This window comes from Streptomyces sp. CNZ287 (assembly GCF_007827615.1).
The window spans coordinates 1-57,671 of record NZ_VISV01000014.1 but is presented as its reverse complement, the minus strand read 5'-3'; the positions used below and the strand labels follow the sequence as shown (position 1 = coordinate 57,671).

The following is a 57,671-nucleotide window of genomic DNA, read 5'->3' as shown; positions in this document are numbered from 1 at the left end:
GGGGCACGTCAATACACGCGACGGGGCGGGGGCGTCCGGCACGCTGGAGCCATGGATACGGAGACGGGCGCGGACGCGGGTACGGACGCCGGGGTGGATGTCGTGGCGCTGGAGCGCCGGCTGCGGGACGCCGTCGGCGGCGAGGTCGGGTTCGGGACCCGGGACCGGGCCCTCGTCACCATGGACGCCTCCAACTACCGGAGCGTCCCCCTCGGCGTCGTCGCCCCCCGCGACGCCGACGACGTCGCCGCCGCGCTCGCCGTCTGCCGGGAGTTCGGCGCGCCCGTCGTCGCCCGCGGCGGCGGTACGTCCATCGCGGGCAACGCCGTCGGCGCCGGCGTCGTCCTCGACTTCACCCGGCACCTGAACCGGCTCGTCGACCTCGACCCCGGGGCGCGCACCGCCGTCGTCCAGCCCGGGCTCGTGCTCGACCGGCTGCGCGGCGCGGCGGCGCCGCACGGGCTGACGTTCGGGCCCGATCCGTCGACCCACCGCCGGTGCACGCTCGGCGGGATGGTCGGCAACAACTCCTGCGGCCCGCACAGCGTCGCGTGGGGGACCATGGCGGACAACGTACGGGCGCTCGACGTGGTGACGTACCGGGGGCGGGCGCTGCGGCTGGAGCGGGACCCGGGGGTGCTGCCGGGGCTGCGGGAGTTCGTCGAAGGGCATCTGGCGACGCTGCGGACGGGCGGGCGCGCGGTGGGGCGCGCGGATGGTCAGGCGCCCGAGCATGCGGGTGGTCTCCGCGACGAAGGCGGCGCCCCCGGCGCGGACGCCGGCGCCCCCGCCCCGTACCCCCGCGACCTCCCCGGCTGGCCCGACCTCCCGCGCCGCATCTCCGGCTACGCCCTCGACGCCCTCCTCCCCGAGCGCGGCGGCGACCTCGCCCGCGCCTTCACCGGCAGCGAAGGCACCCTCGCCGTCCTCACCCAGGCCACCGTCCGCCTCGTCGAGGCACCCCCCGCCCGCGCCCTCGCCGTCCTCGGCTACGCCGACGAGTCCGCCGCCGCAGAAGCCGCCCCCGGGCTGCTGCCGCTGCGTCCGCTGACCGTCGAGGGCATGGCCGCCGACCTCGTGCCCGACGCGCACGCGCTGCCCCGCGGCGGCGCCTGGCTCTTCGTCGAGACCGGCGGCGACACCCCCGCCGCCGCGCGGGCCGCCGCCGAAGAGGTCTGCCGCGCCGCCGACGCCGTCGACCACACCGTCGTCGCGGAGCCCGCCGAACAGCGCGTCCTGTGGCGTATCCGCGAGGACGCCTCCGGCACCGCCACCCGCATGCCCGACGGCAGTGAGGCGTGGCCCGGCTGGGAGGACTGCGCGGTGCCGCCCGCGCGGCTCGGGGCGTATCTGCGCGAGTTCCGGGCGCTGCTCGCCGCGCACGGGCTGCGCGGGCTGCCGTACGGGCACTTCGGCGACGGCTGCATCCACGTCCGGATCGACTTCGATCTGCTGACCGCGCCCGGGATCGGCCGCTTCCGGGAGTTCTCGGCGGGGATGGCGGACCTCGTCGTCGCCCACGGCGGCTCGCTCTCCGGGGAACACGGCGACGGGCGGGCACGCTCGGAGCTGCTGCCCGCGATGTACGGGGACGAACTCGTCGGCCTCTTCGGCGGCTTCAAGGACCTCTGGGACCCCGACGGCGCCCTCAACCCCGGCGTGATCGCGCGCCCCGCCCCCCTCGACGCCGACCTGCGCTTCGCGCCGCTGCCGCGGGTGCCGGTGCCGGTGGCGTTCGGCTATCCGCACGACGGTCCCGGGGGCGGCGACTTCGCGGCGGCGGTGCGGCGGTGCGTCGGGGTCGCCAAGTGCCGGAACCCGGCGGGGAGTCCGGGGGTGATGTGCCCGTCGTACCGGGCCACGGGCGAGGAACGGCACTCCACGCGCGGGCGCGCGCGTCTGCTGCACGAGATGCTGGCGGGGGAGGTCATCACCGACGGCTGGCGCTCGGAGGAGGTGCGCGAGGCGCTCGACCTCTGCCTGTCGTGCAAGGGGTGCCGCAGCGACTGCCCGGTGGACGTCGACATGGCCACGTACAAGGCCGAGTTCCTGCACCACCACTACGCCGGGCGGCGGCGGCCGATGGCGCACTACGCGATGGGGCGGCTGCCGCAGTGGCTGCGGCTGACGGCGGCGCTGCGGGCGGCGGGCGTGGCGAACGCGCTGGCCGCGGTGGGGCCGCTGGCGGCGGTGGCGAAGCGGGCGGCGGGGCTCGCGGGGGAGCGGGCGATCCCGCCGATCGCGCGGGTGCCGCTGACGCGGTCGCTGCGGCGGGACGCCGACGCGGATCCGGACGTGCTGCTGTGGCCGGACACGTTCACGAACTACCTGTCGCCTGAGGCGGGTACGGCGGCGGTCCGGGTGCTGCGGGCGGCGGGGCTGCGGGTGGGCCTGCCGCGGGAGGCGGGGAAGGTGTGCTGCGGGCTGACGTACGTCTCCACGGGCCAACTGGACCAGGCCCGCGAGGCGATGCGGCGCACGCTGGACGCGCTGGAGCCGGCGGACGGCGGGAGCGACGACGCGGACGAGGGCGCGGCCGGCCCGCCCCTCGTCGTCCTCGAACCGCCCTGCGCCGCCGCGCTCAAGACCGACCTCGTCGAGCTGCTGCCCGACGACGAGCGCGCCCCGCGCCTCGCCGCCCGCGTCCGCACCCTCGCGGAAGCCCTCGAAACCGCCGCCCCCGACTGGACGCCGCCCCGCCTCGACCGCCCGGTCACCGGCCAGACGCACTGCCACCAGCACGCCGTCCTCGGCGACGGCGCCGAGCGCCGCCTGATGGCGAAGGCGGGTCTGGAGGGCCGGCTCGCCTCGGGATGCTGCGGCCTGGCGGGCAACTTCGGCTTCGAGCGCGGCCACTACGAGGTCTCCGCCGCCTGCGCGGAAGACCAGCTCCTCCCGGCCGTACGCAACGCCCCGGAGGACGCGGCGGTCGTGGCGGACGGCTACTCCTGCCGCACCCAACTCGCCCAGCTCGCCGGCGTCCGCGCCCGCCACCTGGCGGAACTCCTCGCGGAGGGCCTGCCGGAGGAGGGCGAGCGCGACGGGCGAAGCTGACGCGCCCCGGGGCCGAATCCGGCAAGCACGCTTGCTTGTTTTCCGGTCCGCTGCCACCCTACTGCGCAGTAGTCACGAGGGGAGCGCGGCATGGCGGGCCCGGAGATCATCACCCTGCTCGACGACCTCCGCGACGAGAGCGCCGCGCTGGACGCCCTCGTCGCCGGGCTGCCGCCCGAGCGGTGGGCGCTCGGGACGCCCGCCGCCGGGTGGACCGTCGCGCACCAGATCGCCCACCTCGCGTGGACCGATCGCGCCGCGCTCGCCGCCGCCCGCGATCCCGGCGAGTTCCGGGGGATGCTGACGCACGCCCGGGAGGCGCCGTTCGGCTTCGTCGACGAGGCTGCCGAGCGCGGGGCCGCCCGGCCGCCAGAGGTGCTGCTGGACGGATGGCGGCAGGGGCGCGAGGAGTTGCGGCGGGTGCTGCTGGCGCAGCCGGCGGGGGTGCGGATGCCGTGGTTCGGGCCGCCGATGAGCGTCGGGGGCGTCGCCTCGGGGCGGTTGATGGAGACCTGGGCGCACGGGCAGGACGTCGCCGACGCGCTGGGCGTACGGCGTGCGCCCACCGCCCGGCTGCGGCACGTGGCCCGTATCGGGGTACGGACACGGGACTTCGCGTACGCCGTGCACCGGCTCGCGCCGCCCGCGGAGGAGTTCCGCGTCGAGCTGACCGCGCCCGGCGGCGGCGAGGTGTGGGCGTACGGTCCCGAGGACGCCGCCGAGCGCGTCACCGGGCCCGCGCTCGACTTCTGCCTGCTGGTCACCCAGCGCGTGCACCGCGCCGACACCGCGCTCGTCGCCGAGGGCGCGGAGGCGGAGCGCTGGCTGGGCATCGCCCAGGCGTTCGCGGGCCCGCCGGGCGCGGGGCGGGACCCGGCACCGGACGGCACGGCCCGTACCGGCGGCCAGGCCGCCCGGGGGGAGCGCCCGTGACCCTCCGCATCGGCAACGCCTCCGGCTTCTACGGGGACCGCTTCGCCGCCGTCCGCGAGATGCTCACCGGTGGCGAACTCGACGTCCTCACCGGCGACTACCTCGCCGAGCTGACCATGCTCATCCTCGCCCGCGACCGCCTCAAGGACCCCGGCGCCGGCTACGCCAGGACCTTCCTCCGCCAGCTCGAAGACGGCCTCGGCCTCGCCCGCGACCGCGGCGTCACGCTCGTCGTCAACGCCGGCGGCCTCAACCCCGCGGGCCTCGCCGCCGCCGTCCGCGAGCTGGCCGGACGCGTCGGCGTGCCGGCCCGCGTCGCGCACGTCGAGGGCGACGACCTCACCGCACGCGGCACGTGGCCCGGCGCCCTCGCCGCCCACGCCTACCTCGGCGGCGCCGGCATCGCCGCCTGCCTGCGCGCGGGCGCCGACGTCGTCGTCACCGGCCGCGTCACCGACGCCGCCCTCGTCACGGGCGCCGCCCAGGCCCACTACGGCTGGACCCCGGCCGCCGCCGACGACCCCGACGACCCCGGCGCCGCCGACGACCCCGCCCTGCACGCCCTCGCCGGCGCCGTCGTCGCCGGCCACGTGCTGGAGTGCGGCACCCAGGCCACCGGCGGCAACTACGCCTTCTTCACCGAGCACGACGTCCGCCATCCCGGCTTCCCCCTCGCCGAGATCGAGCCCGACGGCAGCGCCGTCATCACCAAGCACCCCGGCACGGGCGGCGCCGTGACCGTCGGGACCGTCACCGCCCAGCTCCTCTACGAGACCGCGGGACCCCGTTACGCGGGGCCCGACGTCACCGCCCGCCTCGACTCCGTACGCCTCGCCCAGGACGGACCCGACCGCGTCCGCATCACCGGCGTACGCGGCGAGCCACCGCCCCCCGACGTCAAGGTCGGCCTCTCCCGCCTGGGCGGCCACCGCAACGAGGTCGTCTTCGTCCTCACCGGCCTCGACATCGACGCCAAGGCCGCCCTCGTACGCGACCAGATGGCCCCCGCCCTCAAGGGCGTCGCCGACGTCCGCTGGACCCTCGCCCGCACCGACCGCCCCGACGCCGGCGTGCAGGAGGAGGCGTCCGCCCTGCTCCGCCTCGCCGTCCGGGGCCCCGACGAGGCCGCCGTCGGCCGCGCCGTCAGCGGCGCCGCCGTCGAACTGGCCCTCGCCAGCATCCCCGGCTTCCACGTCACCGCCCCGCCCGGCAGGGCGCAGCCGTACGGCGTCTTCGAGGCCGCGTACGTCCCCGCCGCCGACGTCCCCCACACCGCCGTGCTCCCCGACGGCACCCGCGTCCCCGTCGCCCCGCCGCCGCGCACCCGGGCGCTGGAGCCCGTACCGGAACCGCCCCTGCCGCCGCCCCCGCCGCCGGGGCCGACCCGCCGCGCCCCCCTCGGCACCGTGGCCGGCGCGCGCAGCGGCGACAAGGGCGGCAGCGCCAACCTCGGCGTCTGGGCCAGGTCCGGCGCCGCCTGGCCGTGGCTGGCCCACACCCTGACCGTCGACCGCTTCCGCGAACTCCTCCCGGAGACCGCCCCCTTCCCCGTCGTACGCCACGTCCTGCCGCACCTCCGCGCCCTCAACTTCACCGTCGAAGGACTCCTCGGCGAAGGCGTCGCCTCCCAGGCCCGCTTCGACCCGCAGGCCAAGGCGCTCGGCGAGTGGCTGCGCGCCCGGCACGCCGACATCCCCGAGGAGCTGCTGTGACCCTGCTCGCCTCGTCGCTGGACACCGCGGGCCCCGACTACGCCGCCCACCGGGCCGCGATGCTCGACAAGCTCGCCGCGCTCGACGAGGAGCACGCCAAGGCGGTGGCGGGCGGCGGCGAGAAGTACGTGGCGCGGCACCGCGCCCGCGGCAAGCTGCTCGTCCGCGAGCGGGTCGAGCTGCTGCTCGACCCCGACACCCCGTTCCTGGAGCTGAGCCCGCTGGCCGGCTGGGGTTCCGCCTCCCCCGAGTACACGGTCGGCGCCTCGCTCGTCACCGGCATCGGCGTCGTCTCCGGCGTGGAGTGCCTGATCACGGCCAACGACCCGACCGTACGCGGCGGAGCGTCCAACCCCTGGACGCTGAAGAAGGCGTTCCGCGCCCACGAGATCAGCCTCGCCAACCGGCTGCCGTCGATCCACCTCGTGGAGTCCGGGGGCGCGGACCTGCCGTCGCAGAAGGAGATCTTCATCCCGGGCGGCGCGCTCTTCAAGTTCCTCACCCGCTCGTCCGCGGCCGGCATCCCCACGGTCGCCGTCGTCTTCGGCAACTCCACGGCGGGCGGGGCGTACGTGCCGGGCATGAGCGATCACGTGATCATGGTCAAGGAGCGCGCGAAGGTCTTCCTCGGCGGCCCGCCGCTGGTGAAGATGGCCACCGGCGAGGAGAGCGACGACGAGTCGCTGGGCGGCGCCGACATGCACGCTCGCACCTCGGGACTCGCCGACTACTTCGCCGTCGACGAGCCGGACGCCCTGCACACCGCCCGCCGCGTCGTCGCCCGCCTCGCCTGGCGCAAGGCACACCCCGACCCGCCGCCGGCCGCCCCGCCCGCGTACCCGGAGGAAGAGCTGCTGGGCATCGTGCCGGGCGACCTGAAGATCCCGTTCGACCCGCGGGAGGTGATCGCGCGGGTGGTGGACGGCTCGGACTTCGACGAGTTCAAGCCGCTGTACGGGACGAGCCTGGCCACCGGATGGGCCCGGCTGCACGGCTATCCCGTCGGGATCCTCGCCAACGCGCGCGGGGTGCTGTTCAGCGAGGAGTCGCAGAAGGCCGCGCAGTTCATCCAGCTCGCCAACCAGCGCGACATCCCGCTGGTCTTCCTCCACAACACCACCGGCTACATGGTCGGCAAGGACTACGAGCAGGGCGGCATCATCAAGCACGGCGCCCAGATGATCAACGCGGTCTCCAACTCCCGCGTCCCGCACCTGTCGGTGCTCATGGGCGCCAGCTACGGCGCCGGCCACTACGGCATGTGCGGCCGCGCGTACGACCCCCGGTTCCTCTTCGCCTGGCCGAGCGCCAAGTCGGCGGTCATGGGGCCGCAGCAGCTCGCGGGCGTGCTGTCGATCGTCGCGCGGGCGTCGGCGGAGGCGAAGGGGATGCCGTACGACGAGGAGGGCGACGCGGCGCTGCGGGCGATGGTGGAGCAGCAGATCGAGGCGGAGTCCCTCCCGGTGTTCCTGTCCGGGCGGCTGTACGACGACGGGGTCATCGACCCGCGGGACACGCGGACCGTGCTGGGGATCTGCCTGTCGGCGATCCACACGGCGCCGTACGCGGGCGTGCACGACGGGTACGGGGTGTTCCGGCTGTGACCGCACGACCGGCATCCGCAGGGCGACCGGCAGCCACACCGCGACCGGCATCCACAGGGGAGCACCGATGATCCGTACCCTCCTCGTCGCCAACCGCGGCGAGATCGCCTGCCGCGTCTTCCGCACCTGCGCGGAGCTGGGCATCACGCCCGTCGCCGTGCACTCCGACGCGGACGCGGGCGCGCTGCACGTACGCGCCGCGCTGGACGCCGGCGGGTCGGCGGTCCGGCTGCCGGGGCGGGCGGCTTCGGACACGTACCTGCGGGCGGATCTGCTTGTCGCGGCGGCGCTCGCGGCTGGCGCGGACGCGGTGCACCCGGGCTACGGGTTCCTCTCCGAGAGCGCGGAGTTCGCGCGGGCGGTGACCGCGGCCGGGCTGACGTGGGTCGGGCCGCCGCCGGAGGCGATCGAGGCGATGGCGTCCAAGACACGCGCGAAGGAACTGATGGGCCTCGCGCCCTTCGACCCGTCGAAGGCGGTGGAGTCCGACCTGCCGCTGCTGGTCAAGGCGGCGGCGGGCGGCGGCGGCCGCGGCATGCGGGTCGTCCGCGAACTGGCCGCGCTCGACGCCGGACTGGCGTCGGCTTCGGCGGAGGCCGCGGCGGCGTTCGGGGACGGCGAGGTGTTCGTCGAGCCGTACGTCGAGGGCGGGCGGCACGTGGAGGTGCAGGTGCTCGCGGACGCGCACGGGGCCGTGTGGGCGCTGGGCACGCGCGACTGCTCGCTGCAGCGGCGGCACCAGAAGGTGGTGGAGGAGGCCCCGGCACCGGGCCTCGCGCCCGGTGCGGCGGCGGAGCTGGCGGAGACGGCGGTACGGGCGGCGCGGGCGATCGGGTACGTGGGCGCCGGCACGGTGGAGTTCCTGCTGGCGCCGGACGGGCGGGCGCAGTTCCTGGAGATGAACACGCGGCTGCAGGTGGAGCACCCGGTGACGGAGGCGGTGTACGGGGTCGACCTGGTGGCCGCGCAGGTGAGGATCGCGGAGGGTGCGCACTTGCCGCCGTCGGCACCGCAGCCGAGGGGCCACGCGGTGGAGGCCCGTCTGTACGCGGAGGATCCGGCGTCGGACTTCGCCCCGCAGACGGGCCGGGTCCACCGCCTGGAGGTCGGGGGCGCCGCGGGGGGCCCGGGGCGCAGCCCCGAGGGGAACCGGGGCGGGGCCCCGGTTCCGGGAAGGGGCGGGATCGGGGAACCCCCCACCCTCCGACTCGACACCGGCTACACCGCCGGCGACACCGTCACCCCGTACTACGACGCCCTGCTCGCCAAGGTGATCGTCCACGCCCCCACCCGCGCCGAGGCGGTCCGCCACCTGACGGCCGCGCTGCGGCGGGCACGGATCCACGGCCCGGTGACGAACCGGGACCTGCTGGTCCGGTCGCTGGAACACGAGGAGTTCACCGGCGGGCGGATGACGACCTCGTTCTACGACGCCCACCTGCCGGCGCTGACCCGCCCCGCCGACGAGGCGGGCGAGCCCGACGCCCACCTCCGGCTCGCCGCGCTCGCCGCCGCGCTCGCCGATGCCGCCGCGCGGCAGCAGGCAGGGGACGCCGCGTTCCCCGCGCGCTTCGGGGGGTGGCGCAACGTGCCGTCGCAGCCGCAGGCGAAGGGGTACCGGGCCGAGCCCGGCGCCGAGGTCGAGGTTCGCTACCGCCTGACCCGCGACGGCATACGGGCCGACGGCCTGCCCGACGTGCGCGTGCTCGCCGCCGCCCCCGGGCGCGTGGTGCTCGAAGTCGCGGGTGTCGCCCGTGCCTTCGACGTCGCCGTCTACGACGCCCCGGCGGGAGGCCGGCCCGCGCCGGCCACCTACGTCGACACCCCCCACGGCTCGTACGCCCTCAGCCCCCTCTCCCGCTTTCCCGACCCCCGCGCCGACACCCCGCCCGGCTCCCTCCTCGCCCCCATGCCCGGCACGGTCGTCCGCCTCGCCGACGGGATCGCTCCCGGGCAGACCGTCCGGCAGGGACAGCCGCTCCTCTGGCTGGAGGCGATGAAGATGGAGCACAAGGTCGCCGCCCCCGCGTCCGGCGTGCTCACCGCCCTGCACGCCGTCCCCGGCGGCCAGGTCGAGGTCGGCGCCCTCCTGGCCGTAGTAGAAGCGGCGGAAGACGCCGCAGCACATGCCGCCCCATCCCGCGATCAGGAAGGCCGACAGCCATGACGAGCGCCATCCTCGAACCCCAGGAGCACCGCGACCTCCGCGCCGCCGTCGCCGCGCTCGGTACCCGCTACGGCCGCGACTACTTCACCGCCGCCGTCCGCGACGGCCGGCACACCGACGAGCTGTGGGCCGAGGCCGGCAAGGCCGGTTACCTCGGCGTCAACCTCCCCGAGGCGTACGGCGGCGGAGGCGGCGGCATCGCGGAGCTGGCGATCGTGCTGGAGGAACTCGGCGCCGCCGGCTGCCCGCTGCTCATGCTCGTCGTGTCGCCCGCGATATGCGGCACGGTCATCGCCCGCTTCGGCACCGAGGAGCAGAAGCGGCAGTGGCTCCCCGGACTCGCCGACGGCACCCGCAAGATGGCCTTCGGCATCACCGAGCCCGACGCCGGCTCCAACTCGCACCGCATCACCACCACCGCCCGCCGCGACGGCGACGACTGGGTGCTGTCCGGCCGCAAGGTGTTCATCTCGGGCGTCGACATCGCCGACGCCACGCTCATCGTCGGCCGCACCGAGGACGCGCGTACCGGCAAGCTCAAGCCCTGCCTGTTCATCGTCCCGCGCGACGCCGAGGGCTTCCGGCGCTCGCCCATACCCATGGAACTGCACGCTCCGGAGAAGCAGTTCGAGCTGGTCCTCGACGACGTGCGGCTGCCCGTGGACGCCCTCGTCGGCGACGAGGACGCCGGTCTCCTCCAGCTCTTCGCGGGGCTCAACCCCGAGCGCATCATGACCGCCGCGTTCGCGCTGGGCCTGGGGCGGCAGGCGGTGGCGCGGGCCGTCGAGTACGCCCGTACGCGCCAGGTGTGGAAGGGCGGCGCCATCGGCGTGCACCAGGCGATCGCGCATCCGCTGGCGCAGGCGCACATCGAGTTGGAGCTGGCCGGGCTGATGACGCAGAAGGCGGCGGCGCTGTACGACGCCGGTGATGACGCCGGTGCGGGCGAGGCGGCGAACATGGCGAAGTACGCGGCCGCCGAGGCGGCGGCGAAGGCCGTCGACCAGGCCGTGCACACCCTCGGCGGCAACGGGCTCAGCACCGAGTACGGTCTTGCGCAGATGCTCACCGCGTCCCGCGTGGCCAGGATCGCCCCGGTCAGCCGGGAGATGATCCTCAACTACGTGTCGCACCAGACGCTGGGCCTGCCCAAGTCGTACTGACGCCGCCGACGTACCGAAGGAGCACCTCCCCGCCATGACCGACGCACCCGCAGAACCGGCCGCCGACGACGCGCCCCTCGTCCGGACGGCGCGCGACGACCGCGGCGTCACGACCCTCACGCTCGACTCGCCCCACAACCGCAACGCGCTCTCCACCCGCCTCATGGCCGAACTCGACCTGGGTTTGGCCGCCGCCGCGGAGGACGACGACGTACGGGCCGTCCTGCTCACCCACACCGGCAACACCTTCTGCGCCGGCGCCGACCTCGGCGAGGCCACGGCCGCCGCCGCGGCCACGGACGGGCCGCTGGCGCTGTCGCGGCTGCTGCGGGCGGTCGTGGAGTGCCCGAAGCCCGTCGTCGCGCGGGTGACCGGACACGTACGGGCCGGGGGCCTCGGGCTGCTCGGCGCGTGCGACATCGCGGCGGCCGGGACGGGGGCGACGTTCGCGTTCACCGAGGCGCGTCTCGGGCTCGCGCCCGCGGTGATCTCGATGCCGCTGCTGCCGCGGCTCGACGCCCGCGCGGCGGCGCGCTACTACCTCACGGGCGAGCGCTTCGGCCCGGAGGAGGCGGCGAGGATCGGGCTGGTGACGCTGGCGGGGGACGACGTGGACGCGCTGCTGACGCCGGTGCTCGACGGGCTGCGGGCGGCGTCGCCGCAGGGTCTCGCGGCGTCGAAGCGGCTGGTCACGGGGGAGGTGCTGCGGGCGTTCGACCGGGACACGGAGCCGTTCGCGGAGCTGTCGGCGTCGCTGTTCGCATCCCCGGAGGCCAGGGAGGGCATGACGGCGTTCCTGGAGCGCCGGGAGCCGAAGTGGTTCCGCTGACGGACGCCCCGCGCCAGCCACGGGGCCGGGGCCCGCAGCAGGACCGCAGCCGGGCGACCCGGCAGCGGCTGCTGGAGGCGGCGGTCGCGTGCCTGGCGGAACTGGGCTGGGGCGGGAGCACGGTCAGCGTGGTCGCGGAGCGGGCGGGCGTCTCGCGGGGCGCGGCGCAGCACCACTTCCCGACCAGGGAAGACCTGTTCACGGCGGCGGTGGAACACGTGGCGGCGGAGCGCTCGGCGGCACTGCGCGGGCTGCTGCCGGCGGCGGGGGCGGCGGATTCGAGGCGGGCGGAGGGAGCGGACGCGATACGAGCCGCCCCAACGGGTGCCGTGGGGGCCGCCGGAGAAAAGGCCGTCGGGGGGAAGGCCCCCGCGGGGACGGAAGCCACCGCAGGAGGCGCCGCGGCGGCCACGCCCCTCGCCGACGCGGCCACCGCCGCCGTCGTGCGCGGGGTCGTCGACCTCTACACCGGGCCCCTCTTCCGCGCCGCGCTCCAGCTCTGGGTCGCCGCCGCGAACGAGGAGCAGCTACGTCCCCGCGTCGCCGCCCTGGAGGCCCGCGTCGGCCGCGAGGCGCACCGCATGACGGTGGCGCTGCTCGGCGCCGACGAGTCGGTGCCGGGCGTACGGGAGACGGTGCAGGGCTTCCTCGACATGGCCCGCGGCCTGGGCCTGGCGACCCTGCTCACGGACGACAGCGCCCGCCGCGACCGCGTCGTGACGCAGTGGTCGCACCTGCTGACGACAGCCCTTTCGAACGCCCACCCCCGCTGAGCCCCACTCCCACACCCACATCCCCCGCACACCCGCCCAAGGGTAGGCCGCTCCACCGACAACGAAGGGGTGGTCGCCCCGCGGGGCCCAGCCCCAGCCGCCCCGGACCGCCCCGGCAGACCCGGTTCTGGCCGATCCGTGGCTGACCCGTCGCGGCCCAGCCGGCGCAGGCCGACCCTCCTCAGGCCGACCCGCGCCTCACGCCGGCCCGCGCCTCACGCGGCACCCCGCCTCACGCCGAGCCGCCCGCCTCCGCGTAGCCCTCGATCTCCTGCGGCGACCGCGTCCCCGGCCCCACGTACCGCGCCGACGGCCGCACCAGCCGCCCCGTCCGCTTCTGCTCCAGGATGTGCGCCGACCACCCCGCCGTCCGCGCGCACGTGAACATCGACGTGAACATGTGCGCCGGCACCTCCGCGAAGTCCAGCACGATCGCCGCCCAGAACTCGACGTTCGTCTCCAGCACCCGGTCGGGACGCCGCGCCCGCAGCTCCGCCAGCGCCGCCTTCTCCAGCGCCTCCGCGACCTCGTACCGCGGCGCGCCGAGCTGCTTCGCCGTGCGCCGCAGCACCCGCGCCCGCGGGTCCTCGGCGCGGTAGACGCGGTGGCCGAAGCCCATCAGCCGCTCGCCGTTGTCCAGCGCCCGCTTCACGTAGCCCTCGGCGTCGCCCGTGCGCTCGATCTCCTCGATCATCCCGAGCACCCGCGACGGCGCGCCCCCGTGCAGCGGCCCGGACATCGCGCCGACCGCGCCGGAGAGCGCCGCCGCGACGTCGGCGCCGGTGGAGGCGATGACGCGGGCGGTGAAGGTGGAGGCGTTCATGCCGTGTTCGGCGGCGGAGGTCCAGTAGGCGTCGACGGCGGCGACGTGCTTGGGGTCGGGCTCGCCGCGCCAGCGGATCATGAACCGCTCGACGACCGTACGGGCCTTGTCGATCTCCCGCTGCGGCACCATCGGCCGCCCCTGCCCGCGGGCGGACTGGGCGACGTACGACAGCGCCATGACGGCGGCCCGCGCCAGGTCCTCGCGGGCGCGCGACTCGTCGATGTCGAGCAGCGGCCGCAGTCCCCAGACGGGCGCCAGCATGGCCAGCGCGGACTGCACGTCGACGCGGATGTCGCCGGAGTGCACGGGGATGGGGAAGGGCTCGGCGGGCGGCAGACCGGGTTTGAAGGCCCCGTCGACCAGAAGACCCCAGACGTTGCCGAACGAGACGTGGCCCACCAGGTCCTCGATGTCCACACCGCGATAACGCAGCGCGCCGCCCTCCTTGTCGGGTTCGGCGATCTCCGTCTCGAAGGCGACGACTCCCTCAAGCCCGGGTACGAAATCGGACATCAGGCGGCTCCCTCATGTGTGGCGTGCGCTGCGGGGGATGTGCAGCGACGGGCGGGTGTCGGCCCCAGGGCGTGGAGTGGTGCGGGGGGTGTACCTGCTGGCCAGGCTCCGCGGCGCCATCGCTCGCGGTCCGGGGCGTGCATTCCGGGCCACCATAGCCGGGGCTGTCGAGTTTCCACAGTGGTCGGGCAGCGGATCTGTCGGGTCGCCCACCTGCGTGAGGACGTGAGATCGGGCACACTCCACCGGTCCCGGCCCGGAGGGTTACGGGGTGCGCCGAGCGGGCAGACTCCCGCCCGCAACGGCCGCTCATACTGCAAGATATGTAGGTGCGACACGTTGACGTTGACACCGAACGCTCCCTCGATCCGGCCACCATGCGCGCGCACTACCGCGCCGCGGGACTGTCGGAGGACTCCCTCGCCGCCGATCCCTTCGAGCAGTTCGGCCGCTGGTTCCGGCAGGCCGCGGCGAGCGGACTGCACGAGCCCAACGCGATGGTCGTCTCCACCGCGGACGCCGAGGGCCGGCCCAGCTCCCGCACCGTGCTGCTGAAGCACGTGGACGAGCGGGGGTTCGTCTTCTACACCAACTACGGTTCGCGCAAGGGCCGCGAGCTGGCCGCCAACCCGCATGTGTCGCTGCTCTTCCCCTGGCACCCCGTCGCCCGCCAGGTGATCGTCGCGGGGGCGGCGGAGCGTACGGGCCGGGACGAGACGGTGGCGTACTTCCGTACCAGGCCGCACGGCTCGCAGTTGGGCGCGTGGGCGAGCGAGCAGTCGTCGGCGGTGGCGTCGCGGGCGGAGCTGGACCGGATGTACGCGGAGCTGGCGGACCGCTATCCGGAGGGCGAGCAGGTGCCGGCGCCGCCGGAGTGGGGCGGCTTCCGGGTCAGGCCGCGGACGGTGGAGTTCTGGCAGGGCCGCGAGAACCGGCTGCACGACCGCCTGCGGTACGTACGCACCGAGGGCGCGGCGGGCGGCGGCTGGACGGTGGAGCGCCTCTGCCCGTAGCGCTACGGGACGAGGACCAGGACCTGGACCAGGACCAGGACCAGGACGAGGACGGCGGCGACGGTGCGCGCGGGGGTCAGGGGCGGAGCCCCCGCCGCGGAACGAAGGCCGGGAAAGAACGGCCCCCGCGCAGCAGACGACCCGCGGCCCATTCCCCTGGAGGGGAGCCGGTCGGACGTCCCGGCGGACCGCGGGTCGGGTGAACTGCTTGGGATAAGGGCCGGCTGGATGCGTCCTAGGCACCCGGGTCCGGCATTGCGCTCAAGCGCGACGGCGGACCACTAGCCCGCAGTCACCTCACGCGTCCGGTACTTCATCATCTGCCGAACCACCTCCCTTCTCGTGTGCCTCACACACTAGGCACGCCCCTGCGCCCCCTCAAGTGATTTCCCGGCGGGCCGAACGACGCCCGCCCGCGCGGATCCGGCCCCCCGCCGCGTACGGCCGGAATCCGCTGGTCCACGGCGGTCCCGGGGCGCTGCCAGCGGGTTCCCCGCCCGCACCCCCTCCCGGTGGACCCCCTCCGCGTGCAACGATTTCGACGGAATGGGGTGTGTGCTGCGTCACGTTCGAGTTGAATGATCCGGGTGCACCACACCACGCACACGACGCCGCGGCGAGCAGGGGGTGCCTGATGAGCGCGACCCGGCGTACCAACCGGGACCGCAGGAACGCCTCCGGCGAGCAGGCCGCGGACGCTCCGGACATGGGAGACGACGCCGCCGGGTCACCGCCCGCGGCGGCGGACGCGGCGGCTGAGGACGCGCCGCCGCGGGACCGCCGCGAAGCGGCTCCCGATCTGCTGGTGGCGCTCCTCGACGGCATGGACGCCGCCCTGTGCGCCTTCGACGCCGAGGGCGTCGTCACCCACTGGAACCGCGAGGCCGAGCGGCTGCTCGGCTGGACCGCCGCGGAGGCCGTCGGCCGCCACGGGCTGGCCGGCTGGGCCGTCCGCGCCGACGACGCCGCCGAGGTGGAGGCGCGCCTGATGGGCGCGATGGACGTGCCGGGGCGGCAGGTGCAGGAGTTCGCGCTGCTGCGCAAGGACGGCGGCCGGGTGCTCGTACGCACCCAGACCTCCGCCGTCCGCCCGGGCGGCGCCGAGACGGGCGGGGTCGCGGTCGGGGTCTACTGCGCGTTCAGCGAGGTCCACGCGCAGATGGACCTGGAGCGGTCCATCGCCTTCAGCGAGGCGCTGTGCGAGGACGCCGCCTGGGGCGTGCTCCTCGTGGACGCGGACCTGCGTCCCGCGCTGGCCAACGGCCAGGCGGCGCGCGTGCTGCGCGCCCGGCGCTCGGGGCTGCTCGGGCGCCCCTTCGGCGAGCTGCTGGAGCAGGGCGCGGAGGAGGTCGAGAGCGCCCTTCAGCACGTACTGGCGCAGGGCAGCACCGCGGTCCCCGCCGACGTGTGGGTGACGGTGCGCGGCGAGACCGGCGGCGATCCGGCGATACGGCGCCGGTGCCTGCGCGGCGCGTTCGTACGGCTCGCCTCGCCGCTCGCCGAGCATCCGGTGCCCCTCGGCGTCGGCTGGCTCTTCCAGGACGTCACCGAGGCGAAGCTCGCCGAGGACGCGGCCTCGGTGCTGCGCTTCCGGGACCACCAGTTGCACCGGGCCTCGCGCGCGGCGGCCGAGTGCGAGGACCCGATGGAGGCCGCGACCGTCTATCTGGACTTCGCGCTCGCCGGCTTCGCCGACCATGCGCTGGTCGACCTGGCCGCCGCCCCCGCGGACCCCGGCTCCCCGCCGGGCCCCGCCGCCCCGCACGACGCGGGTGCGCCGCCGGGCCCGGTGCAGCTCATCCGGGCCGCGGCGACGCCCGCCGAGGGTCCTGGCCCCTGCCTGCCGGCCGGGCCGCACGGCTTCCCCGTCCGCTACCCCGCCGGGCACCCCGCGCTCCAGGCGGTGGAGCGCGGCGGCACGGTGCGCGCGGGCTGCGGGGGCGTGGACCCGGAGGTCGCGGAGGGCTGGTCGGTGGCGCGGAAATGGCCGCCCGGCACGATGCACGCGCTGTGTACGGTGCTGCGCAGCCGCGGCCGGACGCTGGGCGTCGTGACGTTCCTGCGCGGCGGCGGCCGTAAGGGCTTCACCCGGCAGGATGCGGCGTACGCGGAGGACGTGGCCGTACGGGTCGCGGCCTCGCTGGACCTGGCGGAGCTGCTGGGTTAGTGCCTGCCCGGTGGGGTCCGTGACCAGGACCCGGGAGACCGGGCGCGGATCGCCTTTTTCCCGTAGATCGGCGGCGAAATTCAGGCGAAAGGAACGCGGCAGGTCCGGTTGTCACCGTGATGCGTCAGAATTGGTGCAGGGCCACCGCACGAGAAATCTAGGGGCACGCATGTCCGGACTGATCGACACAACGGAGATGTATCTCCGCACCATCCTCGAACTCGAAGAGGAGGGCGTCGTCCCCATGCGCGCGAGAATCGCGGAGCGGCTCGACCAGAGCGGCCCCACGGTGAGCCAGACCGTCGCCCGCATGGAGCGGGACGGGCTGGTGCGCGTGGCCGGCGACAGGCATCTGGAGCTGACGGAAGAGGGTCGCATGCTCGCGACCCGGGTGATGCGCAAGCACCGCCTGGCGGAGTGCCTGCTGGTCGACGTGATCGGCCTGGAGTGGGAGCACGTGCACGCGGAGGCGTGCCGCTGGGAGCACGTGATGAGCGAGGCCGTGGAGCGCCGCGTGCTGGCGCTGCTGAAGCACCCGACGGAGTCGCCGTACGGGAACCCCATCCCGGGCCTCGAGGAGCTGGGCGAGAAGGCCGAGGCGGACCCGTTCCTGGACGAGGGCATGGTGAGCCTGTCGGCGCTGGGCCCCGACGCCGGGACGGTGATCATCCGCCGGATCGGGGAGCCGATCCAGACCGACTCCCAGCTCATGTACACGCTGCGGCGGGCCGGTGTGCAGCCGGGCGCGGTGGTGAGCGTGACGGACTCGGCGGGCGGTGTGCTCGTCGGCAGCGGCGGCGAGGCCGCCGAGCTGGACGCGGAGGTCGCCTCGCACGTCTTCGTGGCCAAGCGCTAGATCCGTTCGGGCCAGGCTGGTGGCGGGTTTGCGCCGTTGTCGCGGCTGGCGTTAAGCGGACCGCGGGATTCCTGTCCGAACGGCAGCGCACCGGGACCGGGCGTGCCACGCTGTCGCTGACGGCATCTGGGAGGGGTGGGTCATGCCGCTGACATATCCGGGCCCCCGCGCACCTGCGGGTGGCGCGACGAGGGCCCCGGCGCCTGGCTCGCCGGGGCCCCGCCTCCCCGCACCGACCCGGAGCCCCGAGCTCCCAGGGTCGCCTCCCCTCGGACCCGTTGTCCCCGATGCGGGTCCGCCTCCCGGTCTCTGTCTCCCCGCGACGACCGTGGCCAATCCCCGGCCGTGGTCACTCGAACGAGGGGTGTTGGGGCCCGTACCGCGGTGTTCGAATAGATATTCGATAGCGTGAGCTTGCCGAACGGATTGGGGGTGTCGGCACACATGGTGCGTCGTATCAACGTGCCGGGGGCGGGCGGGCTGCGTCTCGCCGCCTGGGAGTACGGAGATCCGCCGAAGCGCGGTGCCGAAGGCATCGCGGCGCGCAGCCGGTCCGCCGCCGGCCTGGCCGGCGGCCCGCCGGGCCCGGCGCCGCAGGACCGCCCCGGCGTGCTCTTATTGCACGGCCTGATGGGCCGCGGGTCCCATTGGGCGACCACCGCCCGCTGGCTCTCCGCCCGCGCCCGCGCCATCGCGCTCGACCAGCGGGGGCACGGGCGCAGTGACAAACCGGGGGACGGCCCGTTCGACCGCGAGGCGTACATCGCGGACGCGGAAGCCGTCATCGAGCAGTTGGACCTCGTGCCGGTGGTCCTCGTGGGCCACTCGATGGGCGCCCTCACCGCCTGGCAGTTGGCCGCCCGCCGCCCCGACCTGGTGCGCGCGCTGGTGATCTGCGACATGCGGGCCTCGGCGCTCGGCGCGGCCTCGCAGCGCGAGTGGGAGGAGTGGTTCCGCTCCTGGCCGACGCCGTTCGCCACGCTCGCCGACGTCCGCAAGTGGTTCGGAGAGGACGACCCCATCCTGGAGCGCCCCCGCCCCGCGCGCGGCGAGTTCTTCGCCGAGGTGATGGCCGAGCGCGCGGACGGCTGGCGCCCGGTGTTCTCCCGCCGGCAGATGCTGCGGGCCCGCGAGACCTGGGTGCACGACGCGCACTGGGAGGAGCTGGCCCTCGTGCGGTGCCCGGCCCTGGTGATCCGCGGCATCGACGGCGAGCTGGGCCGGGCGGAGGCCCAGGAGATGGTCCGCGTCCTGCCCCGCGGTGAGTACGCGGAGCTGGAGGCCGGCCATCTGCTGCACCTGGAGGACCCGGACGCGTTCCACCGGGCGATAGAGCCGTTCCTGGAGAAGGTGCTCACCCCGAAGTGAACCGACGCGCGCCGAACCGACGTGGGAGCGGGGCCGGTTGCGGGCCGTACGGTACGAAGGCGCCCGCGTGGCCGACGCGTACGCCGCGGTAGCCGCCCCCCGGCGCTACTCGCCGACGAATCGGAACGTCGACGTGATCGCGTCGAACACGTCGAAGAACGAGTCCGCCAGATCCAGCACCTGACTGCTCCCCGCCACCAGCGCCACCTTGCCCTCCTGGCCGGGCACCGGGATGAAGGTCTGCATCAGCACGGCGCGGATCGTGCGGTCGTCACCGGGGATCTTGACGTCCTCGACGCCCTGCGTGCGGGCGGCCGTGCCGATCCCCTCGATCTCGACGGTCGAGACCTTCCGCCAGGCGTCGCCCTCCTTCTTCGGCCGGATCTGCTTGATCTGGCCGACGATCAGCGCCGGGTCGGTCGGCAGCAGCTCGCCGCTCTCGGTGCGGGCGCCGATGAGGGAGACGGTGATCGAGCCGGTCACCGGCACGTCGCCGCCGAAGCTCTCCGCCATGCAGCCGCAGTACAGCGCGCCCGAAGCCCAGGCGTCCTTGGCGGCCTTGCGCAGGAACGCCTCCAGCACGCCGCGCTGCTCGGCCAGTTCGGGATTGCGGCGGACCCGGTCGTTGACCATCTGCCGGATGCCGTCGTCCCGGGACTCGGGCCGTACGTCGAACTCCCACCACGACTCCGGCACCCGGATCCGGAAGCCTCCGCGCTCGATCGTGAGCGCCTCCATCCAGCGGCTCATGCCCTGCCCCCTTTTGTCGCACGTACGGCCGTCTCCCGCACCGCGTCCCGGCCGCGGCGGCGCGGTTATCCACACGTAGTTATCCACAATCCCGGAGACGCGCTGTCCCCGCGAAGCCCGGGGCGGATATCGTTTCGTAGACCCTAGTGTCCGAGCTGAACGCATTTCCGCGGGGGGAAAGCCGGGGAACAGCCGGGGACGTTCGAGGAGGATCAGCGTGCGCCTCACCCTGACCGTCGTCGATCCGCTCGGGGGCGACCGTGCCGATGTCGTCCTCGACGCCGAGGCGGAATCGTCCGTAGGCGATGTCGCCCGCGTCCTGGCCGGCCAGCTCGACTCGCCGCCGCCCGCCGCGGTGCCGCACGGCGCGCCGCAGGCAGCCCAGGTGCCGGCCTCCCACGCGCAACAGGCCCAGCACGCCCACGCCCAGGCCGCGCCCGCGCAGATGCCCGGGGGCTGGGCCACGGCGGGCGCGCCGCCGGCCGCCCCGCCCGGATCGCCCCCGGCGGCGGTTCCCTTCGGCGCGCCCGGCGCCCCGCCGCAGCAGCCCGCCGCGGCGCCCGCACCGCCACCCGTCTTCGTCGACGGCTTCGCCGTCGACCCCCGCCTGCCCGTCGCCCAGTCGCCGTTGCGCGAGGGCACGGTCGTCAGCCTCTACGACCCGGTGGGCTGCCCGCCCCGCGAGGTCACGGGCCTGGTCGAGCTGCGCGTCGTCGGCGGCCCCATGGCCGGCGCGGTGCACCGTCTGGGCCTGGGCCGCGTCGACGTCGGCAGCGGCAACGCGACGCATATCCGCGTCTCCGACCCGGAGTTGCCGGAGCGCGCCTTCAGCCTCACCGTCTCCGCCGACGGCACGTGCAAGGTCCACGTCCACGGCGACCAGGAGAAGGCCACCCTCGACGGCACGACGTTCGCCGAGCGGGCCAAGCCCAAGGAGAAGTCGGACGACGACGACACCCGCAGGGCCCGCCGGCGCCGCCGCCGCGAGGCCCGCCGGGAGGAGCGCCGCCGGCGGCGAGCCGGCGAGCCGGCGCCCCCGCCGCTGCCGCAGGAGCCGCCGCAGAGCAAGGACGCCTGGCCGTACGGGGCCCAGGTCGCCATGGGCAACTCGCTCTTCGAGCTGGTCCGTTACGCCCCGCCGGACGCCGCCGTCGCCACCTCGGAGGACGGCGCCGGGCTCGACTACAACCGCCCGCCGCGCCTGCTCCCGCCCGACCGCGAGACCCGCTTCAAGCTGCCCGCGCCGCCGAAGGAGGGCCAGGCCAGGCCGCTGCCGTGGCTGATGGCGCTGATGCCGGCCGTCATGGGCGTGACGATGTGCCTCGTCATGGGCCGCTGGTATTACCTGCTGATGGCGTTCATGAGCCCGATCATCATGATCGGCAACTACTTCATGGACAAGAAGCACGGCCGCAAGTCCCATGTGAAGGCCGTCGCCGAGTACAAGGAACACAAGGCCAGGATCGAGAAGGACGCCCGCGACGCCCTCGTCGCCGAGCGCAACGAGCGGCGGCTGGGCGGCCCCGACCCCGCCCTGCTGCTGTCCACCGCCACCGGCCCGCGGACCCGGCTCTGGGAGCGGCGCCGTACCGACGCCGACCATCTGCTGATCCGCTTCGGCACCGCCGAGCTGGACTCCGAGGTGCTGCTGGAGGACCCCGAGCAGGACGAGCACCGCCGCCAGGTGCTGTGGAAGATCCAGGACGCGCCCGTCACCGTGCCGCTGCGGCAGATCGGCGTCCTCGGCATCGCCGGCGCCGGCGACACCCCGCGCTCCCTCGGCCGCTGGGCCGTCGCCCAGTCCGCGGTGCTGCACAGCCCGCTCGACGTCCAGTTCTACGTGCTGACCGAGCCCGGCGGGCAGGCCGGCTGGGACTGGATGCGCTGGCTGCCGCACGCCCGCCCGGCCGGGGAGTACGACACCAACGCGCTGATCGGCACCGACACCGAGACCGTCGCCGCCCGCATCGCCGAGCTGACCCAACTGCTCGACGCACGCCAGAAGGCCGCCAAGGACCAGCGGTCCAGCGGGCCGACGTCCTTCAAGGACCCCGACATCGTCATCGTCTTCGACGGCTCGCGCCGTCTGCGTTCGCTGCCGGGCGTGGTGCGGCTGCTGCGCGAGGGCCCGGCGGTGTCGATGTTCGCCATCTGCCTCGACTCCGAGGACCGCTTCCTGCCCGGCGAGTGCCAGGCGATCGTCGTCGCCGAGCCCAAGCCGGAGGAGCACGACCCCCGGGCCGCCGCCGCGCAGGGCATCCCCCTGCAGCAGGTGGCCGGGGCCGGCGGGCCCGGCGGCCCCGGGGGCTACCCGCCGTTCCAGGTCGGCGCCTGGGGCAATGGCCAGGCGCAGGACGCCGCGCAGCGGGCCGCCGCCGCCGACGGCACCGGCCCGATCCGGCTCCGCGTCGAGCAGGCCGGTTCCGAGCGGCGCCGCGGGGTGCGCCCGGACTTCGTCTCGCCGGCGTGGTGCGCGCTGGTGGCGCGCGGTCTGTCGCCCGTGCGGGACATCAGCGGCGAGGCGGAGGACGCGGCCATCCCGTCGTCCAGCCGGCTGCTCGACGTGGTGGAGCTGGAGCCGCCGACCGGGGACGCCATCGCCGCCCGCTGGCAGATCGGCGGGCAGTCGACGACCGCGGTCATCGGCGAGTCCTACGACGGCCCGTTCGCCATCGACATCCGCAAGGACGGCCCGCACGGCCTCATCGCCGGCACCACCGGATCCGGCAAGTCCGAACTGCTGCAGACGATCGTCGCGGCGCTCGCGGTGTCGAACACCCCGGAGAACATGACGTTCGTCCTCATCGACTACAAGGGCGGGTCCGCGTTCAAGGACTGCGTGAAGCTGCCGCACACCGTCGGCATGGTCACCGACCTCGACAACCACCTCGTCACCCGCGCCCTGGAATCGCTCCGCGCCGAGCTGCACCGCCGCGAGCACATCCTCGCCGACGCCGAGGCCAAGGACATCGAGGACTTCCAGGATCTGCTGCGCCGCGAGCCCGGCAGGTACGCGCCGCTGCCCCGGCTGCTGCTCGTCATCGACGAGTTCGCCGCCATGGTCCGCGAGCTGCCCGACTTCGTCACCGGCCTGGTCGACATCGCCGCCCGAGGCCGTTCGCTCGGCATCCACCTGATGCTCGCCACCCAGCGCCCCAGCGGCGTGGTCTCCCCGGAGATCCGCGCGAACACCAACCTCCGCATCGCGCTGCGGGTCACCGACGGCGGCGAGTCCGCGGACGTCATCGACGCCCCCGACGCCGGGTTCATCGCCAAGTCCATGCCCGGCCGCGCCTATGTGCGGCTGGGCCACGCCTCCCTCGTCCCCTTCCAGTCCGGCCGCGTCGGCGGCCGGCGCCCCGGTGCCGCCGACCCGGCGACGGCCCAGCCCTGGGCCGGCCGCCTCGGCTGGGCCGAGCTGGGGCGCGGCGCGCTGAAGCGGCCCGCGGGCGCGCAGCAGGAGGAGGACGAGATCACCGACCTGAAGGTGCTCGTCGACGCGGTCAACGAGGCCAACGAGCGCCTGGGCATCCCCGAGCAGCACAGCCCGTGGCTGCCCGCGCTGCCCGACAGCATCGAACTCGACGCGCTGCCCGCGCCGCAGGGCGCGGGGCCCCTGCCCCCCGCCCCGTACGGCATCGAGGACCTGCCCGCGCAGCAGGCCCGGCGTACCGTCGCCATCGACTTCGCCGACTTCGGGCACCTCATCGTCGGCGGCGCGCCGCGCAGCGGGCGTTCGCAGATGCTCCGTACGATCGCCGCCTCCCTGGCCCGTACGCACTCGGTCGCCGACCTGCACCTCTTCGGCATCGACTGCGGTAACGGCGCGCTCAACGCGCTGACCCGGCTGCCGCACTGCGGCGCCGTCGTCAGCCGCAACCAGACGGAGCGCGCGGTGCGCCTCATCGGCCGGCTCAAGCAGGAGCTGGGCCGCCGCCAGGAGCTGCTCGCCGCGGACGGCTTCGCCGACATCGCCGAGCAGCGGGCCGCGGCGTCGGACCCGGAGCAGAAGCTGCCGTACACCGTGGTGCTCCTCGACCGCTGGGAGGGCTGGCTGCCCACCCTCGGCGAGATCAACCACGGCGATCTGACCGACGAGATCTACGGGCTGCTGCGCGAGGGCGCGAGCGTCGGCATCCACATGATCATCACCGGCGACCGCAGTGTGCTCACCGGCCGGATCAGCACGCTGACGGAGGACAAGTTCGCCTTCCGGCTGCCCGACCGCTCCGACTTCTCCATGATCAGCCTCAACGCCCGCAACATCCCCGAGGACATCGCGCCCGGCCGGATGTTCCGCGCGGAGAGCGGTCTGGAGACCCAGATAGCCGTCCTCTCCGATGACCTGTCCGGCGCCGCGCAGGCCGCCGCCGTCGCCGCCATCGGCGAGGCGGCGACGGCGCGGGACGCCGCGGTGCCGCGGTCGCTGCGCCCGTTCCGCGTCGACGTGCTGCCCAGCCGCCTCGGCTTCGAGGAGGCCTGGGAGATGCGCGACGTCCAGGCGCAGGAGGCTTCCAAGCTGTGGGCGCTGGTCGGCGTCGGCGGCGACGAGCTGATGGGCTTCGGCCCCGATCTGGCGGACGGCATCCCGGCGTTCATCATCGGCGGCCCGGCCAAGTCCGGCCGCAGCACGGTGCTGAAGGCGATGGCGCTCACCTTCCTCCAGCAGGGCGTACGCCTGGTCATCGCCGCGCCGCGGCCGTCGCCGATGCGCGAGCTGGCGGACCGCGAGGGCGTGTTGCAGGTCTTCACCGAGGACGACATCGACGAGGACGAGGTGCACGACCTGCTCAGGCAGGCGTCGCCGGACGAGCCGATCGTCGTCCTCGTGGACGACGCCGAGATGCTGACGAACTGCGACGCGGGCGACGAGTTCAAGGCCATCGCCCGCCGTGGCGCGGAGCGCGGCTGGGCGCTGGTCCTCGCGGGAGACGAGGAGGAGGTCGCCTCGGGCTTCTCCGGCTGGCAGGTGGAGGCGAAGAAGGCCCGCCGCGGCGTCGCCCTGTCCCCGCAGGACCCGTCGGCGGGCGACCTCATCGGCATCCGGCTGAACCGCGGTTCGGTCGGCGACCAGGTGCAGCCGGGCAAGGGCCTGCTGCACCTGGGCGACGGCGAGCCGTTCGCGGTGACGACGCCGCTGACGTAACGGCCGTCGGCGTAACGGCTGCCGGCGCAGGTGCCGTCGGCGTGGGCGCCACCGTCGTGTGCACCCTTGGCGCAACCGCCACTGGCGCGACCGTCGTTGCGGCGTGTGGCATGACCCTGCAACCGCGGGGGCGGGCGACTGCGTCTACGGTTGCAAGATACGAACGATGCATGACTGACGTCTCGGGGACGGCCCTCGCGACGGTTGAGACAAACGGGAGGGTAGCTGCCATGGGCAAGGCCGATGTCGATGTTACATATCAGGACATGCGGGATGCCGCCAAGCGACTCAAGGACGAGCGGCAGGACATCGACCGCAAGCTGGATGACCTGCGCAAGTACATCCAGAGCCTGGTGAGCGACGGCTACGTGACCGGTCGGTCCTCGAAGCAGTTCGACCAGTCCTTCGACGAGTTCACCACCGGTGCGAAGAAGACCATCGAGGGCCTTGAGGGAATGGGCGACTTCCTGAAGTCCGCCGCCGAGGCCTTCGAGAACCTGGACTCCGAGCTGGAGAAGGGCCTCAAGGGCTGACCTTCGCGATTCGGTTCGGTTCGTTTCGCTTGGCCGGGGCGCCGTGGCATCGTATTCGGTGCGGCGGCGCCCCGCTTTCGTAGTGACTGGGGGAGATGCTCATGGGCAACGACGGCGACAGGCTGGCGATTCCGCTCAGCGAGCTCGACGGCTTCGGCGGCCGGCTGCGCAGCATCAAGAACCGGATGAACCGCACGAAGGCCACCTTCGAGTCGTACCGCGACGACATCGGCGACAGCGGCGTGGTCGACAAGCTGGAGGACTTCGAGTCGGGCTGGAAGGACGGCCGGGGCGATATCGACGACCAGTTGACGAGCCTGGCGGAGATGTCGGACACGGTGGTGCGCGAGGCGCACAAGGTCGACGTGGACCTGGAGAACGAGCTGAAGAAGGGCACGAAGAAGGAGGAAAGCCAGGTGGGCGGCGGCAACCAGTAGCGGCCGGCTCCCGGCCCTCCCTTCTTCTGCCTATGCCAGGTCGCCGCCCGCGGGCACGTCGAAGCCGAAGGTGCGGCCGACGTGGGCGAGCCGCATGCAGTAGGAGTCCAGCAGGAAGACGGACGGCGTGGCGATCGTGACGTACGCGCAGTAGCCGCGCGGCGCCGGCATGATCAACTGCAGCGACGCGAAGGGGATCACCGGCGCCGGAGTCTCCGCGTCGCCCCCGGGCAGGGTGAGCGACCGCAGCGATGCCGACATCACTCCGGGCCCGCCGGGGAGCTTCACCGCCAGCAGCATGTCCTGCGTGCCCTGGAGCCCCTTGCCCAACTCGTAGTCCAGCTCCCGGGGCTCCCTCTCCCCGGCGAAGAACTTCTGCTCCTTGGCGCGGTAGATGCCCTCGGCCGCCATGAGCTGGTCGTCGTGGTCGCTGGCCTGGGCGGACACGGCGAGGAGCCCCATGGAGAGCCGTTCGTCGCCGTCCACCTCCTCGGTGCCGGCGCACATCGCGGTCAGGACGGTCGTCTCGCCGCCCTCGGACAGCAGCGGCAGGAACCGGCGCATCTGGAGCCCGGCGGCAGCGAGTCGATCCTCGTCCGCGTCCGGCATCAGCCGCCCCAGCGCCTCGTCCCAGCCCGCCAGGGTGCCCGCCTCGGGGAGGCGCACGAACTCGTCCGGCACGCGGTAGCTGAACGCGTACGGGATCTTGCGGGCGCCGTCGGCCGCCGTCATGCCGCCGTCCCCATCTGCGCGGGGCTGAGCCCGCGGGTGAAGCTGTCGCCCGCCGACGCCAGCATCGCGGGCGGGTCGACCCGCGGCGGCAGCGGACCGGGCGCGACGACGTCGGGCTCCGGCGGCCGGTACTCGGTGAGCGCCGAGATCGGCCCGATGACCGGGATATCGGCCATGTTCCAGTTGCCGTCGGTCCACCGTCCGGGGTTCATGTTCGAGCCGATGGCGAAGCCCGCGCCGGCGATGGTGGCCGACCAGTCGACGAGGTTGCCCGTGGCCACGTTCATCCACCCCTGGCCCGACATGGCGAAGCCGCGCAGCGAGTTGGCCATCCCGCTGGGGAGGCGGGCGAGGTTGCCCCAGTTGCCCGGGCCGACCCGGCCGAGCGCGGCGGCGAACCCCTCGGTGGCGCGCAGGTTCCGCCCGGCCTGGACCAGCGCGCGGCCGGACTGCGCGAGCCGCGCCCCGGCGAGGCCGATGCCGCCGGCCAGCACCCCGGCCGCGTCCCAGGCGAGCGTCTGCCAGGTCATGCCCTCGGCGCCGCCGGCCAGCGCGATGGCGTGCGCCGCGAAGGCGCCCGCGCCGACCCACAGGCCGATCAGGGCCAGGCCCGCGATGCCGCCGAACGGCATGGCGAGCAGGCAGATGACGCCGATGACCATGGCGACGTCGGCGAGGATGTCGCCGATGAGCTTCCAGAAGTTGGGATCGGTGATCGTGTCCCAGGCGGCTTCGAGGAGGTTCCCGAGGTCGTCGAGACGACGTTCGAACCAGTTGGGCTCCGGCGGCGCGTCGTCCGCCGCGTTCTTGATCTGCCGCGCGGCCGTCTCGGCGTCGCCGTTGAACTCCGCGTGCAGGGCGCGCGCCCGGCCCCGTATCGCCTCCAGCTCGGCCGAGGCGGTGTCGAGCGACGCGGTCTTGCCCTTCTTGTCCTTCTTGTGCTCTTCCTTCTCCTTGTCCGTCATCCCCTCGGTGTCGCCCGGCAGCCCGTCCAGGGCCCGCTGCGCCGAGCCGACGCGGGCGGCGGCGTCCTCGGCCTCCCGCTCCAGCCTGCGGGCGCGGTCCTGGTAGCCGGTCAGCCCGGTCTCCCACGCCGAGAGCGCGCGGTGGGCGGCGTTGAGGGAGGTGAGCGCCTTCTCCAGGTACGGGGGGATCTCGGACACGGAGTCGCTGAAGGCATCGGCGGCCTTGCCGACCCAGATGCCGTCCGTCTCGCCGATCCGCTTGAGCTGGGACTGCGCCGTCCCGCTCTGGCCGGTGACCGTGCCGATGGCGGTGACGAGGCGGCGTACGGTGTCCAGATCGCCGGGCGCGGGGTCGAAGCCGAGGTTCGGGAAGTCCTCGGGGCGCGTCATTACTTCCCCGCCTTCTGCAGCTCGTCGTGGAGCTTCTTGTCCAGCTTCTCCAGTTCGTCGGCCGCTGTGACGACGAACTCCGAGACGCCCTTGGTCAGCTTGGAGAGCTGGCCGAAGCCGTAGTCCCAGGAGTCCGCGAAGTCGTCGCACGCCGAACGCAGCTCGTCGTGGCCGACGAGGCTCGCGTCGGTGCCGGCGATCTTCTTCGAGGACTCCTTCATACGGTCCCCGCTGGACTCAAGGGTCCTGGCCATCGCCATGACGTCGTCATGGAAGAACCTCAGAAATGACACGAATTCCCCCGGAAGTCGAAGTAGTTACCCGCGGAACGATCCCTCGCCGCATGATAGGAAGCAGATTACGGCGAGCACGGTTCCACTCGAAGGACGCGATGTCACCACGGCCGCAACTCCGGTCCCGGCTCCGGGCGCTGCTGAAGGCAGGCGAGCAGGGCGCCGAGACGTACACGACGATCAACCCGTGGAACTCGCGGCGTACGTTCGCGGCCTTCGCCTACCTCGCGGAGCAGTACGGATACCGCTACGCCGGCCTCTCTCCGGAACACAGCGTGAGCCGCGCGCACCCGGTCTTCGCCTTCCGCCGCCTCCCGGACGCCGGGGAACGCGCGACCCGCACGCGCGCCCGCTACCCGGACGCCCCGCTGGGCGGGCCGCTCCCGGGGTTGTCCGGCGGCAGCAGGCCGGTGCCGCTGCCGGAGGCGCGGCAGGAGGTGGAGTTGCTGCACGCCCGGATCATGGTGGACCTCTACGGCACGTCGCGCCGTGGCCGCCTCCGGATGCTGGCGGCTGCGGTCCCCCTGGGCATCCTGCTGGCCCTCGCGGTCAACGGCTCGTTGCACGCGGGCCCGTTGGCGGTGGCGGGCGGGATCACGGTGGGGTGGTGGCTGTACCTGTGGCTGGCGTCGGCGCTCATGCGACGCCGGCGACGCGGTTACGAGCGGATGCTGGAGCAGGCGGGAGCCGAGTGGCCGCCCCGGGGGACCCCGATCTGATCCCGCCTGTCCCGGCGCCCACGTACCGTGCGGGCACGGGAGTGTCAGCCCCGGGTCCGGGTGAAGTCGCCCCGCGCCACCCGGGGGGCCAGGGGGTCCCGGGTCAGGGAGCCGTAGCCCGTGGCCGCCCAGATGCTGGATTCCGCCGGGACCTCGAAGTACGGGACCTCGCGGCCCTCCGTCGTGTCCGTCAGGACCTCCGGGGCGCGGCGTTCGCGGAGTGCCTTCGTGCAGGTGTCGCAGGTGGCGACGGGGAGTTGGCGGCGGCTGCCCAGGGGGCGCCAGCGGGTGCGGTGCGTGGCGCGGCCGTGGAGGGGGTTGAAGAAGCACAGGGGGAGCGGAGTGGTGCGGCGGGGGCGCGTGGTGCGGGCGGCTTCCAGGGCGTCGCGGCCCTCCGCCACCAGGGCCAGCACGCCCGCCAGGTCGGCGCGGCTCCCGGCGCCGTCGAGGACCGTGCCCGCCGCGGCGTACGCGTCCAGCGCGGCGTGGAGGTGGGTGGCCCGGTCGGGGGTGTCGGTCGCCACTTCCCGTACCGCCTCGCCCAGGGCCACGACCTCCTCCTCCGCCCGGCGCCGCAACTCCGCCTCGTCCGCCGCCCGGGCCGCCGCGAAGACCGCCTGCGGCGTCGCGAACGGCGCCGTCGCGACGCGGGATCCGGTCCTGAAGCCGATCCGTGATCCCGTCCGGCGGCGGCGGACGTACCAGAGAAGCCCGGCGAGCACGGCGACGGCCGCAGCGGCGGCCAGGGCCAGCGGTACGGCCGAGCCGCCCCCGGACTCCTTCTCCTCCGCGTCTCCGGCGTCCCCGTCCCCGGCGTCCGCGCCGGTACCGGGCGGTGAGTCCGTGCCCAGGTCCGCCACCGCCTCCTCGTACACCTCCGTGCCGTTGCCCGCGTCGATCAGCTCCACCGCCTTCTCCACCCGCGCCGCGAGCCCCGCCTCGTTCATCTCGTCCAGGTGCCCCACCGCGCCCACCGCGTCCCGCGCCTGGTGGGTGCCGCCCGGCCACTCGAACCCCTGCAGCCAGTCGGCCTGTTCGCTGGTCGTGACGAGGATCAGGTCCCCGTCGCCGAGCCGTCCGCGCACCACCTCCGCGAGCGTCCCCGGGTCGCCGGCGAAGTCGTCGCCCTTCGCGAGCGGTACGAGCACCACCTTGACCGGCAGCCCCGTCTCCTCGATCCGCGCGGCGATCGCGCGCTGCCGCGCCTCGTCCACGGCCCCGGTGTAGGCGTCGTGTACGTAGACGGGGGAGTCCCGGAGGCGGTCGGCGATCTCCTCCCCGGGGCTCGGCGCCGCCCAGGCGGCCGGGATGGGGAAGAGGACGAGCAGCAGTGCCGCCAGGGCGGCGAGCCGCACCACCCGGACGAACCGCGCCGGGCCGCGGGCCGACCCGGCGGGCAGCCGCCGCCCGGCAGCCAACGCACGTCCCCGCCCCTGCTCAGCCGTGGACACCGGCGGCCTCCTGTACCTCGCGGATCAGTCGGGGCACCCCCTCGCCCGCCGTGCGCAGCGGGCCCGGGGCCGTGTCGTACGGGATACGCGCCTCCCCGCGCGGCGACGGGAGCGTGAGGCGCCGGCGGTGTGCCGTGCCCGGGTCCGACCTCGCCGCCCTGCGGCAGCCCGCGCAGAGCGGGACCGTGCGGGCGGGGGCGCCCGGGGCCGGGCGGATGCGCTGCCTGCCGTGGGCGGGGCCGTGCATCGGGTTCAGGGTGCACAGGCGGGCCGGGGTGCCCGGGGCGGCGAGCGTCGCGCGGGCCGCGCGGATCAGCGTGATCGCCGTCGCCAGCGACTCCGCGGTCGCGTCCGTGTCGATCCGGCCGTCCTCCTCCACGTCGACCAGCAACTGCGCCGCGTCCAGGCAGTCCCACACCCGGACACGCAGCGCGCCCGCCGGGTCCGCCGTCTCGAACTCCCTCGCCAGCGCCTCCAGTTCCGCGTGCGCCGTCCGCCGGAGGTACGCCTCCGAGGGGTCCGGCGGCGCCTCGTACGACCGTTCGCCGGCGGCCGCGACCGCCGCGGTTCTCGCCGGCCGCACCCTGCGGAAGATCCGCACCGTCCCCGCCACCAGCCCGAACACCAGCCCCGCCGCCAGCGTCCCGACGAACAGCCCCGGTGCGAAGTCCGCCGCGAACACCGACGGCAGCGCGTCCTCCGCCACCGGGTCCGGCGGGTCCATGGGCGACGGTGCCCTCCCCGGGGCGCCGCCGGGCCGGGCTCCGTCCAGCTCCTCGACCAGCATCGCCACCCGCTCGCCCAGCCGCAGGTCGTCGTCGTCCACGTCGCGCGGTGGGTACCCGATCGCCTCCGGCAGCAGATACAGGTCGACGTCCAGCCCGATCCCGTGGTCGACGGCGCTCACATAGCCGCTCCGCGGATCGGCCAGTACGTAGACGCCGTCTCCGCCGGCCGTCCGGCCCAGCGCCTTCAGGAACGTGTCCGCCTGCCCGCCGGACTCGTCCTCCGGCGCCATCGGCACCGAGGCCACGTACACCGGCACGTCGAGGCCGCCGATCTTCCTGCGCAGCCCGGCCAGCTCCGCCGAGTCGATCTGCGCCGGCGACTCCGGGTCCACGTACACCGGGTCCTGCGCGAGCCCCGCCGACACCCGGTCCAGCCGGGCGTCCATGTCCGCCCGCGTGGGCGGCGGGCCCGGGTCCGTCGTCTCTTCGTCGTACAGCACCGCGGCGCCCAGGGCGATGGACCCGGCCAGCACCGCCGCCGTCGCGACCGCCGCGGGCAGCCCGCGCCCGCCGACGTCCGCGAAGCCGCGGCCCGTCGTCTTGGCACCCGCCCGAGCGGCCCGCCTCCGCAGCACGTAGGGCACGAGCAGCAGCGCCAGCAGCGGCACCCCGGCCAGCAGGATGCCCGTCAGGAACGACTGGTTCGCGCGGTCCGTGCGCGTGATGTGCAGCCTCTCCGGCTCCTCCTCCGGCGCGCGGCCCGCGTCGCTGCCGTACTTCTCCCGCGCCGCCTCCGCGCGCCCCGCCGGGTCGTCGTCGGTCAGCGCCTCCACGAAGCGCTGGAACGTGAGCAGCGGCCCTGCGTCGTACGGCAGTTCATAGAGCGCCACGGTCGCCGCCGACTCGGCCGGCACGTCGACGCCGAAGGGCACGGCGGTGATGCCGATGCCGCTGCTGTCCAGCAGTACGTACAGCCCGTCCCGGCGCAGCCTGTCGTGCACGGCGCCGAGCAGCCGCTCGTCGAACGGGTTGCGCTCGGGCAGCAGCACGACGTACGTCGGCACCCCCGTGCGCTTCGCGGCCTTCGCGAACTCCCCGGCGGCCGACCGCGGTATCTCGCGCGGGGCCTGGTCCGTCACGTACACCGGTTCCGCGCGCAACTGCTCCGCCAGATACGCCGCCTGCCCGCCCCCGCCGCCGCTCCGGCCGCCGTCCCCCTCCGCCCGGCCCGCCGCGACCGCGTCCCCTGCCGGCACCCCGGCCGCCGTCAGGCTCGCCAGAAGCAGCAGCAGGCCGGCGGTGAGCATGGCGCGCACCGACGCCCCCGCGCCCCCCACGGACTTCACCATCCCCCGGACCCCCCGAGTCCGCCGCACACCCGCTCCCGCACCGGCTGCCGCACGTGTATACCCTTTCCCACCGGATCGTAGCGACGACCACTGACATCCGTAATCGCGCCCCGACTCCCGCGGAATTCCGTTCATTCGGCGAGTTGGCGACTGCACATATCCGGATTCGCCAATACCCGGTCCACAGTTCTGTCACAGCGTGCACCGCCAACGGCGCGGCCGCCCCCGCTCCCGGCGCGCGCGTGGACACGTACGCCCGCGGGAACCGGCCCCGTCCGCCCCCGCAAGCTGGTCGTTTGCGGCCCGGAGTTGGTTGTCGTCTCAGCCATCGGAACTGTCGACGGGCTGTGACGCTCTCGTTGCCTGACGCGGGTTGAGGGGGGTTTAGGCTACTGCTACGGTTCGATGGCTTGACAACCTGTTGCGGCGTTCTCGGCCGATCAGGTAGGGGAATTTCGGCCAGGAAACGGCGAGTTACGGGGTGATTCCGTGAAGACCAGGGAACGCACGGCAGCCGCGGGCGGCAGGTCGGCCGCCCCTGTTCCGCAGTCCGGCGACAGACTGCCGTTTGCTCCTCGCGAACGCAAACCCGCGCTGGCGGCGCTGGCCGTGCTGCTCATCCTCGCGGGCGCGTTGGGCACCGCCGTGCTCGTGCTGCGCGCCGGCAACCAGGTGGCCGCCGTGCAGATCTCCGAGCGCGTCCCCGCCGGCGAGGGCATCTCCGACGAGGACATCGAGCAGGTGATGATGCCGGAGGACAGCGACATCCCCTACATCCGCTGGGACCTGCGGGGCGACCTCGACAAGTTCTACGCCACCACCGACCTCGTCCCCGGCAGCGTTCTGGTGAGCGAGATGATCCAGAAGGGCAAGGGCCTGGAGGAGGGCCAGACCGTGGTCGGCGTGACCATGGAGTCCGGCCAGATGCCCGGCGGCCTGGTCGACGGCGCCCGTGTCGACGCCTACTTCGTCGGCGACAGCCCCAGCTCGTCCGGCAGCAGCGAGGACGGCAGCACGGGCTCCTCCGGCACCGTCACGACCGGCGACGTGCTCGCCGAGGGCGTCAAGGTGCAGAGCATCAGCCGCGGCGACGAGGGCACGGTCACCAGTGGAACCGTGACCGTCAATCTCCTCGTCGACAAGACGCAGGCGGGCCCTCTCGTGGCGGCGGCGTCCGAGAAGGAAGTCGGCCTGACTCTCGTATCCAGCGGTAGCTGACGTCGTCTAGCGGGACTTCACGGGAGCGAGGGAACTCACCATGGCGCTGATCGCAGTCGCGGCCGACAAGGGCGCGCCCGGTGTGACGACGACCGCCGTCGCGCTGGCCGCCGTCTGGCCCCGGCGTGCGCTGCTCGCCGAGGCGGACCCGGCGGGCGGCGACCTCGTCTACCGTTCGGTCGGGCAGAACGGCAACTCACTCGACCCGAACACCGGCATGCTGTCGCTGGCCGCCACCGCCCGCCGCGGGATCGCCGCGGAGCAGTTGTGGGACCACGCGCAGCCGATGTCCGGCGGGCTCGACGTCATCGTCGGCCTCGGCAACTCCGACCAGTCCGCCGGGCTCACCCGGCTCTGGCCCACGCTGGGCGGCGCGTTCGCCGCGCTCGCCGAGTCGCCGCACGGCGGCGCGGACGTGATCGCGGACTGCGGCCGCGTCGGCGTGGAGTCCGGCACCCTGGAGCTGTTCTCGCACGCCTCGCTGGTGCTGCTGGTGGCCCGCGCGCTGCCCGAGCAGATCGCGCGGGTACGGGACCGGGCGTCGTCCCTCTCCGCCAGGCTGCACGGCACGCAGCGCGGCGCCGCCGCGCTGGGCACGCCGCTGATCGGCGTGCTGCTGGTCACCGAGCCGTCCGGCGCCGCGAAAGTCGCCGCGCAGGTGAACGACATGCTCACGGCGTCTCAGTCGGGCGCCCGCGTGCTCGGAGTGATCGCGGACGACGTCGCGGGCGCCGAGCAGTTGGCGGGCCGGCGGCGCGGGCGTGCGGAGAAGTCGATGCTCGTGCGGTCCATCCGCAAGGTCGCCAGCGATCTGCATCAGCACTTCGGCAGCTCGCTGCTGGCCGAGCCGGCGTCGGCGGGGGCCCCTCAGGCGCCGTACGGCGGCGGGGCCCCGCAGGCACCGTACGGCGGCGCCGCGGGCCAGGGCGCCCCGCAGCAGCCCGGCCACGCGGCCCCGCAGCACGCCCAGCAGCCTCACACCCAGCAGCCCCAGGCCCCGGACCAGCAGGGCCGGCCCGCCGCGCCCGGCGCCCCCGCCGCGCCCGCGGCCCCCGGTCAGCCCGGAGCGCCCGGCCAGCCGGCCCAGCCCGGCCGGCCCGCCGCCCCCGGCCAGCACCCCGCCTACGGCGCCCCCGGCGCCACCCCCGGCCAGGGCCCCGCGCAGGGCCCCGGCCCCCGCCATGGAGCCGCCCGATGAGCAGCGGACCCGCAGTAGACCACGGCCTCGTCAAACGCTTCCGCCAGGAAGCCGGCGACCGCATCGCCCGGCAGCGCCACGAGGACCAGCTCGCCCACGTCACCCCCATGTCCGCCGAGGACGAGCGGCACTTCGCCCGCGCCGTCATCGCGCAGATCCTGGAGGACTACGCCCGCTCCGAGATCAACTACGGCCGCACGCCCCTCGACGCCGAGACGGAGGAGGCGTACGCCGCGGCCGTGCACGCCGCCCTCTTCGGCGTCGGCCGGCTGCAGCCGCTGCTGGACGACCCCGAGGTCGAGAACATCGACATCAACGGCTTCGACCACGTCTTCGTGGGCTATGCCGACGGCCGCGAGGCCAAGGTCGACCCGGTGGCCGAGAGCGACGAGGAACTCGTCGAGCTGATCCAGATCCTCGGCGCCTACTCCGGCCTCTCCTCCCGCCCCTTCGACTCCGCCAACCCGCAGCTCGACCTGCGCCTGCCCGACGGCTCCCGGCTCTCCGCGGTCATGGACGTCACCCGCCGCCCGGCGCTGTCCATCCGCCGCGCCCGCCTCGGCAAGGTCTTCCTGCCCGACCTCATCGGCAACGCGACGATCACCGCGGAGCTGGGCTCCTTCCTCACCTGCGCGGTGCGGGCCCGTAAGAACATCATGATCGCCGGCGCCACCAACGCCGGGAAGACGACGCTGCTGCGCGCGCTGGCCAACGAGATCCCCGCCCCCGAGCGCCTGATCACCGTGGAGCGCGCGCTGGAGCTGGGTCTGGACCAGTTCCCCGAACTGCACCCCAACGTGGTCGCGTTCGAGGAGCGGCTGCCGAACTCCGAGGGCCACGGCGCCATCACGATGGCCGAGCTGGTCCGCAGGTCGCTGCGCATGAACCCGTCCCGCGTCATCGTCGGCGAGGTGCTCGGCGACGAGATCGTCACCATGCTCAACGCGATGTCGCAGGGCAACGACGGCTCGCTGTCCACGATCCACGCCAACAGTTCCTCCGAGGTGTTCAACCGCATCTCGACGTACGCCCTCCAGGCCAGCGAGCGGCTGCCGGTGGAGGCCAGCCAGATGCTGGTCGCCGGCGCCATCGACTTCGTCGTCTTCATCGAGCGGCGCAACCTCTACCACCAGGGCGGCGGCCTCCAGCGCATGGTCACCTCGGTGCGCGAGGTCAACGGCGTGGACGGCCGCGTGATGTCGTCCGAGGTCTTCAAGGAGGGCCCGGACGGCCTGCTGCACCCGCACGCGCCGATCCACTGCATCGACGAGCTGATTCCGTTCGGTTACCAGCCCAGCGGGGATTGGAGGTAGCGGCAGATGAACGGATCCATCTTCTCCGCCACCATGGGCTACGGGCTGCTCGCCGGCGCGGTGATCGGCGGCGGCATCGCGCTGCTCATCGTCGCGCTCCGCGGACTGCCGGCGAAGCCGGAGCACGAGAAGGAGCAGCAGGGCGAACGGGCCGCGGAGCTGGTCCGGTTCGCCAGCCAGCGGGCGACGCTCGCGGCGGTCGCCGGGCTGCTCGTGCTGCTGCTGACCCGCTGGCCGGTCGCCGGTCTGGCGACGGGCGTGCTGGTGGCGTTCTGGGACAAGCTCTTCGGCGGCGCGGCGGCCGAGCGGACGGCGATGAAGCGGGTCGAGGCGCTGGCCCAGTGGACGGAGTCGCTGCGCGACACGATCGCCGGCGCCGTCGGCCTGGAGCAGGCCATACCGGCGTCCGCCAGGGCCGCGGCGCCCGCGCTGCGGCCGCATCTGGACGCGATGGTCGACCGGTTGCGGTCCCGTACGCCGCTGCCGGACGCCCTTCAGCATCTCGCCGACGACCTCGACGACGCCTCCGCGGACCTGATCATCGCCGCCCTGATCCTCAACGCCCGGCTGCGCGGCCCCGGTCTGCGCGAGGTGCTGGGCGCGCTGGCGAAGTCGGCGCGCGAGGAGGTCGACATGCGCCAGCGCGTGATGGCGCAGCGCGCCTCGACGCGGCGCAGCGTGCAGATCGTCGTCAGCGTCTCGGTGGCGTTCGTGCTCGGCCTGTCGGTCTTCAACCGAGGCTTCGTCGAGCCGTACGGCTCGCCGGTCGGCCAGGCGGTCCTGGCCTGCGTCTGCGGGCTCTTCGCGGCCGGCTTCTGGTGGCTGCGCAAGCTGTCGACGATCGAGACGCCGGAGCGCTTCCTGGCCGGCGCGAAGCAGCAGCCGCAGCAGGTCGCCTTCGTCCGGCCGCGTGAGGAGGTCTCCTGATGGAGTTCCAGGGTGCGGACACGCTGACGTACTCCGTCGTCATCGGCGCGGTGATGGGCCTGGGCATCTACCTGCTCGTACGGGCCATCGCGCCCGGCCGCCGCGGCGCGGTCGCGACGGTCGCCCGGGTCGACGCGCTGCGCGCCCGCGGCTCGGGCCGGACGGTGACCTCCTCACCGCAGCAGCAGGAGGAGGGGCGCTTCGGCGGCCTGCGCGCGCAGGTCGGGGAGCGGGCCGCGGAGTTCTATCTGCGGCAGGGCTGGGAGCAGCGTTCGCTCCGCTCCGACCTGGCGGTGCTCGACCGCTCCTGGGAGAGCTTCCTGGCCACGAAGGTGCTGCTCTCCGCGGTGGGGCTGGTCTTCGGCCCCGGCGTGTACGCGCTGATCTCGGTGGCCGGCTTCGGCCTGAACCCCGTCATCCCGGTCTGGCTCGCGCTGGTCGCCGCGCTGCTCTTCTTCCTCCTGCCCGACCTGGAGGTACGCAGGGACGCCGCCGACAAGCGCAAGGACCTGCGCCGCGTGGTCGGCGCGTACCTGGACCTGGTGGCGATGAACCTCGCGGGCGGGCGCGGCCTGCCCGAGGCCCTGATGGCCGCGGCCGACATCAGCGACGGCTGGGCCCTGCGCAGGGTGCGCAACGCACTTGCCGACGCCCGCATCACCGGCACCAGCCAGTGGCAGGCGCTGGGCAATCTCGGCGACGTGCTGGGGATCGAAGAGCTGAAGGACCTGTCGGCGTCGCTGGCGCTGGTCTCCGACGACGGCGCGAAGGTGCGCGAGTCGCTGGCGGCCAGGGCGGAGACCATGAGGCACCGCGAGCTTGCCGAAATCGAGGGGGCGGCAGGCGAGAAGTCGCAGTCCATGCTCGTCGCACAACTACTGCTGTGCGCCGGGTTCCTGGTCTTCCTGGTCTATCCCGCGGCCATCCGCGTGTTGCAGGTCTGAGTCATCCCCCCACTACGCAGAGAGGACGTAACGACGTCATGAAGAACCGCTTCACCAGCACCGGACACCCGGCCATCGACTTTTTGGTCACCTTCCTGCGCGGTCGCGTGGAGCGCGCCCGCTCGGGCGAACTGGACCGCGGCGCCTCCGCCGTGGAGTGGGTGATCATCTCCGCCATCGTGGTCGCGATCGTCAGCGCGGTCGCGGTCATCATCAACCAGGCGCTGTCCGACGGCGCGAACGACGTCAAGGACTGCATCAGCAACGCCGGCGCAGACGGCTGCTGAGCCGCGGGCTGACGGGCGGGCTGACGATCATGGCGACAACGGCACAGGCACCGGCGTGGCTGCGGCGCAGGCTAGACGCCTGCCGCGGCGACGGCGGCGGCGGTGACACGGGGCCGGGGAGCGGGCGGCACGGCGCAAGCGGAGGCGACCGCGGCATGTCCGCAGTCGAGTTCGTGCTGCTCACCCCGGTGCTGTACTTCATGATCTTCGCCACCGTGCAGTTCGGGCTGTACTTCTTCGCGGACCACGTCGCGCAGGCGACCGCGCAGCACGGGGCGCGCGAGGCGCGCAGGACGGCCGAATCGAACCCGGGCGGCTGGCAGGGCCTGGCCCAGCAGGCGGCGCGGGAGCGGCTGAACACGGTCGGCCCGAAGCTGCTCACCAGCCCGGACATCCGGGTGTACGAGGCCGCGGACGACCGGGTCGGGGTGGCGGTGGAGGGCGGCGTGGTCAACGTCTTCCCGTTCATCGACCTCACGGCGCGGGCGGAGTCGGAGGGGCCGATCGAGCGGTTCGTACCGGATCTGGGATGACGACAGGGGACGGGGACGCATGGCTGTGAGCGCGGCGGGCAGGGCGCGCGGCGACCGGGGGGAGCAGGGGGCCCGGGAGCCGGGGGAGCGCCGGGACCTCGGGTCCGACCGGGGGGTGACGACCATCGAGGTGGTGATCCTCGCCCCGGTGATGTTCCTGTTCATCCTCGTCCTCGTCGCCTTCGGCCAGTTGGTCGACGGCCGCGGCGGGGTCGACGGCGCGGCGCGCGACGCGGTACGGGCCGCCTCCCTGCAGCGCACCGTGGGCGAGGCGCAGCGGGCCGCGCAGCGGGCGGCGGAGTCGCAGTTGGAGGGCGACGTGTGCACGGGCCCGGTCGACGTGGACCTGTCGGGGGACTTCTCCCCGCCGGAGCCGGGCGCCGCCAGCAACATCATCACCGTGGAGGTGACCTGCGAGGTGAAGGGCCTGGGGATGCTGGGCCTGGACATCGACCCGCGGATGACGGGCTCGTCGTCCGCGCCGCTCGACCCGTACCGGAGGGCGGCATGACGCGGGTGCGGGTGGCGGCCGCGCGGCTGCGCGCGGGCCTGGCCGGGCGGGTGCGGATGCTGGACGACCGGGGTTCCGGCGCGGGAGCGGTCATCATCTTCGCGTTCCTGTTCATGGCGCTGGCGGCGTTCGTGGTCGACGGCGGGCTGGCGATCTCGCAGCGCGAGCGCGCGGCGGACATCGCGGAGCAGGCGGCGCGGTACGCGGCGCAGGACACGGACAAGGAAGCGCTGTACGAGGGCCAGACGGACCTGGAGGCGCCGATCCGGTTCGAGAACTGCGACAGCCGGGTGCAGGAGTTCATGTCGCACGTGACGGTCCACAACGGCGACGTCGAGGCCGCGACGTGTACGAGCGCGGCGGCCGACCACGTCGAGGTCGAGATCGTCCTCAGTTACCGCCCGCTGCTGACGGGCCTGGCCCTCAGCGGCCCCCTGGAGGCCACCGGCAGGGCCCGCGCCGAGCCCCGCACCGAGGTCGGCGAGCCCTGAGCGGGCCCGTCCGGAGCGGGGGAGACACCCGGCCGGCGGCGGTGCCCCCGCGGGGGATGTGGGCCGTACGCGGGAGGCGGTCCTGCCAATCGGGGGAAATGGGCCTTCTTCGGCGAGCTAAACCCCAGACATCGGTCAGATAGTCATACAAACCGGACCGAGGCGACCGCCTCACTCCGATCGACCGTCAAGGGGCATCTGTGCTGAAGAGAAAGAAGACCGCCGTCGCGCTCGCCACGGGAGCCATGGCGCTGGGGCTGCTGGGCGCGGCCCCGGTGGCGGCCACCACGACGACGGGCCACGCGCCCGCCATGAAGACCTGGGAAGACGACTGGAGGGCCTCGCAGCGCGGCGTGGTGATCGCCAAGCCCGGCGTCCTGATCCGCTCGCAGCCCACCACCGCCTCGCACGAGAAGGGGTTCATCCCCCGCGGTGAGATCGTCTGGATCGACTGCAAGGTCGAGGGCCAGGACGTGTTCGGCAACTCCCTCTGGTACAAGATCGGCTCCCACAACGGCTTCATCGCCGCGCGCTGGGTGAAGAACGTGGACCACATCCCGTTCTGCTGACCGCCCGCGGGCGCGCTGCCCGTACCGCAGGCCGCCGGTGCCGCCCCGCCGCACGCGGGGCGGCACCGGCGGCCTCGCCGTGCGCGGGCCGCGGCGGGACGGAGGCTCGGGGGCGGACCGCGGGCGGCCGAGGGTGGCACGGTGCCGTACGCTGCAAGGCCGCGGTGACGAGGTCGTGACGATGCAGTCACCTGTCTGGGCTCGACCCCCAAATCGGCCTTCGGTAACGTCAGGTGGGCAAGTACGGGGACGCCGCCCAGCGGCCGGCGCGCGCAGCGCGCGCACGAGGGGGGCTGCGGTCCGCGCCGCGCTTACCGGGAGGGCTCAGGACCAGCGATGGCACGCAGCAGCGCGAACAGGACTCCGGTACCGGTACGCATCCGGCGCAGGACCTTCGGCGACGTCGTCAGGGCGTTCTTCGCCTTTCTCGCGCTCGTCGTCCTCGTCGTCGGCGTGCCGGGCGCGCTCGCCTACTTCATCGGCTGGCCGCTGCCCGACTCCGCCCCCTCCCTCAGCATGCTCAACGAGGACATCACCGCCGACGTCTTCCTGAAGGTCTTCGCGGTCGTCGTCTGGCTGGCCTGGGCCCAGTTCGCCGCCTGCGTGCTCGTCGAGGCCAAGGCCGCCGTCTCCGGGATGGGCATGCCCGGCCGGGTGCCGGGCTCCGGCGCCAGCCAGGCGCTCGCCCGCCAGCTCGTCGCCGCCGTGCTGCTGCTCACCGCCGGCGCCGCCAGCTTCGCGCCCGGACTCTCCCAGCTCGGCCAGGAACTCGACCAGCACAAGCCGCCGCCGGTCGCCGCCGCCCAGCAGACCCCGGGCCAGCAGGTCGACACCGCCAGGCCCGCCGTGGACGTCGAGACCCCGCGCGGCCAGGGCACCGGCGGCGAGGTGCAGAAGGACACCCGCGAACAGGCCGAGCGGGACACGAAGTTCTACCGCATCCAGCCGCCCGAGGGCCGCCACCACGACTCGCTCTGGGAGATCGCGGAACGGCACCTCGGCGACGGCCGCCGCTACGGCGAGATCTACCAGCTCAACAAGGACCGCATCCAGCCCGACGGCTCCAAGCTCAGCCAGGCCAGCCTCATCCGCCCCGGCTGGATCATGGAGATGCCCGCCGACGCGCACGGCGGCGACCTGGTCGAGATGCCCGACGAGCGCAACGAGGTGTCCAAGTCCGAGGCCGAGCAGATCAGCGAGTACGACAAGTCCAGCCCCACCCTCGACGAGCGCGGCCCGGGCGGCGACGACCGGCAGGCGACCTCCGGCCGCGGTGAGCGCCTCGTGCCCGACACCCCCGCCGTCGACCGCGACTCCGGCGACCGCGGCGGCGAGCAGTCGGTCCAGCAGATCCCGACCCGCGAGAGCGACGGCGGCGACGCCGGCTCGGACCGCGGCGACCAGGCGGTCCCCGAGGTGCAGAGCGACGGCGGCGGCATCGGTCTGCCCGAGGTGCTCATCGCCGCGCCGCTGCTCGCCGCCGGCGTGCTCGGCGCGCTGAGCCGGCGGCGCCGGCAGGCGCTGTGGCAGGCGGCGTTCCAGTCCGGCGGCGCGGGCCGTACGGGCGCGGAGCCCACCGGGCGCGCCGCGCTCGCCCGCGACGCGCTGCTGGTGGGCGCCGACCCCGGCGGCGTACGGTTCCTCGACCGCGCGCTGCGCGGGCTGTCCGCCTCGCTCACCGAGGCCGCCCGCCCGCTGCCCACGATCTACGCGGCCTGGCTGACCGACGCCGACCTGTACCTGCAACTGGCGGGCGTGGCCGGCGAGCCGCCCGCCCCGTGGCGTACCGGGCAGGACCAGACGTTCTGGCGCATCGACCGCGCCGACATCGAGAGCTACCCGCAGCCCGACGAGGCCGACGACGCGGCGGCCCCGTACCCGGGCCTCGCCAGCCTCGGCACCCGCGAGGAAGCCCGGCTGCTGCTCAACCTGGAGGCCGTCCCCGGCATCGCCGCCGTCAAGGGCGCGCCCGCGGACCGGCTCGCGGTGCTGTCGTCGATCGCCGCGGAGCTGGCCACGAACGGGTGGTCGGACCGGATGTCGGTGACCGTCGTCGGCTTCGGCGAGCGGCTGACGGAGCTGGCGCCGACGCGCGTGCGCTACCTGGAGGACGTGCCGGCGCTCATCGAGGTCATGGAGGCCGAGTCCGCGCAGCGCGCCAACGCGCTGGGCAACGCCGGCCACGACAGCGTGCTCACCGGTCGCGCCGGGCAGGCGGGCCGGACCCAGTGGGCGCCGCACCTCGTCATCGTCGCCACCGAGCCCACCGCCGCCGAGGCCGACCGGCTCGCGCACCTCGCGGGCGGCTCCTCGCGCCTGGGCATCGGCTACCTCGTCGGTACGGGCCAGGAGGAACTGGCCGGCGCGTCCTGGGAGTTCGAGATCACCCGCGACGGCCGGCTGCGCGCCCCGCTGCTGGGCCTGGAGCTGGCCGCGCAGCGGCTGCCGCAGGAGCAGCACGAGGCGCTGGTCGAGCTCTTCTCGCAGGTGGAGGTCGAGGGGGCGGCGACAAGCGGCACGGAAGGGCGCGGGATCTCGGTCACGCGCGCGGCGGGCGAGGTCGGCTTCACCGTGGACCTGTCGGAGCAGGGGCGGCCCGCGGTGTACGCGCGGCTGCTCGGTTCGTACGAGATCATGGGCCTGGCCGAGCCGGACGGCGAGCGCAGCCCGCTGCTGCGGGAGGCGCTGGCGCTGCTGCTGTTCCACCGCGAGGGCGTGCACCCGCAGGTGCTCGCGGCGGCGCTGTGGCCGCGTGGTGTGACGGACGACGTGCGCGACGCCTTCGTGGAGCGGCTGGTCACCTGGCTGGGCCGGGACCCCTCGGGCGCGGCGCGGCTCGCGCCGGACGCGGACGGGCGCCTCGCGCTGTCCACGTCGGTCGTCTCCGACTGGGACGTGCTGCGCACGCTGCACCTCGAAGCGACCGACCCCACGCGGCAGTCGAGCCCGCAGACGCGCGAGCGGCTGCTGAACGACGCGCTGGCGCTGGCCGCGGGCCCGCTGCTCGCGGACCGGCCGCAGGGCCGGTACGGCTGGCTGGCGAACGAGATCGTGGAGGCCCAGCTCCCGCTGCTCGTCGCCGACGCGGGCCTGGCGCTTTCCGCGCTGCGCCGCGAGTCGGGGCAGGCGGACGGCGCGGTGGCGGCGGTGCAGGCGGCGCTGGTCGTCGCCCCGGCGGACGAGCGCCTGTGGAACGAACTCCTCCGCGCGGTCCACGCCACCGGAGAGACCCACCGCCTGGAGGCGACCGCCTCCGACCTCCTGGACCGCTCCGCGGCCCTCCACGGCGCCCGCGGCCTGCCGCCCCGCACGGAAGCCCTTCTGGACGAACTCCTCCCGGGCTGGCGCACCCAGGCCGGCTCCGCGGGGGCGGCTAGCTGACTGCCCGCCGCCCGCGGCGGACCGAGGGCGGTCAGGAGCGCGGACGAGGTACGGAAGCCCGCCCGGCCGGCGCTTCCGCTCCGGCGCCCCCTGCTCTCTCTCGCCCCGGCGCGTACGGTCGGCAGGCCGGCCGCGGCGGCGGGCTGCGGTACGCGGCCGTGCGCTGCCCCGCGCTTGCGCCGCCGGGAGTTCCGCCTCCGTCGTCGGCCGTGCGGCCTCCGCGAGGGATGCCTGAAGCCCTCTGAACCGCGGCCCCCGCTTTGGCGCCCCCTGCTCTCCCCTCGCCCCGGCGCACTACGCGCCCCGCGCTCCTACGCGCTCGCGGCCGCAGGCGTACGCCAGCGTGCTGATCAACTCCGCCACGTCCGGCAGGTACGCGTTCGACACCGTCGGCCGCCGGATCCACTGCACGGGACCGCTCGTCGCGAACCGCGTCGGCGGGGCCGCCGCCCAGTCGCCCTCGGCGCGTACCGCCAGGTCAAGGGCCACCGACGAGGCGTAACCCAGCTCGTGCAGGCCGTCGATCACCTTCGGGGTGGCGCCCGGGAGGACGAAGAAGTACATCCGCCGGTCCGGCGTCGCCGCCACCGGGCCCAGCTCCGTGCGCCCCCGCTCCAGCCGGGCCAGCGCCAGGCAGCCCGCGCTCTCCGCCACGTCCACCACGTCGAACGCCCGCCCGGTGGGCAGCAGCACGGCCGCCCGCGGGTGCTTCGACCACATGCGGCGCAGGGTGGTGGCGCTGGCCGTTGCGGCTGCCTTCCAGTCGCGCCGCGTGGGGTGCGCGCCCGGCGCGTGGCACGCCGTGTCGCCGCAGGAGCACCGCGGTGCGCCGGCCCCGTCGTCGGTCTCCATCCATGTGCCCGGCACGACGTCCCAGTGCCGGTCCTCCGCGTACTGCAGCGCTGCGGACAGCAGTTCTTCGCTCTGCTCGCGCGGGTTCTCTTGTCGGGGTACGTGCGTCGCCTCTGCTCCCGGGGTCTCCTTCACGGACGGCTCAACTCCGGCCGTGAGCAGGGGTTACGGGCCCTCGGAGGGTTCTCCCGAAGCAACGTTACGGCAGCGGGGCGCACGGATGCGCGGGGAGGGAGCATGGCGTTTTCCGGTTATTTCGCGGGAAATGATCGTCCTGTCGGTTCTGCCAGGAACCGGCCGCGCACGGCCCCCTGAGGGAGGACTACCCATGGCCGCCAGGCCAATCGAGGCACGCACGCCGAACGTACGACTTCAGGTGGTGATCGAAGAGGCAGGCTGCTCCAACGCGGGGCTGGCCCGCCGCGTCAACATGTGCGGCCGCGAACACGGCCTCGACCTGCGCTACGACAAGACCTCCGTGGCCCGCTGGCTGCGCGGTCAGCGCCCCCGCGGGCAGGCGCCCGCGATGATCGCCGAGGCGCTGGGCCGCAAGCTCGGCCGCGCGGTCACCCTGGACGAGGTCGGCATGGCCGACTCCCGGCACTCCGGCACCGCCCTGGGGCTCATCTACGCCCCGACCGTCACCGCCGCCATTGAGCAGGTCTGCGAGCTGTGGCGGGCCGACGTGGGCCGGCGCGAGGTGCTGACCCGCGCGACCCCGGTGGCCTCCGCGCTCGTCGAGCCCAGCCGCGACTGGCTGATCAGCGCGCCGGGCCCGCCGCTGGCCCGTACCTCGGGCAGGGCCGTGACCCGTACCGACGTGATCGCCGTACGGGAGACCACCGCCACCCTCGCCACCCTCGACCGCCGGTACGGCAGCGGCCACTACCGGCCGGTGACGGTGCACTACCTCAACTCCGTCGTCTCCGGCCTGCTCGCCGGCCGCTACGAGGACGCGCTGGGCCGCGAACTCCTCGCCGCCGCCGCCCGGATGACCGAGCTGGCCGGCGGCATGGCCGCCGACACCGGCCTGCCGGGCGTCGCCCAGCGCTACTACGTCCAGGCCCTGCGCCTCGCCGACGCCGCGGGCGACCGCGCCTTCGGCGGCTACGTCCTGGCCGCCGGCATGAGCCGGCTGGCCGCGTCGCTGGGCAACCACCGGGAGGTGGTGCAGTTGGCCCGTACCGCCCGCGAGGGCACCCGCGACCGCGTGCCGCCGCGCGCCGAGGCGCTCTTCAGCGCCGCCGAGGCGCGCGGCGCGGCGGGGCTGGGCGACGAGGCGGCGTTCCGGGAGGCGGCGGGACGGGCGCGGGCCGCGATGGAGCAGGCGGAGTCGGGCGGAACCCGCGCGCCGGGCGCGGCGGGCGACGCCGGTGCGGCGAGCGGAGCGCCGGGTGCCGTGAGCGGGACCGGAGCGACGGGCGCGGCCGGCGTGCGGGATCCCGCACGCGAGCCGGCGCGCGGGCGCGAACCCGCCTGGCTGGCGCGCTTCGGCCGCCCCGCCCTCGCCTACGAACTGGCCTGCGCCCTCCTCGAACTCGGCCGCTACGAGGCCGCGCAGCGGTGCGCGGAGGAGGCGCTCGCCGGGCTCCCGGAGTCCTCCGCGCGGCTGCGCTGCCTGGCGCTCGCCGCGCTGGCCCGGGCGCAGTGCGGGCGTCGGGAGCCCGCGCAGGCGTGCCGTACGGGCGCGCGGGCACTGCGGCTGCTCGACGGGCTGGCCTCCGGCAGGGCGGCGGCCGAACTGGCCCGGCTGGCGCGGAGCCTGGAGCCGTACGAGGCCGAGCCGGCGGTGCGGGAGTTCACCGCCCGGTGCCATGGGCTGGGCTCTTGGCTCACCGCAGCACCGAGCAGGTAGTGTCCGGACGGTCAGAGTCCGTACCCATGAGGAGTCCCGTTGACCCACGACGGACACGGCAGCGAGGAGCGCGCGGGAGCGGTGCCCCCCGCGTCGGACGGCGCCGGGCCGCCCCCGGGCGGCGAGCCGTGGTGGGCCCAGGACCCGTCCCCGGCCGCGGCAGCCGCCGAGAGCGAGGACGAGTCGACGCAGCAGATACGGCACCTCGGCAACCGTCCGGAGCGCCCGCGGCCGCCTGGCGCCCCGTCGGCCGGCGGGCAGCCCTGGCCGCTCCCGGCCTCCCCGGGGACGGCGGGCGCGCCGGGCGCCCCCGCGGGCCCCGGCGCCCTCGGCGGCCCGGAGGCCGCCGCCGCCACGGGCCACCCCGGCGCCGCGCCCCAGCCGCTGTACGGCGGCCCCCCGCAGCAGCCTCCCACCGGACCGCCGCCGGGCGCCGCGGACGACGCGGCCGCGACGCAGCTCATACCCCCCATCGCCGCCGCACCGCAGCAGAGACCCGGGGACGACTCCGACGCCACCCAGCTCATCCCCTCACTCCCGGGGCCGTACGAGGACCCACGGCCCGGCGCCTACGACCCGCCCGCCGCCGAGCCGCCCCCGCAGCCCGGCGCCCCGCCCGCGCAGCCCCCGGGCCGGCCGCCGTTCGCGCCGCCGGCCTTCGACGAGGACTCCCCGCGCTCGCGCCGCCACGCGGCACCGGTGCACACGCAGTTCGAGGGCCTGTTCCGCGACGGCCCCGGCGGCCCCGGCGGCGACCCCGGCGCCACGCAGCGGCTCCCCCCGGTCCGCCCCGGCGCCGCCCCCGCGGGCGGCCCCCAGCCCCCGTACGGTGCCCAGCAGCCCGGCGCCCACCCCGCGGGTCCGCCCCCCGGCCCGTACGGCAACGGCGGGCCCGGCGGCCCCGGCGGCCCGTACTACGACGATGACGACGACCGCCGCGGCGGCATCCCCCGCTGGGCCGCCATCGCCATCGGCACCGCCGCCTGCGCCGCCGTCGGCATCACCGCGGGCTGGCTCCTCAGCAGCGGCGACGGCGACGGCGACTCCGCCGGCGGCGCCACCCCGAGCGCCAGCGCCGACCAGGACCCGGGCGGCGAGGACGACGGCGGGAAGGACGACGGCGGTGAGAAGCCGGTCAAGGACGACCCCGCCAAGGCGCAGGCCGAGGAGCTGGACGCGCTGCTCGCCGAGAGCAACGACAGCCGCGACGCCGTGATCAGCTCGGTCGCGAACATCCGCGAGTGCAAGGCGCTCGGCAAGGCCGCCAAGGACCTGCGCGACGCGGCGGGCCAGCGCCGCGACCTCGTCGCCCGGCTCTCGGACCTGAGCGTCGACAAGCTCCCCTCGCACGAGGACCTGACGCGCTCGCTCACCGACGCCTGGAACGCCAGCGCCTCCGCCGACGACCACTACGCCGCCTGGGCCGACGCCGCCAAGCGCGGCAAGGGATGCGGCGGCGGCGGGAACCACCTGTCGGCGGGCAACAGCGCCAGCGGCGAGGCCACCGCCGCCAAGGAGGAGGCGGCCGGGCTCTGGAACCCGATCGCCGACAAGTACGGCCTCACCCAGCGCCAGGCGACGCAACTGTGAGCCCTGCGAACGGCACCGGGAAGGACGCCGGCGGTCCCGTAGGTGAAAGGGCTTCACGCCGCGACCGCCGTTACTCCACCATGGTGCCCATGCCCATCAACGACATGCCGTGGTGGCGCTGGCGCGCCAATGTGCGCTCCGCGCTGCACATGCTCTCCGACCCGGATTTCCAGCGGGAGTACTGGGCGGCGGGGACGGCGGGGTACGGGGACGTCACCGACGCCGTCTACCGCCTCGTCGAGGACACCTGGCTGGACAACTGGTCGGCGGAGAAGTACGTCGGGACGATCTTCCGCGACTCCCGCGAGGCCGCGCTCGTCGACGTCGCCGTACTCCGCGTGCTGCGCATCATGCACCAGGTCGGCGCGGACTCGCCGGTCTCCGCGTACATGGAGAACCACGCGTGGCCCGAGGCCGTGCGCGCGGCGCGCGAGGCGCACGTGCGGCTCGCGGAGAACGACGGTGACGACCCGGACGCCCCGCCGCGCTCCCTCGAAGTGCTGGCGATCATGACGGGCGCCGCCTGACGGGTGTGGGATCGTAGGCCCATGAGCGAGTACGTACTGACGCTGTCCTGCCCGGACAAAAAGGGCATCGTGCATGCAGTCTCCAGTTATCTCTTCATGACGGACTGCAACATCGAGGACAGCCAGCAGTACGGCGACCCCACCACCGGCCTGTTCTTCATGCGGGTGCACTTCTCCGCCGAGCCGCAGGCGAACGTCGACAAGCTGCGGGCCAGCTTCGCGGCAGTGGCGGAGTCGTGGGCGATGGACTGGCAGATCCACGAGCAGGGCGCGAAGATGCGGGTGCTGCTCATGGTCAGCAAGTTCGGGCACTGCCTGAACGACCTGCTGTTCCGCGCCCGCATCGGCGCGCTGCCGGTGGAGATCGCGGCCGTGGTCTCCAACCACACCGACTTCGGGGAGCTGGTGGGCTCCTACGGCATCCCCTTCCACCACGTGCCGGTCACCAAGGACACCAAGGCGGAGGCGGAGCAGAAGCTGCTGGAGCTGGTCCGGGCCGAGGATGTCGAGCTGGTGGTGCTCGCGCGCTACATGCAGGTGATCTCCGACGACCTGTGCAAGCAGTTGGAGGGGCGGATCATCAACATCCACCACTCCTTCCTGCCGAGCTTCAAGGGCGCGAAGCCGTACCACCAGGCGCACGCGCGCGGGGTGAAGCTGATCGGCGCCACCGCGCACTACGTGACGGCGGACCTGGACGAGGGCCCGATCATCGAGCAGGAGGTCGAGCGGGTCGGGCACGAGGTGACGCCGGAGCAGTTGGTGGCGGTCGGCCGGGACGTGGAGTGCCAGGCCCTGGCGCGGGCGGTGAAGTGGCACAGCGAGCACAGGGTGCTGCTGAACGGCACGCGCACGGTGGTCTTCGCGTAGTCCCCTCCTGCCGCGACAGCTACAGCCGCGACAGCGATGCCGTCGCGTACAGGAAGTCCTCCACCGCCTCGCGCTCCCCGTCGCTCCCCACCGCCGCCTCCGCGGGCGACACGTGCCCCGCCGCCAGCCGGCAGAACTCCAGGCCCTCCAGCGCCACATGGGCCACCGCCCGCTCAGGACCCGCGACCGCCGCCGGCGAGTCCAGCGGGAGGTACCAGTTCCCGCCGCCCTTGCCCTCGATCTCCAGGTGCAGCGTGCGCCCCGGCGTCCCCGCGGCCACCAGCGTCCGCGGCGGCGCCGCGCGCCCCGAGCGGCGCCGGTCGGCCAGCGTCTGCGGCAGCAGCCGCGCCGCCAGGTCGATCATGGGGTGCATGTGCTCGGGCGTCGGCGGCACGTACGGGTAGTCCACGGCCTCCGCGATGTCCCAGGCGTGCATCCAGCACTCGAAGGCCCGGTCCAGGAAGGCGTCGCGCAGCGGCAGCGCCGCCCCGCCGCCGTACGGGACCTGCACGTCGGCGACGCCGCTGCCGGCGAATCCCGCGGTCCGTATCAGTGTGTACGTCTGGTCCCGCCACTCGCTGCGCATCTTGCTCGCGTGCTTGCGCCGGAACTCCCGGGCGAGCGACTGCTGTTCCGCGTACGACGAGCCGGCCACCCGCCACAGCGCCTCGGTGCGCTCGGCGGGGGAGGCGACCGTGCGCGGGTGGGTACCGGCGGCGGGCGCGTCCGCGGCGAGCGGGTCGGGGAGGCCGAGCGCAAGCGCCAGCAGCCCGTCCACGGCCAGGAGATGGCCGATGACACCGGCCACCGACGTCTCGCGGACCGCGGGGCGGTCGTCGTCGTACCAGGCGAGCTGGACCGGAGCGCCCCAGTCCGCTTCGTTCATGTCCGCCAGCAGCGCGTCGAGCCGGGCCGCCTCGGCGTCGTACGGGACGGACCAGCCCGGCATCGGGATCCCCGGCATCCGCCGCGTCAGGCACAGCTCCAGCACCCGGCTGCGCAGCGCGGGATCCATGTCGAGGTTGTCGTGCGGGTGCAGGAGGCGTACGGCATCCCGCAGCCGGAGCGCTTCGTCCGCGCAGGGCGCGCAGTCGGTCAAGTGCGCCTCGACGGCGGCGGTCTCCTCGGGTGCGCAGGCCGCCAGCGCCCACGCGCCGAGCAGGGACTTCAGCCGGCCGTGGTCGTAGGGGCCCGTGATCATGAAGGCCGCCCGGCCTCGGTGTGCGCGGTGGCGAGCATCTGCAGCCCGAGGCGCAGCCGGCGGCGGGCCTCGTCGGGCGAGACGCCGAGTTCCTCGGCAGTCTGGCGGTAGTCGCGGCGCTTGAAGTACGCCAACTCCAGCGCGGCGCGCTGCGGTTCCGGCATGGACGTGACGATGTAGTCGGCGCGGGCGGCGGCGGAGACGGCGCGGATGCGCTCCTCGCTGTCCTCGATCTCCCCGGCCGCACCCGCCTGGATCACCGCCCAGCGCAGCCGCCGTACGGCGTGCTTGTGTGCAAGACCCGCCAGGAAGGAGCGCAGTTGGCCGCGCTTCGGGTCGTACGCGTCCGGGTGCTGCCAGACGTACGAGAACACCTCGGCCAGCACGCCGTTCGCCTCCTCCTCGTTCTCCAGCACGCGCTGCGCGAGGCCGTAGACGAGGGGCGCGAAGCGGTCGTACAGCTCGCTCAGCGCCGCGGCCTCGCCGCGCGCGAGCCGCTGCTGCATCTTGCGGTTCCAGCGCGGCGGTACGGCGCCCTGTCCGGTGCCGTGCGGTCCGGTGCCGTGCACCATGCGCTCCCCATCCGTCGCCCGCCCCCTGGTTACCGGTGTCAACGAATGTAGCGCCGGAGAGTGGGGGCGCACGCCCCAGGCGCGTTATCTGTCCCGGATGGCGCGCAACAGAAGGCAACGAATTGCCAACGGTTATCCGGTGCTGACCGGAATGCGGGGGACGTGTGGGGCGATTACGCATAGGGTCGGTGTTTCATCTTGTGTGCTGCGGGCACAGCAGGTGACACGTGCAACACAGCAGATTGCGGATGAACGAATCGGGCAGGCGAGCGGGCACGACAAGCTGACAGGCGACGGAAGGACAGCGACCGGGTGTCTTTGCTGCAGGTGACCACCGACAACCGAGGCGACTGGTACGTCCTGTGGGTCTGCGGTGAGCTGGACCTGGTCACCTCGCCCCGGGTGCGGCAGCGCGTGCACGACGCCGTCGCCGAGGGCCGCCGCCGTCTCGTCCTCGACCTCTCCGCGGTCCGCTTCTGCGACTCCAGTGGCGTCGGCGTGCTCATCGCCGCGCGCCGCTTGCTGAGTTCCTGCGGCGGCGAGTTCCGCCTGATCCTGCCGGCGGACGGCGGGGTGGGCGCGTCCGGGGGCGTCTCGGGGACCGCGGTGTCCGGCGGGGCGCATGTGAACCGGGTGCTGGCGGCGCTGGGCGTACGGCGGCTGTTCGCGGTCTACGCGGACGTGGACGACGCGACGAGCGGCACGGCGGAACCCCTGTCGGCGTAGCCGACGGGGGAGGTGGTCCTACCCGGCATCCTCCGCGGGCTCGCCGCGCGCCTGGAGCCCCGCGACCCACAGCGGCATCAGCCACACCACCACCACCGCGTACACCAGCACCCATACCGCCGGCACCTCCGGCAGGCCGTCCGCGCCCACCGCCTCGGCGAGCACGAACATCCCCGCCGCCACGGCCAGCAGCACCGTCGCCGCCCGGTGCGCCACGGTCCCCGCGCGGTCGCGGTCGGCGAGCTGCCGCTCGTCCAGCATCCGCGTGCGCAGCTCCAGCAGGCCGCGCGTGCCGCCGTTCAGCACACCGGGGGCGATCATCCACAGCGGCAGCAGGGCCGCCAACGGCGCGATGAGCCAGGCGTCGTCGAGGCGGTACAGCAGGGTGAGGCACGCCAGGGTCGCCCCTGTGAGCGCCACGCGCCCCCCGCGGTGGCGCGGCGCCGCCCCGCGGTGGCGAACACCGGGCGCGCGGCGGGGTCGTTCATGATGCGGAACATCGCGCGGTCGTACGTCGTGGCCTGCCGCGCGCCCCCGCGGGGCCGCTCGGCCGTGGGCCGGGTCATCGTGCTCCCCTGTCTGCGCTGTCGTGCTCGCTGTCGTTCCTGTCCGCCTTCCCCGGCCCGTACAGCTCGTCGCTGAGCGGGCGGAACGGCCGGAGGGCGAACGTCGGCGCAAGGGGAAGACCCGGCGATTCGACTACGGAGAGTGCCGAAACTGGGCAGAGCGCCAACACGCATGGGGGAACTCTGTCGTTACGCAACGAAGTCGGCCCCGACTCCACTACCCTTCATCGGGTGCGAGTTGTCATGCGGCGACACGGACCCGCGGCCCGCGAATCGGTGGCCGGGGCGGTGCGGAATTGCCGGACTCGTGCAAGGTCACAGCAGCATGAGTGGTCGACGCCGGACCGGCGTTCGACCGTCGGCCGCGAGCGTCGCACAGTATGCCGCACGCGCACTCTTTCGCGCTGGGATATGCCCGAAGCGCTTGTCGCTGTGACGCTACGTCAATCATCCTGGACGGCAGAGAGATCACGCAGCGTGATCCCGAGGATGGTGTGAGCGGTGCAGACCCTGCAGGTACAGCTCAAGGTGTGGCCCGACCCCGTCGAGGTCGGCCGGGCCAGGCGGTGGACGCGGGCGCGGCTGGCGTGGACCGGGGTGACGGCCGACGAGCCGTACGCCGAGTCGCTGGTGATGCTCGTCTCCGAGCTGGTCACCAACGCCGTCGTGCACACCGACCGCCCCGCCGAGCTCCGCCTCGCCCTCCCCGCGTCGGCCGCGGACTGCGGCCCGTACCGGGTGGAGGTCGTCGACACCTGCGCCGCCCCGCCGCGGCAGCGGCGCGCGTACGAGTACGAGACGCACGGCCGGGGGCTGGAGCTGGTCGACGCCATCGCCGACCGCTGGGGCTGGCAGGCGGAAGGATTCGGCAAGGTCATTTGGTGCGAGATCGACCGCGCCTGCGCCTTCGCCCCGCCGCCGGGGGAGCGCGCAGACGGCGCGGACGGCGCGCTCTTCGCGGGCGCACACGAACACGCACGCGCCGGCACGAACAGCACGTGACACCTCCGGTGCGGAACAGGTGTTGACGAGTCGTACGGGCCTGATCACCCTTGTGGGCAGCGATTCGTCGTGAGGGGACGCCGAGGGTTGCCGGCCGGTCGGACGCCCTTGGCGAAGGCGGGTCGCGCATCCGGCGCAAGTCCCCATCCGCCGATGCCGGGTGGCGGTTCGCCGTGCAGGGCTCGGGGTTGCACGGGCGCGCCGCCACTCGACCCTCTCCCGAGCCTGTGGCGCGATCCTTGCGAATGATGGCGATACGGCTCTCGTCCCCGGCCCGTGGCGGCGCGAAGCTCGAAGCATGAACGTCCTCTGGCTCTTCGCCCACCCGGAACACCGCTCCCTCAACGCCGCACTCCGCGACGACGGCATCCGCGCGCTGCGCGCCGCAGGGCACGAGGTCCGGCAGAGCGATCTGTACGCCATGGGCTTCAAGGCCGTCCTCGACGCCGGCGACTACGCGGGCGGCGACGCGGACCGTCTCCTGGTCGGCGACGCCCAGGAGGACGCCTGGCGCGCGGGGAGGGTGAGTCCCGACATCGCTGCCGAGCACGAGAAGCTGGCGTGGGCGGACGCGCTGGTCGTGCACTTCCCGCTGTGGTGGTTCGGGCCGCCGGCCATCCTCAAGGGGTGGTTCGACCGGGTGCTGGTGCAGGGGCTGGCGTCGAAGGTGAAGGACGCGGCGGGCAGGACGCGGCGGTACGGGGACGGAGGGCTGGCGGGCAGGCGCGCGCTGGTGGTCACGTCGGTCGGCGCGCGCGAGGCGAGCTTCGGCCCGCGGGGCATCCACGGGCACGTCGACGAGGTGCTGTGGCCGCTGCACCACGGCACGTTCTTCTACACGGGGATGGCGCCGCTGCCGCCGTTCGTCGTCTACGGCGCGGACCGGCTGACGCGGGAGGAGTACCCGCGGGTGGCGTCGGGTCTCGCGGAACGGCTGCGGGATCTGTGGACGACCGCGCCGCTGCCGTACCGCCCGGAGCGGGGCGGGGACTACGACGAGGAGCTGACGCTGAGGCCGGAACTGGCGGCGGGCGAAACGGGCTTGACCATCCACCGCAACCAGCCGCCCGACACGCCGCCCCATCCCCCCGCATCCCCCTGCATCCCCCTGCATCCCCCTGCATCCCCCTGCATCCCCACCCCAGGGTAGGCGGCCCCTCTGACAATCCCGCGACGCCGCCGCAGGCGCCCCCGGTCCCCGCCGGGCGGCCTGCCCCGGGCTCCACTCGCTCTTCGGACGCAGCCGGCCGACCGGCGCTAGGCGATCGCCCCGACTCAGGCGACGGCGCCCTCGGACTCCGCGCGGAAGGTGCGGCGGTACGCGCTCGGTGAGACGCCCAGCGCCGCCTGCATGTGCTGCCGCAGCGACGCCGCCGTGCCGAAGCCCGCGTCCGTCGCGATCCGGTCCACCGGCAGGTCCGTGTCCTCCAGCAACTGCCGTGCCCGCTCCACCCGCTGCACCGTCAGCCACTGCCCCGGGCTCATCCCCACCTCGTCCCGGAAGCGCCGCGTGAACGTCCGCACCGACATCGACTCGCACGCCGCCAACTCCCGCAGCGCCAGCGGCTCGTGCAGCCGCGCCAGCGCCCACGCCCGCGCCTTCGCCGTCGTCGACGCCGCCGGCTCCGGCACGGGACGCCGCACGAACTGCGCCTGGCCGCCGTCCCGGTGCGGCGGTACGACCGTGCGCCGCGCCACTTCGTTGGCCACGGCGGAGCCGTGGTCGCGCCGGATCATGTGCAGGCACAGGTCGACCCCGGAGGCCACGCCCGCGGACGTCAGCACGTCGCCGTCGTCCACGTACAGTACGTCGGGGTCGAAGCGCACCTTCGGGAACAGAGCCCGGAACCGGTCCCCCGACGCCCAGTGCGTCGTCGCCGGCCGCCCGTCGAGCAGCCCGGCGGAGGCGAGGACGAACGCCCCGGTGCAGATCGATGCCAGCCGCGTCTCCGGCCGCACGTACGCCAGCGCGCCCGCCAGCTCCGCGGGCAGCCGTCCGCGCGTATACGCCTCGTCTGCCTCGTGCGACGCGGGCACGATCACGGTACGGGCCTGGGCCAGCGCCTCAGGACCGTACCGCACGTTGATCGTCACGTCCGCGTCCGTACGCACCTCACCCGGCGCGACCGTGCAGGTCACGACCTCGTACAGCGGATCCCCCGCCGCACTCCAGGCCCGCCCGAAGAGCCGGTGCACGATCCCCAGCTCGATGGGCAGCATCCCGTGCCGTACGAAGACGGCGACGGGATGCCGCTCCGGATGCCGGAACACGGGCACCGGGACCGCCTCCTGCACCACTGCGGGCCGCTGCACACTTCCCATGGCCCAATCCTGACACACCCCGGCCTCCGGGCCAGAGGCACCGGGGGCCGGGCTCGGGAGGGCATGGCCCGATCCTTGCGCACCTTGACCCTCGGGCCACTCGTTCGGCCGTGGTCCCCGGGCCATCCTCGACAGGTGACGCAGCCATCGACGCCCTCCGCACGAACCGAGACCGGGACCCGGATCAAGACCGAGCCCCGGACCGGGACCGAGCCCACCGCTCCCGCGCCGGTGAAGCCTCCCGCCAAGTGGCGTGTGCACCGTGCCTGGTTCGTCGCGGCGGTGACCTTCGTGACCGTCGTGGCCGCCGCCTCCTTCGTCGCGCTCCCCGGGCTGCTCATCGGCCCCCTGCACGACGAGTTCGGCTGGTCGCGCGGCACCATCGGCCTCGCGGCCTCCGTCAACCTGACGTTGTACGGCGTCACCGCCCCCTTCGCCGCCGCCCTCATGGACCGTTTCGGCATACGCCGCGTGGTCGCGGTCGCGCTCCTGATGATCGCCACCGGCGCCCTGCTCAGCCACTGGATGACCGCGAGCTGGCAACTGATCCTCTACTGGGGCCTGCTCATCGGCCTCGGCACCGGCTCCATGGCCCTCGCCTTCTCCGCCACCGTCACCAACCGCTGGTTCGTCAAGCACAAGGGCCTCGTCACCGGCCTCCTCACCGCCGCCACCGCCTCCGGCCAGCTCGTCTTCCTGCCCCTGCTGTCCTGGGTCGTGGAAACCCACGGCTGGCGGCCGGCGACCGTCACCGTCGCCCTCGTCTCCGCCGCCGCCGTCCCCTTCGTCTGGCTCCTCCTCCGCGACCACCCCGCCGACGTCGGCCTCGCCCCCTACGGCTCCGCCGAGTTCGTCCCCAAGCCCCCGCCCCAGCGCGGCGCGGCGGGCCGAGCCCTGCGCGTCCTGCGCGACGCCTCCCGCAGCGGTACGTTCTGGCTCCTCTGCGGCGCGTTCGCCATCTGCGGCGCGTCCACCAACGGCCTCATCCGCACCCACTTCGTGCCCTCCGCCCACGACCACGGCATGGCCATGACCGCCGCCGCCTCGCTCCTCGCGCTCGTCGGCATCTTCGACATCATCGGCACCATCGCCAGCGGCTGGCTCACCGACCGCTACGACGCCCGCCGGCTGCTCGCCGTCTACTACGGGCTCCGCGGCCTCAGCCTCATGTTCCTGCCGCTGCTTCTCGGCCCCTCGATCCACCCGCCGATGATCTTCTTCATCGTCTTCTACGGCCTCGACTGGGTCGCCACCGTCCCGCCCACCCTCGCGCTCTGCCGCGAGCACTTCGGCGAGGACAGCGCCATCGTCTTCGGCTGGGTCCTCGCCTCCCACCAGATCGGCGCCGCCCTCGTCGCCTGGCTCGGCGGCGTGGCCCGTGACGTCACGGGCTCGTACGACATGGTGTGGCTGGCGTCGGGCGGCCTGTGCGCGCTGGCGGCGATGATGTCGCTGGTGGTGAGGCAAGGACGAAAGGACGCGCCGGCAGGGGCCGCGGCGTAGCGAACTGCCGGGCCGTTGCCTGGCGACTGGCTGCCGTGATCGGCCTGTTCGGGTCGGTCGGCCTGTTCGGGTCGGTCGGCCTGTTCGTAATCCGGCCTACTCGTGCCCTCACGCCCGCCCAAGGGTATGCGGCTGGTCTGACAGCGCGGGGGCGGTGCGGGGGGTAGCGGGGCGGTGCGGTGGGCGTTGGGTGGGTACGTGGTGGTTGTGGGGAGCGGGTGCGGGGGGTCGGTGTCGGGCGG

At 74.3% G+C, this 57,671-nt stretch carries 47 protein-coding genes; 35 read left to right on the top strand and 12 right to left on the bottom strand.

Annotated elements, in window-relative coordinates; translation table 11 throughout:
• The first annotated feature begins 51 nt into the window (after window positions 1-51).
• The 8 genes from FB457_RS23540 (at window position 52) to FB457_RS23505 (ending at window position 12,235) form a co-directional block, all read left to right on the top strand.
• Window positions 52-3,054, top strand: coding sequence for an FAD-binding and (Fe-S)-binding domain-containing protein (locus FB457_RS23540; protein WP_145783159.1), 3,003 nt, complete (start codon window positions 52-54; stop codon window positions 3,052-3,054).
• Between the two features lie 90 nt (window positions 3,055-3,144).
• The gene (locus tag FB457_RS23535; RefSeq protein ID WP_047016353.1) at window positions 3,145-3,987 is read left to right on the top strand and encodes a TIGR03084 family metal-binding protein; all 843 of its coding nucleotides are present in this window, start codon (window positions 3,145-3,147) and stop codon (window positions 3,985-3,987) included.
• Entirely contained in the window at window positions 3,984-5,699 is a 1,716-nt protein-coding gene (locus FB457_RS23530; protein ID WP_145783157.1) for an acyclic terpene utilization AtuA family protein, read from the top strand. Before FB457_RS23535 ends, FB457_RS23530 begins: the two co-directional genes overlap by 4 nt.
• A complete protein-coding gene (locus FB457_RS23525; RefSeq protein WP_145783155.1) occupies window positions 5,696-7,303 on the top strand; it encodes a carboxyl transferase domain-containing protein in 1,608 nt (535 codons plus the stop codon). The genes FB457_RS23530 and FB457_RS23525 overlap by 4 nt, the downstream gene beginning before the upstream one ends.
• Before the next feature lie 67 nt (window positions 7,304-7,370).
• Entirely contained in the window at window positions 7,371-9,470 is a 2,100-nt protein-coding gene (locus FB457_RS23520) for an ATP-binding protein (RefSeq protein ID WP_145783153.1), read from the top strand.
• Window positions 9,467-10,633 (top strand): acyl-CoA dehydrogenase family protein, encoded by a 1,167-nt coding sequence (locus tag FB457_RS23515; RefSeq protein WP_145783152.1) that lies wholly within the window; start codon window positions 9,467-9,469, stop codon window positions 10,631-10,633. Before FB457_RS23520 ends, FB457_RS23515 begins: the two co-directional genes overlap by 4 nt.
• A 34-nt stretch (window positions 10,634-10,667) precedes the next feature.
• A complete protein-coding gene (locus FB457_RS23510) occupies window positions 10,668-11,462 on the top strand; it encodes an enoyl-CoA hydratase family protein (RefSeq protein WP_047016348.1) in 795 nt (264 codons plus the stop codon).
• Window positions 11,459-12,235: a TetR/AcrR family transcriptional regulator gene (locus FB457_RS23505; RefSeq protein ID WP_486589121.1), complete on the top strand. Its 777-nt coding sequence runs from the start codon at window positions 11,459-11,461 to the stop codon at window positions 12,233-12,235. The genes FB457_RS23510 and FB457_RS23505 overlap by 4 nt, the downstream gene beginning before the upstream one ends.
• A 232-nt stretch (window positions 12,236-12,467) precedes the next feature.
• Here the strand turns inward: FB457_RS23505 and FB457_RS23500 are convergent, their stop codons facing one another.
• Window positions 12,468-13,574, bottom strand: a complete 1,107-nt coding sequence (locus FB457_RS23500; RefSeq protein ID WP_145783148.1) for a citrate synthase — start codon at window positions 13,572-13,574, stop codon at window positions 12,468-12,470.
• Window positions 13,575-13,951: 377 nt separating this feature from the next.
• On the opposite strand from FB457_RS23500, the gene pdxH reads away from it, so the two are divergent.
• The 4 genes from pdxH to FB457_RS23480 all read left to right on the top strand — a co-directional run bounded on the left by pdxH (window position 13,952) and on the right by FB457_RS23480 (window position 18,978).
• Complete coding sequence (pdxH, locus tag FB457_RS23495) at window positions 13,952-14,587, top strand: pyridoxamine 5'-phosphate oxidase (RefSeq protein ID WP_145783259.1); 636 nt, start codon at window positions 13,952-13,954, stop codon at window positions 14,585-14,587.
• A 634-nt stretch (window positions 14,588-15,221) separates the two neighbouring features.
• Entirely contained in the window at window positions 15,222-16,754 is a 1,533-nt protein-coding gene (locus FB457_RS23490; protein WP_145783146.1) for a PAS domain-containing protein, read from the top strand.
• Between the two features lie 169 nt (window positions 16,755-16,923).
• Entirely contained in the window at window positions 16,924-17,610 is a 687-nt protein-coding gene (locus tag FB457_RS23485; protein WP_047016343.1) for an iron-dependent transcriptional repressor DtxR, read from the top strand.
• 444 nt (window positions 17,611-18,054) lie between these two features.
• Entirely contained in the window at window positions 18,055-18,978 is a 924-nt protein-coding gene (locus tag FB457_RS23480; RefSeq protein ID WP_047016342.1) for an alpha/beta fold hydrolase, read from the top strand.
• Window positions 18,979-19,083: 105 nt separating this feature from the next.
• On the opposite strand, the gene FB457_RS23475 is transcribed toward FB457_RS23480, so the two are convergent.
• The gene (locus FB457_RS23475; RefSeq protein WP_047016341.1) at window positions 19,084-19,728 is read right to left on the bottom strand and encodes a hypothetical protein; all 645 of its coding nucleotides are present in this window, start codon (window positions 19,726-19,728) and stop codon (window positions 19,084-19,086) included.
• Between the two features lie 217 nt (window positions 19,729-19,945).
• Between FB457_RS23475 and FB457_RS23470 the strand changes: the two genes are divergently transcribed.
• The 3 genes from FB457_RS23470 (at window position 19,946) to FB457_RS23460 (ending at window position 25,844) form a co-directional block, all read left to right on the top strand.
• A complete protein-coding gene (locus FB457_RS23470; protein ID WP_047016340.1) occupies window positions 19,946-24,874 on the top strand; it encodes an FtsK/SpoIIIE domain-containing protein in 4,929 nt (1,642 codons plus the stop codon).
• A 230-nt stretch (window positions 24,875-25,104) separates the two neighbouring features.
• The gene (locus FB457_RS23465; RefSeq protein WP_026276583.1) at window positions 25,105-25,407 is read left to right on the top strand and encodes a WXG100 family type VII secretion target; all 303 of its coding nucleotides are present in this window, start codon (window positions 25,105-25,107) and stop codon (window positions 25,405-25,407) included.
• 101 nt (window positions 25,408-25,508) lie between these two features.
• On the top strand, window positions 25,509-25,844 hold the full coding sequence (locus FB457_RS23460) for a hypothetical protein (RefSeq protein ID WP_047016339.1): 336 nt from the start codon (window positions 25,509-25,511) through the stop codon (window positions 25,842-25,844).
• A 30-nt stretch (window positions 25,845-25,874) separates the two neighbouring features.
• Here FB457_RS23460 and FB457_RS23455 read toward each other — a convergent pair whose 3' ends face one another.
• Genes FB457_RS23455 through FB457_RS23445 form a run of 3 tightly spaced genes read right to left on the bottom strand, consistent with a single transcriptional unit; the run spans window position 25,875 to window position 28,224 of the window.
• Window positions 25,875-26,576: a hypothetical protein gene (locus FB457_RS23455; protein WP_047016338.1), complete on the bottom strand. Its 702-nt coding sequence runs from the start codon at window positions 26,574-26,576 to the stop codon at window positions 25,875-25,877.
• Window positions 26,573-27,931: a putative T7SS-secreted protein gene (locus FB457_RS23450; protein WP_047016337.1), complete on the bottom strand. Its 1,359-nt coding sequence runs from the start codon at window positions 27,929-27,931 to the stop codon at window positions 26,573-26,575. The genes FB457_RS23455 and FB457_RS23450 overlap by 4 nt, the downstream gene beginning before the upstream one ends.
• Window positions 27,931-28,224, bottom strand: a complete 294-nt coding sequence (locus FB457_RS23445) for a hypothetical protein (protein ID WP_253911258.1) — start codon at window positions 28,222-28,224, stop codon at window positions 27,931-27,933. The genes FB457_RS23450 and FB457_RS23445 overlap by 1 nt, the downstream gene beginning before the upstream one ends.
• 98 nt (window positions 28,225-28,322) lie before the next feature.
• On the opposite strand from FB457_RS23445, the gene FB457_RS23440 reads away from it, so the two are divergent.
• Window positions 28,323-28,943: a hypothetical protein gene (locus FB457_RS23440; RefSeq protein WP_047016335.1), complete on the top strand. Its 621-nt coding sequence runs from the start codon at window positions 28,323-28,325 to the stop codon at window positions 28,941-28,943.
• Window positions 28,944-28,987: 44 nt separating this feature from the next.
• On the opposite strand, the gene FB457_RS23435 is transcribed toward FB457_RS23440, so the two are convergent.
• Together FB457_RS23435 and FB457_RS23430 are read right to left on the bottom strand one after the other, a co-directional pair.
• Window positions 28,988-30,343 (bottom strand): hypothetical protein, encoded by a 1,356-nt coding sequence (locus FB457_RS23435; RefSeq protein WP_145783257.1) that lies wholly within the window; start codon window positions 30,341-30,343, stop codon window positions 28,988-28,990.
• A gap of 37 nt (window positions 30,344-30,380) precedes the next feature.
• Window positions 30,381-32,471, bottom strand: a complete 2,091-nt coding sequence (locus FB457_RS23430; protein WP_047016334.1) for a hypothetical protein — start codon at window positions 32,469-32,471, stop codon at window positions 30,381-30,383.
• A 489-nt stretch (window positions 32,472-32,960) separates the two neighbouring features.
• Here FB457_RS23430 and FB457_RS23425 point away from each other — a divergent pair, with 489 nt between their 5' ends.
• The 11 genes from FB457_RS23425 to FB457_RS23375 all read left to right on the top strand — a co-directional run bounded on the left by FB457_RS23425 (window position 32,961) and on the right by FB457_RS23375 (window position 43,843).
• Complete coding sequence (locus tag FB457_RS23425; RefSeq protein WP_253911257.1) at window positions 32,961-33,689, top strand: hypothetical protein; 729 nt, start codon at window positions 32,961-32,963, stop codon at window positions 33,687-33,689.
• Between the two features lie 40 nt (window positions 33,690-33,729).
• Window positions 33,730-34,887: a hypothetical protein gene (locus FB457_RS23420; RefSeq protein ID WP_145783144.1), complete on the top strand. Its 1,158-nt coding sequence runs from the start codon at window positions 33,730-33,732 to the stop codon at window positions 34,885-34,887.
• Complete coding sequence (locus FB457_RS23415; RefSeq protein WP_047016331.1) at window positions 34,884-36,200, top strand: TadA family conjugal transfer-associated ATPase; 1,317 nt, start codon at window positions 34,884-34,886, stop codon at window positions 36,198-36,200. Before FB457_RS23420 ends, FB457_RS23415 begins: the two co-directional genes overlap by 4 nt.
• A gap of 6 nt (window positions 36,201-36,206) precedes the next feature.
• Window positions 36,207-37,127, top strand: a complete 921-nt coding sequence (locus tag FB457_RS23410; RefSeq protein ID WP_047016330.1) for a type II secretion system F family protein — start codon at window positions 36,207-36,209, stop codon at window positions 37,125-37,127.
• Window positions 37,127-38,071, top strand: a complete 945-nt coding sequence (locus FB457_RS23405) for a type II secretion system F family protein (protein WP_145783141.1) — start codon at window positions 37,127-37,129, stop codon at window positions 38,069-38,071. The genes FB457_RS23410 and FB457_RS23405 overlap by 1 nt, the downstream gene beginning before the upstream one ends.
• Window positions 38,072-38,109: 38 nt before the next feature.
• The gene (locus tag FB457_RS23400; protein WP_027770593.1) at window positions 38,110-38,358 is read left to right on the top strand and encodes a hypothetical protein; all 249 of its coding nucleotides are present in this window, start codon (window positions 38,110-38,112) and stop codon (window positions 38,356-38,358) included.
• A gap of 155 nt (window positions 38,359-38,513) precedes the next feature.
• Window positions 38,514-38,891, top strand: coding sequence for a TadE family protein (locus FB457_RS23395; RefSeq protein WP_047016328.1), 378 nt, complete (start codon window positions 38,514-38,516; stop codon window positions 38,889-38,891).
• Between the two features lie 115 nt (window positions 38,892-39,006).
• Window positions 39,007-39,402 (top strand): TadE family protein, encoded by a 396-nt coding sequence (locus FB457_RS23390; RefSeq protein WP_047020013.1) that lies wholly within the window; start codon window positions 39,007-39,009, stop codon window positions 39,400-39,402.
• Entirely contained in the window at window positions 39,399-39,893 is a 495-nt protein-coding gene (locus FB457_RS23385) for a Tad domain-containing protein (protein WP_047016327.1), read from the top strand. The genes FB457_RS23390 and FB457_RS23385 overlap by 4 nt, the downstream gene beginning before the upstream one ends.
• 200 nt (window positions 39,894-40,093) lie before the next feature.
• On the top strand, window positions 40,094-40,462 hold the full coding sequence (locus FB457_RS23380; protein ID WP_047016326.1) for an SH3 domain-containing protein: 369 nt from the start codon (window positions 40,094-40,096) through the stop codon (window positions 40,460-40,462).
• 336 nt (window positions 40,463-40,798) lie between these two features.
• The gene (locus tag FB457_RS23375; protein WP_145783139.1) at window positions 40,799-43,843 is read left to right on the top strand and encodes a BTAD domain-containing putative transcriptional regulator; all 3,045 of its coding nucleotides are present in this window, start codon (window positions 40,799-40,801) and stop codon (window positions 43,841-43,843) included.
• 294 nt (window positions 43,844-44,137) lie between these two features.
• Here FB457_RS23375 and FB457_RS23370 read toward each other — a convergent pair whose 3' ends face one another.
• A complete protein-coding gene (locus tag FB457_RS23370; protein WP_145783137.1) occupies window positions 44,138-44,830 on the bottom strand; it encodes a bifunctional DNA primase/polymerase in 693 nt (230 codons plus the stop codon).
• A 193-nt stretch (window positions 44,831-45,023) separates the two neighbouring features.
• Here FB457_RS23370 and FB457_RS23365 point away from each other — a divergent pair, with 193 nt between their 5' ends.
• The 4 genes from FB457_RS23365 (at window position 45,024) to purU (ending at window position 49,537) form a co-directional block, all read left to right on the top strand.
• Window positions 45,024-46,550, top strand: a complete 1,527-nt coding sequence (locus tag FB457_RS23365; RefSeq protein WP_186462036.1) for an NsdA family TPR-like regulatory protein — start codon at window positions 45,024-45,026, stop codon at window positions 46,548-46,550.
• A 39-nt stretch (window positions 46,551-46,589) separates the two neighbouring features.
• The gene (locus FB457_RS23360; RefSeq protein ID WP_145783135.1) at window positions 46,590-48,140 is read left to right on the top strand and encodes a hypothetical protein; all 1,551 of its coding nucleotides are present in this window, start codon (window positions 46,590-46,592) and stop codon (window positions 48,138-48,140) included.
• Window positions 48,141-48,229: 89 nt separating this feature from the next.
• Window positions 48,230-48,667 (top strand): SCO4402 family protein, encoded by a 438-nt coding sequence (locus tag FB457_RS23355; protein ID WP_240662199.1) that lies wholly within the window; start codon window positions 48,230-48,232, stop codon window positions 48,665-48,667.
• Between the two features lie 21 nt (window positions 48,668-48,688).
• Entirely contained in the window at window positions 48,689-49,537 is an 849-nt protein-coding gene (gene purU, locus FB457_RS23350) for a formyltetrahydrofolate deformylase (RefSeq protein WP_047016320.1), read from the top strand.
• A gap of 19 nt (window positions 49,538-49,556) precedes the next feature.
• Here purU and FB457_RS23345 read toward each other — a convergent pair whose 3' ends face one another.
• Window positions 49,557-50,738, bottom strand: a complete 1,182-nt coding sequence (locus FB457_RS23345; RefSeq protein WP_047016319.1) for a zf-HC2 domain-containing protein — start codon at window positions 50,736-50,738, stop codon at window positions 49,557-49,559.
• Entirely contained in the window at window positions 50,735-51,310 is a 576-nt protein-coding gene (locus tag FB457_RS23340) for a sigma-70 family RNA polymerase sigma factor (RefSeq protein WP_145783133.1), read from the bottom strand. Before FB457_RS23340 ends, FB457_RS23345 begins: the two co-directional genes overlap by 4 nt.
• 318 nt (window positions 51,311-51,628) lie before the next feature.
• Here FB457_RS23340 and FB457_RS23335 point away from each other — a divergent pair, with 318 nt between their 5' ends.
• Complete coding sequence (locus FB457_RS23335) at window positions 51,629-52,036, top strand: STAS domain-containing protein (protein ID WP_047016317.1); 408 nt, start codon at window positions 51,629-51,631, stop codon at window positions 52,034-52,036.
• Between the two features lie 18 nt (window positions 52,037-52,054).
• Here the strand turns inward: FB457_RS23335 and FB457_RS23330 are convergent, their stop codons facing one another.
• Complete coding sequence (locus tag FB457_RS23330) at window positions 52,055-52,456, bottom strand: hypothetical protein (RefSeq protein ID WP_486589114.1); 402 nt, start codon at window positions 52,454-52,456, stop codon at window positions 52,055-52,057.
• A gap of 647 nt (window positions 52,457-53,103) precedes the next feature.
• Between FB457_RS23330 and FB457_RS23320 the strand changes: the two genes are divergently transcribed.
• Entirely contained in the window at window positions 53,104-53,604 is a 501-nt protein-coding gene (locus tag FB457_RS23320) for an ATP-binding protein (RefSeq protein WP_047016316.1), read from the top strand.
• A 298-nt stretch (window positions 53,605-53,902) separates the two neighbouring features.
• Window positions 53,903-54,754 (top strand): NAD(P)H-dependent oxidoreductase, encoded by an 852-nt coding sequence (locus tag FB457_RS23315; RefSeq protein WP_145783131.1) that lies wholly within the window; start codon window positions 53,903-53,905, stop codon window positions 54,752-54,754.
• A 125-nt stretch (window positions 54,755-54,879) separates the two neighbouring features.
• Here the strand turns inward: FB457_RS23315 and FB457_RS23310 are convergent, their stop codons facing one another.
• A complete protein-coding gene (locus tag FB457_RS23310) occupies window positions 54,880-55,926 on the bottom strand; it encodes a GlxA family transcriptional regulator (protein ID WP_164492533.1) in 1,047 nt (348 codons plus the stop codon).
• A gap of 231 nt (window positions 55,927-56,157) precedes the next feature.
• Here FB457_RS23310 and FB457_RS23305 point away from each other — a divergent pair, with 231 nt between their 5' ends.
• A complete protein-coding gene (locus FB457_RS23305; RefSeq protein ID WP_145783253.1) occupies window positions 56,158-57,429 on the top strand; it encodes an MFS transporter in 1,272 nt (423 codons plus the stop codon).
• Window positions 57,430-57,671: the final 242 nt, after the last annotated feature.

Excerpts from the sequence above, each read along its gene's own strand:
- FB457_RS23540 (WP_145783159.1), top strand. The coding sequence starts at position 52 with ATGGATACGGAGACGGGCGCGGACGCGGGTACGGACGCCGGGGTGGAT.
- FB457_RS23535 (WP_047016353.1), top strand. The coding sequence starts at position 3,145 with ATGGCGGGCCCGGAGATCATCACCCTGCTCGACGACCTCCGCGACGAG.
- FB457_RS23520 (WP_145783153.1), top strand. The coding sequence starts at position 7,371 with ATGATCCGTACCCTCCTCGTCGCCAACCGCGGCGAGATCGCCTGCCGC.
- FB457_RS23515 (WP_145783152.1), top strand. The coding sequence starts at position 9,467 with ATGACGAGCGCCATCCTCGAACCCCAGGAGCACCGCGACCTCCGCGCC.
- FB457_RS23510 (WP_047016348.1), top strand. The coding sequence starts at position 10,668 with ATGACCGACGCACCCGCAGAACCGGCCGCCGACGACGCGCCCCTCGTC.
- FB457_RS23500 (WP_145783148.1), bottom strand. The coding sequence starts at position 13,574 with ATGTCCGATTTCGTACCCGGGCTTGAGGGAGTCGTCGCCTTCGAGACG.
- pdxH (WP_145783259.1), top strand. The coding sequence starts at position 13,952 with ATGCGCGCGCACTACCGCGCCGCGGGACTGTCGGAGGACTCCCTCGCC.
- FB457_RS23490 (WP_145783146.1), top strand. The coding sequence starts at position 15,222 with ATGAGCGCGACCCGGCGTACCAACCGGGACCGCAGGAACGCCTCCGGC.
- FB457_RS23485 (WP_047016343.1), top strand. The coding sequence starts at position 16,924 with ATGTCCGGACTGATCGACACAACGGAGATGTATCTCCGCACCATCCTC.
- FB457_RS23480 (WP_047016342.1), top strand. The coding sequence starts at position 18,055 with ATGGTGCGTCGTATCAACGTGCCGGGGGCGGGCGGGCTGCGTCTCGCC.
- FB457_RS23475 (WP_047016341.1), bottom strand. The coding sequence starts at position 19,728 with ATGAGCCGCTGGATGGAGGCGCTCACGATCGAGCGCGGAGGCTTCCGG.
- FB457_RS23465 (WP_026276583.1), top strand. The coding sequence starts at position 25,105 with ATGGGCAAGGCCGATGTCGATGTTACATATCAGGACATGCGGGATGCC.
- FB457_RS23460 (WP_047016339.1), top strand. The coding sequence starts at position 25,509 with ATGGGCAACGACGGCGACAGGCTGGCGATTCCGCTCAGCGAGCTCGAC.
- FB457_RS23455 (WP_047016338.1), bottom strand. The coding sequence starts at position 26,576 with ATGACGGCGGCCGACGGCGCCCGCAAGATCCCGTACGCGTTCAGCTAC.
- FB457_RS23450 (WP_047016337.1), bottom strand. The coding sequence starts at position 27,931 with ATGACGCGCCCCGAGGACTTCCCGAACCTCGGCTTCGACCCCGCGCCC.
- FB457_RS23440 (WP_047016335.1), top strand. The coding sequence starts at position 28,323 with ATGTCACCACGGCCGCAACTCCGGTCCCGGCTCCGGGCGCTGCTGAAG.
- FB457_RS23430 (WP_047016334.1), bottom strand. The coding sequence starts at position 32,471 with ATGGTGAAGTCCGTGGGGGGCGCGGGGGCGTCGGTGCGCGCCATGCTC.
- FB457_RS23420 (WP_145783144.1), top strand. The coding sequence starts at position 33,730 with ATGGCGCTGATCGCAGTCGCGGCCGACAAGGGCGCGCCCGGTGTGACG.
- FB457_RS23415 (WP_047016331.1), top strand. The coding sequence starts at position 34,884 with ATGAGCAGCGGACCCGCAGTAGACCACGGCCTCGTCAAACGCTTCCGC.
- FB457_RS23410 (WP_047016330.1), top strand. The coding sequence starts at position 36,207 with ATGAACGGATCCATCTTCTCCGCCACCATGGGCTACGGGCTGCTCGCC.
- FB457_RS23405 (WP_145783141.1), top strand. The coding sequence starts at position 37,127 with ATGGAGTTCCAGGGTGCGGACACGCTGACGTACTCCGTCGTCATCGGC.
- FB457_RS23400 (WP_027770593.1), top strand. The coding sequence starts at position 38,110 with ATGAAGAACCGCTTCACCAGCACCGGACACCCGGCCATCGACTTTTTG.
- FB457_RS23395 (WP_047016328.1), top strand. The coding sequence starts at position 38,514 with ATGTCCGCAGTCGAGTTCGTGCTGCTCACCCCGGTGCTGTACTTCATG.
- FB457_RS23385 (WP_047016327.1), top strand. The coding sequence starts at position 39,399 with ATGACGCGGGTGCGGGTGGCGGCCGCGCGGCTGCGCGCGGGCCTGGCC.
- FB457_RS23375 (WP_145783139.1), top strand. The coding sequence starts at position 40,799 with ATGGCACGCAGCAGCGCGAACAGGACTCCGGTACCGGTACGCATCCGG.
- FB457_RS23365 (WP_186462036.1), top strand. The coding sequence starts at position 45,024 with ATGGCCGCCAGGCCAATCGAGGCACGCACGCCGAACGTACGACTTCAG.
- FB457_RS23355 (WP_240662199.1), top strand. The coding sequence starts at position 48,230 with ATGCCCATCAACGACATGCCGTGGTGGCGCTGGCGCGCCAATGTGCGC.
- purU (WP_047016320.1), top strand. The coding sequence starts at position 48,689 with ATGAGCGAGTACGTACTGACGCTGTCCTGCCCGGACAAAAAGGGCATC.
- FB457_RS23345 (WP_047016319.1), bottom strand. The coding sequence starts at position 50,738 with ATGATCACGGGCCCCTACGACCACGGCCGGCTGAAGTCCCTGCTCGGC.
- FB457_RS23340 (WP_145783133.1), bottom strand. The coding sequence starts at position 51,310 with ATGGTGCACGGCACCGGACCGCACGGCACCGGACAGGGCGCCGTACCG.
- FB457_RS23315 (WP_145783131.1), top strand. The coding sequence starts at position 53,903 with ATGAACGTCCTCTGGCTCTTCGCCCACCCGGAACACCGCTCCCTCAAC.
- FB457_RS23310 (WP_164492533.1), bottom strand. The coding sequence starts at position 55,926 with ATGGGAAGTGTGCAGCGGCCCGCAGTGGTGCAGGAGGCGGTCCCGGTG.